Consider the following 57671-nt stretch of genomic DNA (forward strand, 5'->3'; position numbering starts at 1 on the left):
AGTGTGTGGACGAGTTCATCAAATAGCTTTGTACGCTTGGCATCATCATAAGGTAGACAACGAATAATGCGCGCTACATCGTTTAGAGTTAGAGGTCTATCATTGAGGTAGAGGGTGTTATCATCTAATCGTACGCGGCTGAAAAAGGTGTATTTTCCCTTTGCGCGCAACGTCATATTTTTCATTTCTGCAGTGAAAGTGCTATCTTCAAATGTAAAATTAACGAGTTTTTCAAAAAGCAGCGCTTCTACAAACTGTTTTACCACTCTTTTTTCGTCATCACAGATAGCTATGTCACTGGTGGCTAAGCCACAGATAGCTGGCTCAGACGCCAGCCTTGCATCACAAAACCCTTGTATGCGCTTTTCATTAAGATTGTTAAAAGGCATTTTCAGTTACCTTTCTTGATTTGCTTTGCGCTTTTTCAGCATGTGAGGGCAGACTGTGTGTGGTCTTTGACAAAGGTAGCAGCGGGTTGTTTACCCAAACATATACCGCTAGTTCGTCTTCAGCCTCCAACTCATCCACGTCTTCAACTCGCGTAAGCAAATTGGCCTTAAAGGGCAGCTTTTCGCGCTGTAGTACCGAACGTACAAGTGCACTGCCTTGTGCGCCAAGCGTCGGCAATATCGAAGACAATCGTTTGTGAACGACTTGAAGTAATGACGATTCACTGGCGAGTTGGTCGATGCCAAGTCGATTTACTACTGCAAACAATTGGTTGAAAAACAGGTAATAAGTAAAGCGGTTAATAATCATTTCTTCGCCATAGAACAAGTCTTTACATGCCTTTAAGCGAGGTTCCATGGTTTCCAGAATTTGTTGTCGTTCCTTCGACAGGTAAAAGCCTTGATTGTCTCGGTAATAATATGCCGACGGGTATCCCTCTGTTAAGTCGAGTAACGAGTTTTGCTGGTGGGCTTCCAATGCGATGCCGCATTGATCAAACAATCGAATCGCTGGTTCTATTGCACAGTCTAAATACCGAATAAACCATTTTTCTGCCACTGTCTGTGGTGACGTCTGTTCGCGCTGCGCCAGCAAGTGTATTACTTCGGCGAGTTTAGAGTTATCGCCATCAAACAAAGGCTCTTGTACCAGTGCCGCAATAGACTGTGTACCACCAAGGCCAACATTCTCATTTTGGGTCGTAAACGGGTTGTCCCTTAAGATGAGTTCAAACCCACTTTCACCACCGTTTCCAAGGTCAAGTGAGATGTATGCTGGGTCATCAATGAATTTAAAGCTGGGAAATATCGAAGAAAAGCCGAGTCGCTTAAGCAATTTATATAGCGTGACACCTGCTTCTAGCTCATGATGCATATTCTTTCTAAGTGAATTGGTGACTTTTACTGGGATAGACAGTTTAACCATATAATCCTGGTCTTCGTTATAGACCGTTCTTACGGACGACGTAGGCTTGAATTCTGGTCCAAATTCACCAAGGTCAATCAATGCCCCTTCGGATAGTAGCGTTTTAATATGCTCGCTGGTTAATAGCCATGCTGCCTGTAATGGATGTACTGCTATTAATTTTAGATTTTGTTGACGCAATGTCTCAATCGTTGATCTTGTGGATAAATCGCCATCGCTAAGTGCGATATTCTCAAGAATGTCAAATGCACAGGTATCGGTTGCGCTATTTGAAACGGTTAGCGCTTGCTTTGCAGCGAAATAGTGCAGTTTGAATTTGCCTTGTAACTCTGGTGTATAAGCTTCATGCTGCCAACGGTGCATTCCCTGTCGAGACTTTGGCGTAGGGTGAAGCCAGTGGCCAAACAAAATTGCCTGCTCTGTATCAATAAACTTATTACTGTTAAGCGCTTCGTCCCCTTCTCTATTCTCTAAATAGAGCGACATTATCTGGTGACTTTCAATCGTTCTCGCGTACAGCTCTAGCTGGCGTTCTGACAGCTCTAGCCTGCGTTCTGATTGATGTTCGTCGCCTTTAGTGCGCGTATTGGTTGCGCTATAAATCTCATCGATGAGCAATAAAATAGCATTCATCAATGAAACTTCTTGCCAGTGAAAGCTATTTGGCAGCTGCTTATACACGGTAGTAAACGTGTGGCGTCCCACCACAGAGCGGTATGATGCTGAAAAACACACTCTTGTGTTACTTGACGTAAGATAGAGTTCTACTGCGTGTTTGTCGCGTTGATGTAATGGGATCCCTGTTCTTACGACCCATTCTTCATTGGTGTGCCATACACCAGAATCAATTTCTTTCAAATATGCGTTTGCGAAAGCTTGAAATGACGCATTGTTAGCTTGTTTTTTTGCGGCTGAAGTCATGCAAAGACCTTTGTAAAAGGAGCAAATTACCGCGACAATCTATTGAGAATGGTTCTCATTAGCAACTGTTTTTACATTTGTTACATGTGCATAATTTTCAAGCTTTACGTTGATAGTCTATTTCAGAGTTTTACTTTTTGACCTTCATCAAAACCGTCTTCAAGACTTTGGTTGGATTTGTAGCTTTTGCGTATAAGAAACATTGCGAAACACAATGTGAGCCACTCTGCAGCGGGCAGCGCAATGAGAAATGATATTGTTGTCTCAATATCGCCAAACAACCTGACTGACCATACAAAATGAAATGTTACGGCTAACAAGCTCACAGGTAACACAACACTTCTACACAATGCGATTGCCGCCGACTCAAAGGGTTTTTCAATAGCGGTTAAAAATACACTAAGTAAAATATTGCACCCATTGACGAGGAACAGCGGCCACATAATAGCGATTATGTTTATGGCAAAATAAGCGGTTTGATGATCGGATGAATCTAAAAAGACACCAACGATGACTTCACCGTAAAACACAAGACAAGCCGAGACTACAAGGCCCAGAAGTATTGAGGTACCCAATGCCACTGATAAAAAGTCACTTACTCTGTCGTTGTTCTTTGCCCCTCGGTTGTAACTCACCAACAAATGCATAGCATCTGCAATGCCGAAACTCACCATAACGCTCAAAAAAATAAGGTAATTAACAACACTATAAGCGGCAACACCTTCACTGCCAGCACGCATCACCATTAATGTATTGATGACGAGAAAAAGCACGCCCACTGACACTTCATTAGTAAATTCTGAAAGTCCATTTTTAACGACCCGAGCAATACGCCGCCAAGGCTTATTGAACAAAGAGAGCTTTAATACACGGTCTTTGTCGCTAAAATACATAAGCAGCAATAAGCACTGTGTACCTTGTGCCAACGCTGTCGCATAAGCTGCGCCGGAAATCCCGTAGTCGAGGTAACCCACAAACGCCATATCCAACACGATGTTTTCCAGAGCACCAACGACCAAAGCGACAGTGGCAAGTTTGGTGTAGCCATCGGCCCGCACTAAGTAATAGAGAACCATGCAAGGAAATTGAAGAATAAAAACCCACCTGATTATTGAAAAATACTCGCGGGTAAGAGGCACAATATCGGTGGGAATATACAGCAACCAAAATAAAACCGGTTCTGCAATGTAGCTCATCAAAGCAAGACATGTATTTAGTGCGACTGTAACAATGAGTACTTGCGTAAACAACGCACTGGAAGACTCGGTATCTCCCTTCCCCATGAAGGTACCTATGGAAACGCTAGCGCCTATAGCTAACATTAATGAAAGCGCTACAAGCAGCGTAATGTAAGGAAGTAGTAATGATATTGCTGCCAGTCCCTGTGCACCAACATATTTACCGATAAAAATGCCATCCACCACATTAGCTGTTGTAAGTGCCATCAAGCCAATAAGCGACACAAAAGTATGTTTAAAGAACGTGGTTATTACAGGGCGCGTCAGGATTTCTTCTTTTGTTAGTAGAGACATTCCAGCTTCTCAAATACAGTAGGCTAATAATCGTAAGTGGCTTATTGCCGTCATTCAATCAAGGTTACATTTGAGACGTTTGTTAACCATTTGTTACTGCTTAACAAAGCTGAATTGTAACAGTTGTAAAATCTATTTCTTTTTAGTGATCTATGTTGATAATACGCAAATGATAATAATTCACATTTAGATGCGAGTAACAAGGTCACAATGAAACACACGAACAACACAAGGTTAGCTTCACTGTCTATTGCCATAGCAGTGGCGTTGTCAGGGACACACGCTTTTGCAGCAGAGAGTAACAAAAACGTTAAGGAAGACGAGATTGAACGCGTTGAAATTGTGGGGTCAGCCACAAATTTAGAGGTAACCGCTGAAGATATTCATAAAATTCAAGCAAATGACTTAAATGATATCTTTCGTTTAGAGCCATCAGTTACCGTTGGCGGTGGTGGTCTTGGTATTACGCAACTTGTGTTTGTTCGCGGCTTTGAAGATACCATGTTGAATGTCACTGTTGATGGCGCTCCGCAGACAGGTACCCTATTCCACCATATCGGCCGATTGTCCATTGAGCCTGAACTTTTGAAAAGTGTTCAAGTACAGGCTGGTGCTTATGAGGCAACAGCAGGTTCGGGGGCCATCGGTGGTGCCATTCGATTCAAAACCAAAACGGCAAACGACTTACTTGCAGACAACGAGCAGTTTGGCGGTATTGTCAAAGTTGGTGGCGGTACCAATGACTTCGTTAAGTACAGCGCAACAGGATATGGCAAATTAACTGACAACTGGAGCGTACTTGCATCACACGTGCGTATCGATACAGACAGTTATGAAGATGGTAACGGCAATGAGATTGCTTTTGAATATACTGACGAAAACGGAAACCTTGTTCGCGAAACCACAGACACAGAGCAAGAGTTAAGCTTCGTAAAACTGAATGGCGAATTTGGCGACAATCAATTTGTATCGCTTAGTCATGAAATTCGCGAAGAGTCAGGTAACTTCCCGTCTAGACCTAACTTTCCTATTTCAGCAAGAAACCCTATCTATCCCATTGAAACTGAGCGTAATACATCGGTATTTAATTACCAATGGCTAGCTAGCCCTATGCTCAATCTGGAATTTACCTTATACAACACTGAGCAAGAGCTAATTGTTCGTGGTGATCGCCCTTGGCACCCGTATCAAGGTAATATCCAAACCATTGGTGGTGACCTACGCAACACATCATATGTTGCTGCGCATACGCTAACTTACGGCGTTGAGTATCGCGACCAAACGTCAGAAGCAGGCTCAATTGGTCAGCCCCTTAGCGGTAAAGAAACGGGTAAAGTGCTGGGCATTTATGTGCAAGATCACTGGGATATCACGCCAGACTTAATGCTAAGTTTTGGTGTGCGTTATGACGATTACGAGTTAGATACAACGCATAAGTTTTATGCTGAGTCTGAGGTGACCTTCGCTCAAGTAGCGGCACAAGTGCCTACCGTTGCAGACGCAGGCTTCTTTGTTATTGCTGATTTCTCTACCCTGACGCCATTGGGCCAAGTCGTCGGGCCAAATGGAACCTTCAATACGTTGTCGCGCACATCGGAAGATATCACCGTTGATAGTGACGGATTTAGTGGAAACATTGGTGTTGCGTATCAATTAAACGACGCGGTAAAACTTACAGCAGGTTATGCTCAAGCACTTCGTGGAAAAGAAGTGGGTGATACATTCACTATCGATTACAACGGCGTAGAGCCAGACATTCAAGCTGAAGATGCTGAAAACGCTGAAATTGGTATTGAATACAACAAAGATGGATTATTGGCTCGCGTAGCGGCCTATCAATCGCGTCTTGATAATGCCATGAACCTTGAAATTGGTGGTACTAACGTTCGCAATATCGGTGATATTGAGTCTGATGGTGTTGAAATTAAACTCGGGTATATTGCCGAAAACTATAGTGTTATTGCAAGTTACGTGCACAACACAACAGAGCTATATAATTATCAACCCAACACATCAACTATCGCGCTAGACGCTAATGGTGCGCCAATTGTAAATCTGTCATCATATAGCGCTGATTTTAATGCGTTCGATGTTGCTAAAATAGATGCGCCTGCGCTGGTTGACGGCGAACCGCTCATTTACAACGGGATAAAAGTGGAAGGCTACGAACAGCGTGCGCTGGGTAACTCTCGTGGTGACACTTACACCATTAACGCTTCCTACTATGTTACCGACGCGCTAGAACTTGGCTGGTTCTTTACGTATGTCGATAGTTTAGGTGGCATTACGACGCTGCAAAATGCTGCGGCGACGGGTGACACTTCAGATATCTTCACGTTGACAAAACCGTCATATGCAACGCACGACTTTTTTGCAGTTTATCAAGTCAGTGAAAACTTAACTGCAAGACTTATGGTGAAGAACGCGTTCGACGAAGCCTACCGAGACCACTCGAGTTTTGCTGATTACAGTGAGGTTTTTGAGGGCTTTGCGAGCCATTTAGAACCAGGTAGAGATATTAGATTGAACGTGGAATACCAGTTCTAATTTAAGCCATCATTTTAGCCATCTATAACAAAATTGGTGCACTACTTTGTTAATTCATTACTACAATACTGCACCGCTATTCTCAGCATCCATTACACAATATGGATGCTGAGCAAACGCTACACTACCTTCTGTTTTTTAGACGACGCGCAGCGTTTAGAGCAGTACTTTACGTTTTCCCAATCTCGTTCCCATTTTTTACGCCAAGTAAAGGGCTTACTACAAACGGGGCAGACTTTGGTGGGTAAGTTAGACTTCTTCATTATTACTTAGCTTAGTTAAAAATATCGTGGCGTCTTCTTTCATCGCCTCAATGTTTTCTTCTTTCATACGTGAATACGTTTTATAAATCATTGCCATGCGATGATTATTGCTCAGTTTTTCTTTTTGCTTATCAATAAAGTGCCAATAGAGGTAATTAAAAGGACACGCTTTTGGCCCGGTTTTTTTAGATACTTGATAGCCACAGTTCTTACAGTAATTGGACATTTTATTGATGTAGCTACCGCTTGCTACATAAGGCTTGCTGGCCAAATTGCCGCCATCACTGTAAAGAATCATGCCCGCGACATTAGGCAACTCAACCCATTCATAGGCGTCGGCATAGACTAACAGATACCAAGCCTGTACTTCTTCCGGGCTAAGTTCAGTCAGCAGACTAAAGTTCCCAATTACCATAAGACGTTGAATATGGTGCGCATATGCATTTTGCTCAGTTTCTTTTATGCACTGGCGCATGCAGTTCATATTGGTTTGGGCATCCCAAAAGAAAGATGGCAATGAGCGCGTGTTTCCAAAATAGTTGTCTGTCTTGAGGCCAGGCATAAAGTGCCAATAGAACCCTCTGACATACTCTCTCCAGCCCAGAATTTGACGAATAAACCCTTCGGCAGAATTGAGTGGAACCTGACCTACATGATACGCCCGTTCAGCGGCGTCAATAGCTTCTTTGGGGGTAAGCAAGCCGCAGTTTAAATAAAAGGCTATATGTGAGTGATACATCCATGGTTTGCCTTCCACCATGGCATCTTGGTATTGACCAAAGTTATGCAGTCGCTCTTCAATAAATAGTTCAAGCACTTTAAGCGCATCTTTGCGCGTGACAGCAAAAAAGAAATTGTCCAGCTCACCAAAATGATGCTCAAACTCACTCTCTACAAGCTTAATAACATCTTGCGTAATATCGTCAATATCAAACGTGGTGTGCTTGGGGACCTTGTGTGTCTCAGGCATGGACTCGCGATTTTGTGAATCGTAGTTCCATTTTCCACCGATGGGGTTTTTACCATCCATCAGCACGTGGTGTTTCCGCCTCATTTCTCGGTAAAAAAACTCCATCCGAAGCTGTTTTTTACCGTCAGCCCATTCACTAAACTCTTGAGGGGTCGACAGAAAGCGGTTGTCTTCGCAGATTTCAACCGGAACACCTAACTCGTTCTCCCACTGCTGCATACTTTTAAGCAGCCTGTGTTCGCCAGGCGTTGTGCATATCACGCGATCAAAGTCGCCATTGTCTAGTGCATACCTAACTTGACCAAGCAAACTACCTTGATTGTTGTCATCAAGATAGGACACATAGTCCACACGATAATTATCATCTTTCAGAGCCTTCGCAAAATGACGCATGGCGCTGAACAAAAACGCGATCTTTTTCTTGTGGTGCTTAACATAAGTGGCTTCTTCGCGAACTTCAGCCATCAGTATTGTGTCTTTGGTTTTACGCGCATTCGCAATAGCCGGAAGCGTTTCGGTTAGCTGATCGCCAAGTACTAATATGAGTGAAGACATACTCTACTCTTTTGTCTCTTGAAACGCGTCGAGTGCACGTTGGCGTGACGCCTTTAAATCTACCACAGGCTTGGGGTAGTCCTTACCAAGCTCTATGCCTGCATCTTTCGCAATAATGCCAGGCGCTTCCCAAGGTTTATGGATGTACTTATCTGGCAAGTTTTTAAGCTCAGGACAATATCGACGGACATAGTTGCCTTTCTTATCAAATTTTTCGCCCTGTAAAATAGGGTTAAATATTCTAAAGTACGGCGCCGCGTCCGCACCCGAACCCGCAACCCACTGCCAACTCGCGCTGTTGCTCGCAAGGTCTGCGTCAAGCAAGGTATCCCAAAACCAACGCTCTCCTTCATGCCAGCTCAGCAGTAAGTTTTTCACTAAAAATGACCCCACAATCATCCGAACCCGATTATGCATGTAGCTAGGTTTGCCATAGTTCGCGCATACTCTAAGCATCAACAATAGGAATGCTTAGGTGTTACCTGTTTGCCAAGCTTTAAGAGCCTTCGCGTCGGTTCTCCACGGGAATTTGTCAAATTTCTCATTGAAGTTCTTGTTGGGTAACGTTGGGAAGTGATAGAGCAAATAATAACTAAACTCTCTCCACCCTAGTTCGCTCATATAGGTGTCGATGTTTTTATCTTCAGTATCACCAAATTTGTCTTTTATCGCATACCAAACTTGATTGGGAGACACTTCGCCAAAATGAAGATGTGGCGACAGCTTTGATGTGCCGTTTACCGACGGGATATCTCTGTCTTCTTTGTAGCGCGTGGCGGCATTTTGTATGAATGATGAGAGGTTTTCAGATGCGCCTTCCTCGCCAGGCTTCCACATTTCGTTAATTGTGGTATCCCACTTATTGTTTGGTAATAGAGATAATGCGTCTATTCCGTCCCCCATATTTTTAACGTCTTGATAAGTTATCCTCGCAGGCGGTGCTTTCGGATAACGCGGTGCTTCTACCTGCAAACACCCTTTCCGGTAATACGGTGTAAATACGCGATAAGGGGTTCCATCTTTCTTAAGCACCTTCATAGGCTCCCACAGCAAGCTGCCATTGAAGCTTTGAGCTTCAAACCCGTCATCAATCAGCTGTTTTTTTATCTGCTTGTCGCGGTTTATTTGCCAAGGCTCATAACATCTGTTCCAGAAAACGGCTTTTGCCGAGAACGCTTCCATCAACTTTGGAATGAGTTCTTTTGGGTCGCCTTTGAAAACTTGAAGATGGCCGTTTAACCTGTCATTGAGTGACACCAGCGAATGGTGAAGCCACCATTTACTCGCCCCCCCAGGGACACGGCCATCGGGCGTGGTGTCGTCAAAGATATAAATAGGCACGATTTTACCCATATCGCACGCGGCGTTTAACGCGGGATTGTCTTTAACTCGTAGGTCTTGTCGAAACCACATAATGCTTACAGGAACTGTCACTTTGTTGCCTTTTTATTTGCACTAAATTTTATGAATCTACGTAATTTACTGTTTACGGAAATATGCGCGTTGTGGATCCGTAAGACATTCAAAAAAAGCATTGTGATTAAGTATGAAAAATCAACAAATTAAACCAAATGATCAACTATCAAATAGTCGCGGGCTGTTTTGGTTTCGCCACGATTTAAGGCTCCATGATAACGTTGCGCTCAACACGCTATGCGACGAAGTCGACGAGGTCACATTTGTGTACGTCATAGATAGTCGGCTTTATTCAAAATCAGCGTTTGGCTTTTCTCGAGCTAAGTGCACATAAACAGCGGTTTTTAGCCCAAAACTTAGTGGATTTATCAAAACGCTTAGCAGAGTTCGGGCACGGTTTAGTTGTGCTCAGCGGTGATCCAAGTCAGTGTCTTCACAGCGTGATAAATTCGGGAAATTACTCACATGTAGGTTATAGCGAACACAATGGTTTTTACGAGCGTCAGGACGCAGAAGCGTTAGAGCGTGATTTCCCTTCACTTACGTTTGTTAAAGAAAATACGTTTAGCTTGTTTGATGAGCAGTCGCTACCGTTTTCTATCGAAAACATGCCCGATGTGTTCAGCCCTTTCAGAAGAAAGGTTGAAAAATATTGTTCGCCACTCGAAGTCTGTGACGCTCCTGTGTCTCTCCCCTCAGTATTTATGCCTGAAGGTTATGCAAGTGCCACGGTTGCCGATCTAGGGTTAGATACCGATGTATTAAATGAGTCTGGTGACACTTTATTGTCTACCGTGGTGCTACCTAATTTGGGTGCTGAACATTTTGTGGGTGGTGAATCTGCAGCGTTAACACATTTGTCCCATTACCTTTTTGAATGGCGCGCTGCGTCGACGTATAAAGAAACACGAAATGCCCTAGATTCATGGCAAGATAGCACCAAATTTTCTCCATGGCTTGCACATGGTGCGCTGTCAGTAAGAGAAGTTGTAAGACAAGTTACTCACTATGAGCAAACAGTGGAGAAGAATGAATCAACATACTGGATTTATTTTGAGCTTTTGTGGAGGGAATTTTTCTATTGGCTACAAAAGAAATACGACGCACGATATTTTAGTTTTTCTGGGATACAGGGAAAAACACCCAACACATCGCACAATGAAGAAGTCTTTGAAAGCTGGTGTAATGGGCAAACGGGCTACCCTATCGTCGATGCATGCATGAACCAGTTGGCTCAGACGGGCTATATGTCAAACCGAGGCCGACAATTAGTCGCTAGCTGTTTTGTTCACGAACTACGCCAAGATTGGCGCTATGGCGCAGCGTGGTTTGAACATCAGTTAATCGATTTTGATGTAGGAAGCAACTGGGGTAACTGGCTGTACTTAGCAGGTGTTGGAAGCGACCCAAGAGGTCATCGCCAGTTCAATCTACAAAAGCAAACTGGGATTTACGACAGAGATGGGCGTTTTTGCAGTAAATGGCGAACGCGTTGAACAATACAGACAACATAACCGTAGTTTGGCTCAAAAGAGATTTACGCCTTCGAGACCATCAACCACTGTTTGACGCGGCTAAACGCGGTGAACTCATTATGTTGCTGTATTGTTGGGAACCGTCGGTGCTTGCAGACCCACACATGGATGAGCGTCATTGGCGATTTGTCAGCCAAAGTCTGGCTGATATCGACGCTCAACTCCCCGATGGTATTTCTGTACTTCAGCTTTACATGGAGGTTGAAGACGCGTTTACGCTCATATCTACATTTCACAAAATTGACCGTGTTAGGTGTTACCAAGAAATAGGCTTGCTGGTTACGTATAACCGTGATTTGCGTATTACTAACTATCTGAAAAAAAATAAAATAACGCTATTAGAATGCCAATACGGCGGTGTGGTAAGAGGGTTACCCAATCGGCAGTACTGGCAGCGGAATTGGGAACAGCAATTTAGTGAAAACACCAATGATTTTGAGATAGATGACGCAAAATGGTTCGACTGGAAACAGCATAGAGGCACACAGGAGAGTTATCACAAGATCTTAGATAAGGGCTTTGACAAGACCTTAAGTGACAGCTCGCATAAAAGCTTAGCGAACTACTATACGAACTACGCCACGATAAACCCAACTGCAACGGATTCGCCTTTAATGCAGCCTGGCGGTGAGAGGCGAGCTTGGCAAGTACTTAAGCACTTCTTTGAGTCGCGCGGGATTAATTACCATAAACATATCTCTCAGCCCCATGCTGCAAGAGAAGGCTGTACGCGTTTAAGCCCCTACCTTGCTTGGGGAAATGTATCAATCAGACAAGTGTATCACGCGGTATTAAACAATAAGATGCAAAAGCGAAATTCACTAAAAGGTCAGGAAAAAGCGCAATGGTCCCGTGCCCTTTCTGCATTAACGTCTCGATTACACTGGCATTGCCATTTTATTCAAAAATTCGAAAGTGAACATGAAATTGAATGGCAGGCAATGAATAGCGCTTATGAGATGTTTCCATTTATAGACGGGCCTGAGGCAGAACGAAGATTTCATTATTGGAAATTAGGCAAAACGGGTTACCCGTTGGTAGACGCTTGCATGCGTGCATTGGCAAATACGGGCTATTTGAATTTCAGGATGCGCGCTATGGTGACTAGTTTTCTTTGTCATCATCTAAACGTGCATTGGCTTAAAGCGGCGCATTATTTAGCTACTCAATTCTTAGATTTCGAGCCAGGTATTCACTATCCGCAAATTCAAATGCAGGCAAGTGTGACGGGGATTCATACGGTTCGACTGTACAATCCGCATACTCAGTCTAAAAAACTCGACCCTGAAGGTATCTTCATTAAAAAGTGGGTACCAGAACTTGCGCACTTGCCTGATGACGCCGTTCATGCACCGCATCTAATCCCGCCTCTTGAAGCGCAGATGCTCGACTTTGATATGAAGCGAGATTATGTCGAGCCTATTATAGATATCGCGTTACATAGCAAAGCTACGGCAAAGCGATTATGGGATTACAGAGAGCGTGATGATGTGCTAAAACAAGCGAGGCGCATTGTAAAAAGGCATACATTGGCTAACAGTCCAAGCCGTGCGTGGCTTAAAAATAAATCACGCAACGCCAATTAGCGGTTATTTTTACGCAGCCATTCGTTTAACAGCTTAATTTGCCCGCATTTGTATGCGGCGTACATCAATCGCATGGCATTGGACATGGCTTCGCTGTCTGTCCAATCAGTTTTTTCGCGGATTTCGTCATAACATGCTTTCGCTTCGGGGGTTACATAGCCTCTTACAAGCTTTTTGCTTAAGCATCTTTCTGGCGTTCGCGAAACCGACGCTGTTTGTCTGCATTCGCCTTGGCTTTTTCCTCTGGACTCTTCTCTTTGCGCTTTGCTGTTGTTTTTTCTGTCATAGTAATCACACATTTTTGCGTTACGGTTAGTCTAACATGCGTTTTTATTCAGAAAAATGACTGTTCAGAGTTGTTTGGCGTACAAGTGTTCGCTAAATTAGCAGCGTAATTACTTTACAACAACGAGTTAGGAATGTCAGAGAAGAAAAATAGCTTTAATAGAGAAGACTTACTTGCATGTAGTCGAGGTGAAATGTTTGGTCCTGGTAACAGTCAGCTACCTGCGCCAAACATGCTTATGATGGACCGCGTGGTATCAATTACCGAAGACGGCGGTGAACACGGTAAAGGTGAAATTATTGCCGAGCTAGATATCAACCCTGACCTGTGGTTTTTCGATTGTCACTTTCCAGGTGATCCCGTGATGCCTGGTTGTTTAGGCTTAGATGCAATGTGGCAATTGGTTGGTTTTTTCTTAGGTTGGAGCGGCGGCCCGGGTAAAGGTCGTGCGTTAGGTGTTGGCGAAGTGAAATTTACAGGCCAAATCTTACCTACAGCAAAGAAGGTTACGTATAAAATTACTATGAAGCGCGTAATCAAGCGCAAACTTTTCATGGGAATGGCTGACGGTGTTGTCGAGGTTGATGGCAGAGAAATCTACGTTGCGAAAGATTTAAAAGTGGGTCTATTTCAAGATACCTCTAACTTCTAGTTAATCTCTTTCTATATTTAAAATAGAAAAAAGCCCCTTTTCAGGGGCTCTTCCTTTTGCTTAATCAGTTCATAAAAGAGAAAGTGTTACTTAACACTCAAACCTAAGTGTCTATCTTCTACCGCTTCGCGCCACCCACCTAACCACTGTGAACGTGCATCGTTTTGCTGAAATGGACAATTTTCCTTCGAACGACCGCTGATACCAGCCTGATAGCCTTTTGCATGTGCGCGAGTCAGTTTATCTCTTTTTTGTCTTTTCATTGATTAGCCTCTTTTGTTGTTGACTGTACAACAAACTATTTTCACGAGCGCTCTACATCATCTTAGGTCGATAGTGCCGGAAAACGTTTTGCGTACATTACTGTGATAGTGCAATTGACCAATTGGTTCAAGGAAAATAAAAAATTAAAGGGCTTGACAAACTTTAAATTAATGAAGTTTAGATGAAATATTTGTTACATTTTTTGTTCATATATATTTCAATTTTTACTTCTTTTGAGTATAAAAAAAGCCGCAACACAGTGCGGCTTTTCAAGTTATGAATGATTCGTTAGCGCTTCATGCGTCTACGAACAAATACTGCTCCAAGTAACGCTAGTAGACCGAACCAAGTAGACGACGCACCCTGACGCTCGTAAGGTTGCTCATCTTCAGATAATTCACACTGTTCAACTTCGCCATTTGCCAATGGAGATAGCTTTACCGCAATAATATTATCAACAAGTTCAGTTTCACCATCGCTATTAATGATCTCAACCCCTGTCGCATATTTTGTTGTACGCTTCACCCTTGCATTGGCAATAATCTCGTTATCGTCGTTGATATCAACCGCTTCTAGTACTTCATATTCACTATCACAAGGCAACAAGTCGTTTAGATTGGTAAATTCTTGTGTGTCTATGTTGAACATAAAGCCAGCTGTCTGCCTTATTGTGTCAGCTGTGGCTTCAGAGTCAGCTTTTCCTACGATAATATTGTTGTTATTGATAGCATTTGGTGTAACGCCGCCACTAACGAACAAGCCTTCAGGGTAAAACTGTTCTTGGGTATCAAGGTTGAATGCAAACAACCTTGAACGTGCTATATCACTTCGAGAACGAAGAACAGCACCTGCTACCCAGTTATTGTCATTGATAGCAATAGCTTGGCTTAGAATGTTCTCGTCGCGTGGCAGTAACTCAATGGTTTCGCCATCACGATAAACAGTAGCAACACGCTCATTTTCAAGTTGTCCAGTGCTGTTAGGGCGCGTGATGGTTATGCGGTCGCCCGTAAGTGCCTCACCTACCGCTATACCTTGGTTATTAATACTGTACGCAAAGCTGTAGTAATGGTTGGTATCGTCTTCTTCTGGCTCAAACAAAAGCGGGAAAGTTTCTGTACTAATGACATCGCCTGTCACATCAAGTTGCCAGATAGTCGCATTGACTTCAGACGCAAGTAGATAGCTAGAAAAAGGGCGGCTATTTGTGCTGACGTTCACAAAGTATGAATCAATGCGAGGAACATTTAACTCACCTCTGTAAATATTGTAACGGCAGCGTCCTTCTGAAATATCTGTGCGTACTTCTGGGTCCGCACAATTTTCAACCGCGTCGTCGACAATATCTAAAAAGCTCACCGAACTGAAGCCTGCTACTTGTAGATTATTGTTGATGCTTCGCGCCGAACCATAACCCCCTAAGGTTTCATCTGCAGGAGCGAGACGTTTTGTTTCACTACCCACTTGAACAAACGCTTGTTGATTAGAGTTTGCATAAGTGTAGTTAATGGTGTCGCCATCTTCGTTTTCATAAGGGTCTAGCACCACAAGGCCGTCTGAATCCCCAACGATATAATCACCACCCACGCTGTCTCTACCCGTTGTTTCAACAGAGAACGTGTAATCGTCAAATTTGTCAGTGATCATATCTAGACCAGGAACCAATGAGAAATCCTGTGTATCTGATAAATATGTGCGTTGTAGCGCTAATTTCTGACCTTGTGTCGCATCGGTTGTGCCAGATAGAAAATTAACAACAATGGTATAGTCGGCATCAGTAAAAATGCCTTGTAATACGTCGTCTTCATTCTCGAGTGACTCGCCGAATTGCGAAAAGAACGTTGTGTCGTTTTCTAACTGATCAACATCAACAGGTGGGCTAAACTCTCTTTGAACTACTGATAACATCTGGCCCGAGTTATCTATTGAACGGGCAAAATTGTTCAAAGAGATATCCTTTAAAGGAAGAGGCGTCACTGAATAAGTCGCGGCCATTGCCGAAACACTTCCTGTTGCCAACAGAACGGCGGCGGCAAGCTGAGTTCGTTTCATTTAAAATCCTATTTACTGCTGATTATCTTCCAGCATACTTTCTAGTTCATCCCAGCGCGCATATTTCTGGGAAAGTAATTCTTCTTTTTCGGCCAACGCTGATAAGGCTTTGGCAGTAATGTCATTGTCTTGTTTGAAGAAGTCAGGGTCGTTAACCTGCTCTTGCATTGCCTCAAGTTCTTCTTCTAGTGTTTCGAGTTCCTTTGGCAGTGATTCAAGCTCTCGCTGATCTTTATATGATAGCTTTTTCGTCTTACGGGGAGAAGACTTAGCACTAGGACTGTTTGAAGCAGAATTAGTTTCATTCTTTACCTTGGCTTTTTCTTCTTTCTCGACCTGCTGTCGTCTGTCCTGCTGCTCTTTATACCAGTTTTCAACGTCAGTGAAACCCCCGATAAACTCTCTTAGCTGACCGTTACCCTCAAAAACAAGGCTGCTATTGGCAACATTATCCACAAACTCTCTATCGTGGCTAACCAATAACACTGTGCCCGTGTACTCATTTAACAGAGTCTCAAGCATTTCAAGGGTTTCAACATCAAGATCGTTAGTAGGTTCATCGAGTACCAGTACATTGCTAGGTTTAAGCATCAGCTTAGCAAGCATCAGTCTGTTTTTTTCACCGCCAGACAGTGATTTAACTGGTGCATTGACGCGCTCGGGTGTGAACAAATAGTCTTGAAGGTAACTTATAACGTGTCGTGGGTGACCATTTACCATAAGGTCGCGCTTACCATCGCCCACCGCATCTATTACCGACTTTTCTAAATCTAGGCCATGGCGATGTTGGTCAAAATAAGCCACTTCTAAGTTAGTGCCTTGTTTACAGTTCCCGGCATCGGGTTGAAGCTCGCCAAGGAGTAGCTTAATCAGCGTACTTTTACCGCTTCCATTTGGGCCGATAAGCGCAAGTTTATCCCCGCGCAGTACGTTTAAATTAAGCGACGAAACAATCATTTTGTCTTCAATGCTGTAACTCAGATTTTTTACTTCAAAGACCATCTTTCCTGAGCGTGCAGCTTGGTGTTGATTTACCACCGCACTACCCTGTACAGCACGTCTTGCCTTGCGCTCTTCACGTAGCTTTTTAAGCGCCCTTACTCGGCCTTCGTTACGTGTTCGCCTTGCCTTAATGCCTTGACGTATCCACACTTCTTCCTGAGCGAGCTTTTTATCAAACTCTGCGTTTTGAGCTGCTTCTACATCTAAATCGTGTTGTTTTTTCTCTAAGTAAGCTTCGTAATTACCCGGGTAACTTGTGATACCACCGCGGTCTAAATCAACAATTCGCGTAGCCATCGCTCGAATAAAAGCGCGATCATGGCTAACAAATACAATTGCGCCATTATAATTGCTAAGGCTTGATTCCAGCCAACGTATCATCTCAATATCAAGGTGGTTAGTTGGCTCGTCTAGGAGTAATAAATCGGGCGAACGCACCAAGGCTCTGGCCAAAGCAGCCTTGCGTCTCCAGCCTCCTGACAACGTGGATAGTGAAATATCAGGATCAAGTTTTAGCATGGTAAGCGTTTGTTCTATTTGTTGCTCAAATTGCCATGCATCTCGCGCTTCTAATGTTTCTTGCAAGCGTTGTAACTTGTTGAGGTTTGCTTCGCTGGGGTCTTCACCTACTAATTTCGTTTGGTGAAAATACGCCTTCAGTGTTTCGCCCACATCTGAAAGGCCTTCGGCCACATAGTCAAATAGCGTTACGTCGGTAGTTTGTGGAGGGTCCTGTTCTAAGCGCGCAACAACCGTATTATTTTCAATAATGCGTTGTCCGTCATCGGCAATAACATCACCTGCTATGACCTTCATCAACGTAGACTTGCCGCTGCCATTTCGTCCAACTAAGCAAACGCGCTCTTTGGGCTGAACGACTAATTCCACCCCATCCAGTAAGGGGGGATTACCGTAGATAACAGTGATGTTTTTTAACTGCAAAATACTCACTGAAGAAACTCCTCTAAATCAGCTGTAGTAAACGGCCAGCCAATTTCTTTTTTGTTATCATCGCGTTTTAGCACAGGAATACGCGCACCATATAGGTGATAGAGCTCAGTGCTTTGACGAATATTTACCATCTCCACGTTTAGCTGTGGGTATTGAGCAGTGTTTTTCAATTCTATATCAGCAAGGTCACACAAGCTGCATTGTGGCCCAGTATAAAAAAACAATTTCATGAAGTTAGCACCCAACACTGATGAATGTTTCCTTTACGCGCAAAATCCTCTGGAATGGTTTGTTTCGTGATATTGTCTGGCGCTAATCCAAGTTCTCTTACACCTGCATCATCAAGCTTGAAGCCACGCTTGTTGTTTGAAAATATTATTGTCCCACGTTCTTTAAGACATTGCTTAGCATCACTCAACATCTTTACATGGTCGCGCTGAACATCCCACGTACCTTCCATGCGTTTTGAGTTTGAGAACGAAGGCGGGTCAATAAAGATCAAATCATACTTACCCTTATGCGACGCGAGCCATGTGGTACAGTCAGCCTGAATAAAGGCGTGTGGGCTAGGTAAGTTTGTTTAGTGCGACATTTTTCTTCGCCCACTCAAGGTAGGTATTAGACATATCGACAGTCGTAACTGACTTCGCGCCACCTTTAGCCGCAAAAACAGATACGCTTCCCGTGTATGAAAACAGATTCAACACATCTTTATCTTTCGATAATTGCATTACTTTCTGACGGGTGTTGCGGTGGTCCAAAAATAGACCCGTATCGAGATAATCTGTAAGGTTCACTAAAAATCTAGCGCCATTTTCAAATACCTCCATCATCTCGCCACTCTGATTGATTTTTTCGTACTGCTTTGCCCCTTTTTGCTGGCTACGTACTTTTAACGCAATCTGTTTAGGAGAGACGCCCGTTACCGCAGGCAAGTGTAACAGTACTTCTTGTAGGCGTTTTCGCGCTTTCTCTTCCGACACTGTTTTTGGCGGCGCATACTCTTGAACGACTAGCCAATCTCCGTAGCGGTCTACCGCTACATTGTAATCAGGTAAATCGGCATCATAGATTCGATAACAATTTGTGTTGGCATTTTTGATCCACCCCTTCATTTTCTTGAGGTTTTTCTTTATCCGGTTAGCAAATTCGTGATTGTTTGCATCTTCACCGAACTGAATGGTGTTTTCATCATTCAATTCGTAATTGGCAAGCCGACATTCTAGTTTGCCGTTGTTCATGGCGTAGTCTTTTGTCGCACGAAGCTTCAAAACTCGCAGAAGGTCACGATTACTGCTAAGTAAAGAGACATGCCATCCTTTCCACGCTTCTTTAAATCGCTTGCCCCAGTCGCTAAACAATGGAATAAGCGATGTGAGCTCGCCCAAACGTTCACCATAGGGAGGATTTGAAACGACATAGCCTGGTGTAGATACTGGCGGAGACGATTTAGTTGCGTCTTGTTGACTAAAACTTATATCGTTAAATACGCCCGCAAAATCAGCGTTCGCCTTAGCGATAGCTACCATTTTTCGGCTAAAATCACCCGCATAAATACCACCGCAAGACGGTTTTTGCACCGCAATAGCGTCGTCAAGTAACTGTTCCCACGTACCTGCTTCATGACCCAACCATTTTGAAAAGCCCCAATAGTTGCGCTTGATACCAGGTGCGATATTACGAGCGATATACGCAGCTTCAATAGCAATGGTGCCAGAACCACACATTAGGTCCACTAAAGGCATTTGCTGGTTTTCAGTCCAACCACTGCGCATTAGCATTGCGCTTGCAATATGCTCTTTTAGGGGCGCATCATAGGTTTGTTGTCGATAGGCACGCTGGTGCAGGCTTGCGCCAGCTAGATCAATACCGATAATAACGTTGTCTCTATGTAATCTTGCATACACAGAAATATCTGGTGTTTTTCGCTCGACAGACGGTCTTGCTAACCCTTGTTCTACAAACGAATCAACTATTGCATCTTTTACCCTAACGGCGCCAAATTGAGTATTTTTTATGGCGAAGTTTGTACCTATGAACTGGACCGAAAGAGTATGACGCGAGTCCATCTGCATCTGCCAATCAATTCCCATTGCGGTATTGTAAAGGGCATCAGCATCGCCTGCCTTGCCATTGGCCAGCACCCAAATGACGCGATTTGCTAAACGGGACCACAAACAAAGTTTGTAGGCGTCTTCTTTACTACCTTCAAACTGAATTGTTCCGGGCCCTTGTTTCAGCTGTGCATTAGGACACAGTGTTAGAACTTCTTGTTTAAGTAATTCGTCAAGGCCGCGACTGGTCGTCACCAGGATTGTATTCATTCATGTACCTGTTTTGGATGGGCCCACAAGAGTGAACCCATAATAATATGGTTTGGAGTTATTATAACGCGTTTGCAATACGTTTAACGAGAGAAGGACCCTGGTAAATAAAAGCAGAGTATACTTGTACCAGAGATGCACCAGCATCGAGACGTGCTTTGGCAGCCTCAGGTGAGTCAATACCGCCAACGCCAATAATGGGGATTGCACGGTCTAGCGCCATTGAAAGCTTGCGAGTAACATCTAAGCTCATTTGCGTCATCACTGAACCACTGAGCCCACCCATTTCATCACAATGCGGCAACCCTTGTACCGCTTCACGCGACAAGGTTGTGTTTGTTGCTATAACACCATCCATTTTCGAATTGATCAGTGACTGAGCAATACTTTCAATTTCTATATCACTTAGATCAGGCGCGATTTTAATGAAAAGAGGAACATATTTACCGTGGGTTTGTGTCAACGTCTCTTGCGCGGCCTTCAAGCCCGTCAGCAGTTTGTCGAGCGCCTCACCGTACTGGAGGTTTCGAAGACCCGGTGTATTTGGCGAAGAAATGTTTATTGTGACATAGCTGGCATAAGGATAAACCTTATTTAAACATATGAGGTAATCTTCAAGTGCCCTACTTTCTTCGGTGTCTTTGTTTTTACCGATATTTATGCCAATAGGGCCCTTAAACTGGGCTTGCTTAACTTGTTCAACAAGGTGGTCTACCCCCTTATTGTTGAAACCCATACGATTAATAATGGCTTGTTTTTCAGGCAATCTAAACAAGCGTGGCTTCGGGTTTCCAGGCTGTGGTCTTGGCGTAACGGTACCAATTTCAACAAAACCGAATCCCATGCTTGCAAATGCATCTATGCAATCCCCATTCTTATCAAGACCCGCAGCAAGTCCAATTGGATTGTCAAACGTCATCCCAGCAATAGTTACCGGCTTTTTGATTGTGGGTGTGCTGTACATCCATTTCAGCGGTGTATGTTGGGTCTTATTTAACCAATTAATGGTGAAATCGTGACTTTTTTCAGGCTCGCACTGAAGTAAGAACTTTTGCACTAAGGATTGCATAACGGTAATAAACGCTCGTAAATATAAAAAAGCCCTGATGAACAGGGCTTAAATCATTAAGGTACGTCTATTCTAATGGCTAGACTTCACGCTTAAAAGCATCAATTCACGTAAAGCGACAGAAAATTTCGCAAATTCGTGTGTACTGCTTGTTTTGAACTCTGACATCATGTGATACCAGCGCTTCAACAATACCTGATTACTTTCAATCCATTCGTCAAGAATAGTATTTGCATCCTGTGTGTCTTCTCGTGACGAAAGCAAATTAGCAGTAATTGAACGTTGCTGCCAATCAAGCTCCTCGCGATAAGATGCGCGAGCCAATGCTTGCCAATGGTTAGCCACTGTCTGGTTATTAATTTGATCTAAGAACCAGTGTAATTCTAGCTTAGAACCCAACTGATAATACAACTTAGCGACTACGTCGGTATCGTGCTTATCTGCTTCAACAATTTGGGCAAGGTCGAAGCTAGAGAACATATTTGAGAAACTAGCTACTTGATAAGCGATGTCTTGAGGAACACCCTGATCAATGTATTTCTGTGTCGCTTTCTCTAACTGGCTGTATTCACTTTCAACAAGATAGTGCTGTAAGTTCTTAGACAAGATGTCGAACGTACCGCGGTAGCTTGCAATCGCCTCATCAATAGACTGGGCTTTGTTACCGTGACGTATGTACCAGCGTGAGGCACGGCGCATGATACGACGAGCTTCTTCCAGCATTTTAAGCTGTAGCTCGGCAGAAATTACGTTGTCCAGTTCTTCAATGCGTTCCCACAACGTATTCATGTTGAAAATGCCATGAACGATTGCATAAGCATCAGCAATCTCGCTCACACTTGCGCCAGTCTCTTCTTGCATTCTAAACACGAAATTTAAGCCCATATCGTTAACCATGTTATTGGTCAACTTAGTTGCAATGATTTCGCTGCGCAGTGGGTGCTGCTGCATGTGAGTTGCAAACTTCTTACGCAAAACTTCAGGGAAGGCTTCAACCAGGAGTTTTCCATGATAAGGATTATCGGTAATCTCAGGGATGTTTAACGCATCTTTAAGCACCATCTTGCCGTAAGCAATCAATACGCTTAATTCAGGTCTTGTGAAACCTTGATCCGTTGCGACGCGATCAGAAATTTCATCGTCATTTGGAATAAACTCAAGTTCGCGGTTAAGCTGCCCTTCACGCTCTAAACCGTGAATAAAGCGCAGTTGCTCTTTTAACTGCTTCACGCCAGAAAGTTCAGTGATGGAGATTGACTGTGTTTGACGATAACAATCTTTCAGTACAATACGCGATACGTCGTCTGTCATATCGTAAAGCAATTTATTGCGCTGTTTCAGCGTTAATTCACCATCGTTAACCAAGCTGTTAAGCAATATTTTGATGTTTACTTCGTTATCCGAGCAATCTACGCCACCTACGTTGTCAATAAAGTCCGTATTGACCCTGCCACCATTTGCGGCATATTCAATACGACCTAATTGCGTCAGGCCTAAGTTACCGCCCTCGCCTACAATTTTGGCTTGAACGTCTCGGCCATTAACGCGTAAGTCGTCGTTGGCGCGATCACCAACCTCTGAATGAGATTCTTTTTTACTCTTAATATACGTGCCGATACCACCGTTCCACAGAAGGTCTACAGGCATTTTTAGAATGTTGTGAATGAGTTCGTTCGGCGTCATAGTAAGCTGACGTGTGCCCAGCCACTTCTTCATTTCTGGCGTCAGTTTTATTGATTTAGCAGAACGATTGAATACGCCACCACCTTTAGAAATCAGTTTGCTGTCGTAGTCTTCCCAACTTAGGCTTGGGTTTTCAAACAAGCGCTTGCGCTCTTCGTAACTTGTCGCTGCATCCGGATTCGGGTCGAAGAATATATGCAAGTGGTTAAACGCCGCTATCAGGCGTGTATGCTTCGATAGCAACATACCGTTACCGAATACATCTCCAGCCATATCACCAACACCAGCACAGGTAAAATCAGTGGTTTGGCAATCAATACCGATTTCACGGAAGTGACGCTTAACTGACTCCCATCCGCCGCGTGCAGTAATACCCATTTTCTTATGGTCGTAACCAATGCTGCCGCCTGATGCAAACGCATCGCCCAACCAGAAGCCAAACTCTTCTGCAATGCCATTGGCGATGTCAGAGAATGTGGCAGTACCTTTGTCAGCCGCAACAACCAAATACGGGTCGTCATCGTCTAGACGAACAACGTCTTTTGGCGGAACAATTTCACCATTTACAATGTTGTCGGTAATATCTAGTAAGCTTGTAATAAAGGTTCGGTAGCAAGCCTGACCTTCAGCTTGAATGGCTTCGCGCCCTTGTCCTACTGGCAAGTTTTTACATACAAAACCGCCTTTTGCGCCAACCTAAGCACAATGACCGTGTTCTTTACTTGCTGAGCTTTTACAAGACCTAACACTTCTGTACGGAAATCTTCTTGTCTGTCAGACCAGCGAAGGCCACCACGGGCAACTTTGCCGCCGCGTAAATGAACACCTTCTACGCGAGGGCTGTAGACAAATATTTCAAATTTTGGCAACGGTAACGGCATTTCTGGAATGAGTTCGGGCATCATTTTGAATGACACGTACGACTTTTCATTACTGGCGTCATCTGCCTGATAGAAGTTAGTACGTAACGTCGCTGACATCATGTCCAGATAACGGCGAATAATACGGTCATCATCAAGGTTGCTAACGTTGTCCAACTGCGCCTTAATGGTTTCTAATAGCGCCTCTTCTTTCTTCTCGTTACGCTTTTTCTTAGGGTTAAAGCGTTGATCAAAGAAATCTACCAACAAGCGAGCAATGTCAGGATAGTTTGCTAGTGTATTTGCGATGTAGTCTCGGCTAAATGAGCTGCCTGTTTGGCGCATGTACTTAGCATAGGCGCGAAGTACAGTTACCTTACGACCCGTCATATTGGCACCGAGTATAAGTCGGTTAAACGCATCGTCTTCTAACGTTTTGTACCAAACTTTCGCGAATGCATCTTGGAAAAGAATTTGAGCATTTTCCATGTCAAAGTGCTGACCGCTCTTATGCAGCATGGAGAAGTCCATTACCCAATTACGCTCACCTTCCGAGCAAGTAATTTTATAAGGGCTTTCATCAATTACGCGCAAACCAAAGTTTTCAAGCATTGGCAAAACGTCAGATAAGTGGATCGGTTCTGCACGATGGAACAACTTAAGCTTAACAACCTGACTATCTGCGTCTTCTTCCTGTGGACGATAGAAAAGCATATCCAGCGTATGATTATCATCAAGCATCTCAAGCTTGCCGATATCAACTAATGCTGCAGAAGGCAGATTGTGTTCCATATAGCTACGTGAAAAAGCGTTGTTATACTTGCGCTCTAACGCTTTACCTGAGGCCTCGCCGTGCGCCGCAGAGATAGAGGACGCTAGGCGGTCGTTCCACGTTTTGGTCAACTCAATAATATTTTGTTCTATTTCCTTCACGTCAAATTCCGCGTTGTTGTCGTTGACTCGAGCAATGTAATGCGTGCGTGCATACACAGATTCAGAGAAGAACGTAGTAAATTCTACTTCTTCAGTAGCACCTAAAGAGGCTTTAAGAAGCGCTTGTGTTTCTTTACGCAATTGCGTGTTGTAGCGCTCTCTTGGAACAAATACCATGCAAGAAAAGAAACGGCCAAAGATATCTTTGCGAATGAATAAACGCGAAATACCGCGCTCCTGCATTTGGAAAATACCCATCACAATTTGAGCAAGCTCTTCAGCTGGTGTTTGCAATAGCTCATCACGAGGATACGTTTCAATAATATTGGTAAACGCTTTGAACGCGTGCGTGCCAGGCTCAAAACCTGACAATTCACATATGCGATTTATCTTTTCACGTAAAATAGGCAACTGCGTTACACTGTTATTGTAAAACGACGCTGAGTACAAACCTAAGAAGCGGTGTTCACCGACAACTTGTCCGTCTTTGTTAAACACCTTTACGCCAACATAATCCATATATGCTGGTCGATGAACGCGAGCGCGAGAATTAGTCTTAGTCAAAATCAAAGGGTTTTGACTTAGTGCTTCTGCACGTGCTGAAGCAGGAAGCTTTGAAAGAAGACGCTCGCGGTCGTTAATAGAGTTTTTCAATAAACCAAGGCTTGTTTCGTTTTGCGGGATCCAGCGGTGGTCACCCTCAATGGCTTTTACTTCATAATAGCGATAACCCATCATGGTGAAGTTGTGGTCGCCAAGCCATTCTAGGTAAGCTTTGGTTTGTTTTTTAATATCAGCTGACACGGGCCAATTAAATTTAGTGCTGCCCTTAATGACGTCTTGTAGCGTATTGGTCATGTCCTGCCAATCTTGTACGGCTAGTAATACTTCATCTACGACCGAATGAAGCTCTTGCGTTAGTGCTTCAATGTCTTTTTTAGATGTCTGTCTATCTACTTCGATGAAGATAACCGTTTCTTTTTTTGCGCCGTTCAAGGACTGCCCTGGCTCAGCGAAAGCTTCTACCTTGTTGGCGTTATCGCGTTTTATGCCAATTGGGCTATGTAAGAAGAGATGCGAAGTGATATTAAGGCGGTTTAACAGCATTCTTACTGAATCAACCAAAAACGGCATATCCGAAACAATGATCTCTACGATAGTGTGGCTAGAATGCCAACCATGTTTGGCAATCTCCGGATTAAAAACGCGTATGTAGGGTGACGTGTTATCGAACTTTGCTAAACCGTTCCATAAACTAAGTGTTGCACCATAAAGGTCGCTGTCGTTGCGATTTTCTAAATCATCGCTAGAAATATTTTTATACAACAGACGTCCGAATTGCTGCACAAGAGACTTCTGCTTTGTATCTACCTTTTTATCAATCAATGCAAATACGTTATCTAGCAGTACTGAGTGTCGCTGTGAGGTGACTGTCATTTGTTAACCTTTTTTTAAAGTGGTAATACCAGTCTCGTTGGTATAAGTGCCGAGTACCTAACTATTTTCTCTAATAAATGAGGCTATTGAAAGCCTAATTTTAACCTTAATTTAACAGGATAGATAAGTATGCAAAAAACACCAAAAAAAGGGCCTAAAGGCCCTTTTTTATGCGTAGCTATGCAAAAATAATTTATGCACCAGGGTCACACTTATTCCACCACAAGAATCTTGCTAGCGCTGGCAGTACAATAATTGCGCCAAGCATGTTCACAACGAACATAAACGTTAGCAAAATACCCATATCCATCTGGAATTTAAGCGATGAGAATACCCAAGTACTTACCCCAATGGCCAACGTAATCCCCGTAAAGAGAACGGCACTTCCACGCTCTTTAAGCGCGGCAAAGTACGCTTCCTGAACGGTGGCGCCCTGTTTCAGCATCAAACTCTTTGTAGAAAGAATATAAATACCATAGTCGACACCAATACCTACACCCAATGCAATAACAGGTAGTGTTGAAACGGTAAGGCCTATTTGCAAGTAGGTCATTAATGCTTGCGCCAATACAGATACTACATAAAGTGGAATAACCACTACTAATGTTGCTCTAATCGAGCGGAAACTGATAAGACATAGTGCAATAACAGCGCCAAAAACATAAAGCATCATTGGATCTTGTGCTGCACTCACCGCTTCATTGGTCGCCGCCATTACGCCAACAGGCCCTGAAGCCAAACTGAATTTCATATCGTCAGTTTCATATTCTGTTCTGTATTGCTTCACCGCATCGACAACGCGAGAAATAGTTTCTGCCTTGTGATCTTCCATAAATAGGATAATAGGCATTACAGAACAGTTGCCGTTAAGCAAACCTGACGACGTAGGAACGCGAGAGATTGCTTGTACCAGCGTTTGCTGATTTCGAGGCAAGACCTGCCACTTCACATTACCTTCGTTATAATAAGCGTTAACTATTTTAGCGACAGATGCAAGTGAAACGGCCGACTGCACTCCCTTAACGTTTTCCATTTTCCACTGGAAATCGTCCATAGCTTTCATCACGCTATGCGATGTACATGCTTCAGGAGTGGTTTCAACCAAGATTGAAATGTAATCAACCGTGACTTCGTATTTGTCTGTGATCAAAAACGTGTCCTGGTTGTAACGCGACGTTTCGTGTAACGCTGGAGCACCAGCATGCAAATCACCAATCTTCATGTTCTTAGCTTGGAAATGCCCCAATACGAACAACACAGCAGTAATTGCCAAGATAACAGCGGCAGGTTTCTTACGAGAGCACGCTGCGATCACTTCCCAGAATTTGCTATTTGCATTTTCTTTGCCCGCAAACTTATCCATGTATTTCTGGTCAAGTTTTAAGAAGCTCATAAGTACTGGCAACAGCAATAAGTTGGTAAGAATAATGACAGCTACACCCATGCTCGCGGTGATAGCCAGTTCACGAATGATACCAATATCAATAACCAACAAGGTCATAAAGCCAACGGTGTCTGATAGTAATGCTATACCACCTGGCACGAGTAGATTTCTGAACGCCGCCATCGAAGCACGTTTTGCGCCTATACCCGTGACTGCTTGTTTTTCTACCGCATTAATCATTTGAACGCCGTGGCTAACACCAATCGCGAATACAAGGAAAGGCACCAATATTGACATTGGATCCATACCAAAACCGATAGACGTAAGAAGGCCAAGCTGCCAAATAACCGCAATAATAGAACATACAAGCGGTAAAACAGTTAGCATGATGCTGCGCGAGAAGAAGTACACCATGATGGCTGTGATAGCTATCGCGATAGCAAAAAACACAAGCACGTCTTTAGCGCCATCTGCAACGTCACCAATCATCTTCGCAAAACCAATGATATGAATAGACGTTTTGTCATTTTCATATTGACCGCGAAGTTGCTCTTCAAGCTCTGCAGCTAAAGCAAGTGTGTCTAAAGGCTCACCCGTTTGAGGGTCAATATCAAGCAATTGCGCTGTCACCATTGCACAGCTGTAGTCACTTGAAACCTGACGGCCAACGATATTGGCTTTTTCAACGTTGGCAGCAACAAGGTCTAGCCCTTCTTGGCTGGCAGAGTTAAAGTCAGCAGGAATAACTGGACCGCCAGCGAAACCGCCTTCGACAATTTCTGTAAAACGAGTTGACGGCGAAAACAAAGAAATTACCAAAGAACGATTCACGCCATTAATAAAGAATAATTGGTCGTGTACATTCTTGAGGGTATCAAAAAAGTTTTGATTGTAGATATTTCCGTCTTTGTCACATACCGAAACCAGAATATTGTTTGCACCACCAAAGTCTTGGCGATGTTCAATATAGGTTTTCATGTACTCGTGATTAAGAGGAATGTTTTTCTCAAACCCTGCGTCTAAACGCATCTGAGAGGCTTGGTAACCCAAAACCACCGTTGCGATAGCAAATAATGCCACGACGATTTTTCGATTACCAAAGACAAGTTTTTCTAAAAATTGGGTCATTGTTCTTATACTGCCCTATTTAAGCGATAGCGTTTTGATACCATTTGCTGTAACAGCAAGGTTACTACCGTTGAATGTGGTGGCATTGAGAAGTGCCGCTTTATCTTTTATCTGCGATACTTCTATTCCTTCATCGGTCTGACAATCTGCTGGGTTAGCATAAGGGTCGCGCATGCTTGTTGGCAGAGGACGCTGTGCCGATACCATCATGCCGTTGTTACCTAATGCATATACCTTGTCACTCGAACCAAATAAAATGGAATTGAGCGTGCTTGTTGAACAAGTTTGAACATACTCCCACTCACCTTGATTGCGATTTACGAAAATGTTGCCTCGCAAACCTACAGCCAACACGGTGTTTTCATCGAGAGGTTTAATGTCAAAAAATGAGCCAGTGTAGTCAACGTAGTAACGCTCCCACGATTCACCCATATTATCACTTTTTGCCAGCAATCCTGCTTCACCTGCAAGGTAAAGCGTATCACCATCTAAGGTAACTCTGTTTAAGTGCGGTAAAATAGATTCGAGTTCTTGTTGGTAGAACGCCTCGTCCTCTTTGCGAATATCTTCAAGATATTCTCTATCCATTGGGTCGAGTAGACTAGCATGCCGCTCAGCAGACCAGTTTTGGCCGCCATCAGTAGTACGATAGAAAAGTCCGTAAGCACCTAAGCCGCTATTCCGTGCTTACTGTCGAAAAACAAAACATCTAAGAATGGACGCTCTAAGTCAGGTTGGTAATTTTGTATTTCCCAACTTTCACCCTTATCAGGAGAGTGAAGAATGACTGCGTCATGACCAACTGCCCAAATTTCGTCACCAACAATGGTGGTGGCAGTTAGCGTTGAATGTGTCGGTACCGCCTTTTGAGAAAAAGATTTACCGTCTTCTGAAACTAATACGTGACCGCGTTCACCGACAATAACGACAAATTTATCAGCGTCTATGTCTAACAGAACCGATTGCTCAACCAAAGGTGCGATGAAAGCATCTTCGGCGAGCACAGTCGTTGCTTGACTGACCGCGAAACTTGCGGCTATGCACGCTGCAATGGTTTTTTTCATAAGTAACCATTCCCCCTATTTATAATTGTCTGTATACAAAAACGGTTGGCATATGCCAACCGTTTGTTGTTCAAGGCGATTAGCGCATACCTTCTCGTCGCAACGCTTGAGGCGTAAACTCTACGTCTCGAGGGCGAACTGTGAAGTCATACATCTCTTCTTCGTTATCTAAGCCAATTGCCAAATAACGACGAGAGTTCAAGTCATAGTACGCATCAAGCGTAGACCACTGTGTTGGAACTTCGTAGTAATTTACGCCATAAGCTACACTAACGCGATAAAGTTCGCCACGGTTATCATACATATCAGCGACTTGAATCTGCCAGCTGTCCTCGTCAATGAAGAACACGCGCTTCTGATAAATATGACGGAAGCCTTCTTTTAATGTGGCTTCAACTACCCAAACACGGTGCTTTTCCCAACGAGTTAAGTCAGGGTTCACATGGTTAGGTTTGATGATGTCTGCGTACTTTGCATTATCAGAATGTAAAGCATAGTTATTATATGCAACGTACATTTCTTTTTTGCCAACCAGTTTCCAATCATAACGATTAGGTGAACCGTTGAACATGTCAAAGTCATCCGTGGTACGTAGACCATCAGCCGCAGTCCCTGGCGTATCGTAAGCAATGTTAGGCGCTAAGCGTACGCGACGTTGGCCAGTGTTATAAGTCCACGCTTTACGAGGCTCTTTAACTTGGTCAACCGTCTCATGAACGAGCAAGGCCGTACCCGCCAAACGCGCTGGCTGTGTTACTTTTTGCTTGAACATGAAAAGAATGTTCTCTTCAGTTAGCTTCTCAGGTGTCGCACCCTCTTCGGCGTACTTAATAAGCAACTGCTCATCGAAACCGATAACGTTGTAATCACCGCCAGTGGTTACAGCCGCTTGACCGCCATTACGTTGAACAGCTTCTCCACGATAACGAAGAATGTGATTCCAAATCGCTTCTAGCCCGTTCTGCGGGATCGGGAAAGGAATACCTAACACTGCACCTTTAATACCGTTACCGTCGTCAAGAAGTTCAGCACGAGTTGCATTTACTTTTGTTGCATCGTAAATAGCCTGAGGGTTAGACGCTGAACGACGTGTTGGGTAAACCTAGCATTTTGAAAGTATCAGGATATGCTTCAAAAAGCTTCTGCTGACCTTCAGATAAGAAATCTGCATATTCTTTATAGTTTTGCGCCGTAATTTCAAACAGCACTTTATCTTCTGGGAACGGATCAGGATGATGGTCGCCCACTGTGTATCCTGCTGGAGCAGATGTGATACCACCAGTCCATGCTGGGATACTGCCATCAGCATTTGCCGCCTTTTCAGCGCCAAGAGGAGTAAGCTCACTGCCTAACTTATTGGCTTCTGCATCAGAGACTTTTGCCATTGCGTTTGTACCTGTCAATGCAAGTGACAGCGCAGCGGCGATAATTCCTACTTTTCTAATCATAAAACCTACTCTTTAAATTGCGTATCGGATGTTGAACGAGATGAAGTCGCGATCAGCAAGTGCATTGGTAGTACCAATACCACCCCAGAATGCACTGTAAGATGCTGTAGCTTCAAATTTGCTCAAGTAGTCAAACGTGAAAGAAAGCGCTGCAGACTTAACATCTTCTGTGAAAAGGAACAGTGGATCAGGCGTTGTCCCTTCAACATCATGTGAAAATACAGCACGAACACGTAGGTTCATGCCAGCCAAAATAGAGTTGTAGTCAGCTACTGCTAGTAGACGATAACCCCATGCGTCGTCGGTCGCGAACGGATTCGTTTCTGGACCGTCAGACAGCGCTTGGTGTAGACCTTGACGTTGATTACCCGTTGGCGTTGGCTCTAGTGATGGCGTACGCGCAGTACCAGGCGCATTCAAACGCAAGATATTTGGATCAGGCATATCCATAATGTTGACATAACCCGCCTCACCAAGAAGAACGAAATTATCAGCACCGAACTTAGGACCAAAAACATGCGAAGCAGTAAACTGGATTTGATACGTATCAGAGAAGATAAAGCCTTCTGCTGTTTCACCTGGGCCAACACCACGACCAATGTTGTTAAGCTGAGAAATACCAGCAAGGTCTGGACGCAAACCTGCGTTCGCTAACTGCTCTGGCATACCCATGTAAAGCAATTCTACATCGTCGATTTGAAGTGGCTCGTCAACACGATAAGCAAACTCACCTGCAAGGGCTGTGGTGCCAATGTTGGTGTTAAAGCTCATACCGTATAATTTGATGTCTTCAGGATAGAAGAACTCTGCCTGAGTAAATGCACCAAGCTGTGTAATATTGTCGCGAGTTACTGTGTTTTGTGCCAAGAATGCTAAATCTTGACCAATACCTTCAGCAGTAAAGTCAGACGTTTTACCCGAAATAAGTGGGCGTTGGCTGTGATAATTAATGTGGTAGAAACTAAACTCAGTCTCATTCAAGGCTTCAGCGAACCAAGTTAAACGTAAACCGTACTGCCCTTGGTCGTCAGCATCGTTATGTGCAGCGTCGCTAAAACCACGTATAGCCACTTTGGTTGGGTAAGCAAGGTATGCTTCTGAAATCTGAGAGGCATCTGCGCCAGAACGCAACAAATCTCCATAGCCATTAAGCGCGGTCAATAGATGGTCCAAATCAATATCTGGGTTTCCACTAAAACCTAACTGAACGTTGTTGCGCTGACCGCCATCGCCAGCAAAATCGTTGGTAGCAAAATAACTGCCTGCAACAGGTAGCCAGCTTTCTTGCCACTCATATTGATAGTAACCAGATACGCTTACGGTATCAGTCAAACCGAGTGACGCGTAAATCATACCTGCTTAAGCAAAAATACTTCTCTTAGTTCAGCGCCTGGTGCACGCGCACGCGTTACGTCAACTGCGTTGGTCGTGTTGATACCGTGCTGAATAAACGTGCTCTCACCCCAACTGATAACCTGACGACCGATACGCACGGTAAGTGGTTTGTCGCCGATCCACCAGTCGCCATAGAAGAACGCGTCATACAGACGAATGTCTGTGCACAATAAGTCTTCTGCTTCTGGGTCCTGACAAAGGTCGTATTGATTGCCAGTTATAGCGTTAGAGTATGGACGGTCACCATCCATTTGCTCAAAGTCATAAAACCAAAAACCACGGGCAAAGAAACCATAGTCACCGAAATTAACATCTAGTTCATGAGTACCAGAAATTTGCGTTGCAAACGCGTCGCCAGGGTCGTGTGCAAGGTTACCCAAATCACCATTAGTTGAGTATCCACCGTCTGCTAACGCCCATACATCGCCACTAGGGTACAAAGGATTAAAAGCTGCGTGATAACCATTCCAATCAAATTGTGGATGGTTACTGTTACCAATCAGGTCATAATCCCTTGCTTCTGTACGGATACTAGTTGCAAGTGTGAATGTCGAGTCTAACGTGATACTCACATCCCCTACTTGCCAATTCGCAGCGTGTGCAGGTAGTGCTGCAGCACCTAGCAGAGAGAGAACTCCCACTGCCACATAGGTGACATTTTAAAAGCGCTAGGCCTGTTTTTCATAATTTTTATACTCCCAAGTCGACGCGAATGATTGCGTGACGTCATGACCAACCATTACGATTAACAAAATCATTACATCATTTTGCCAGAACCGCAAGAACTAATCCTACCAGTTAACAACTTTTACAACATTAACCGTATCAAATAGTTAATGGTTTATCATCAGTATAAAACGCATTTATATTGGTGCTGAAAAATCCACCCATTTGTGTCCAAAATTCAGACACCTTCCACTACTCGGCTGTTTCACTATCTAAGTCGTTCAAAAGACCGAATCTTGTTTTGCTTGTCAACGACCATGCGGAACCGCCCTTTTACCCCCGACGATGTGACAAATTGTCGTAGTCGCCCTGTCGGGATTTGTACATTGAGCCCTGACTCGCTTTGCATAACGACATTGGGGATGGAGGGCGAGTACAGTGCCTCACATTGATTGTAAGGCACGTTTATAGAAAAGAAATAAACAGTGTCGCTAAGACTAATGTTTGTCATATGCGAGGCTTTTGCTCACCTTCTCGAAAACATCTTTGCTTAATCCTTTATGATTTAACAATCGTCCAAGTTGCTGTTTCATCAATACTTGATGTTCCTGTGCAAAGCCCTGCCACTGTGTTAACGGAGTAACTATGCGTGACGCAACTTGCGGATTAATGGCATCTAACTTCAATAGGTAGTCTGTAACGTACTTGTAGCCGCTACCGTCTACTGCATGAAACTTTTCACTGTTGTAAAACGCGAAACTACCTATCACAGCTCTTACGCGGTTTGGATTGCCCATAGTGAACTGGGGGTGCTCACAAAGCATAGTAATAGTCGCAAAAATGTCTTCGCTAGGCTGCGTAGCATGAAGTGCAAACCATTTGTCTAATACAAGTGGATCATGGTTCCACTTTGACTCAAACGTAGTCATAAGCTTATCAAACGTGGCTTTGCTAGAATACTGAGCACTCTTCAATGCCCCCAATGTATCCGTCATGTTATCGGCATTTTCAAAATGCTCAACAACAAGGTTTTCATGCTCGGGTAGACGCGCTAAATGTGCCAGAACGACATTCTTACAACGCCTTTGGTTAACTGCCGTTTGCTCATAGTTATATGGAACACGTGCTATCCCGTTGAAGACATCAAGCAATTCACTCTTTAGTGCTTTTGAAAATTGACGACAAAATGCGTCTCGCGCCCTTGCAAGTTCGCCGACTTTTACTCCCGTACGAGTCTGGCACAGTGTTTCAAATGAAGGGATTACTAGACATTCGCCAAGTAATTCTACATTGTGCTTTTCATGCTTTATTGCCTGTTTAATTCCGTCCCAAATGGCGTCACTGATAGCACTTCCTGGTGCACTTTCTAATTGCTTGATACAGCGGTCATATAAAGTCTGCAAAGCGTCCCATCGATTAAATGGGTCTCTTGCGTGGGTAAATATTGTGAGCAATGACAATGTATCAAGCGCATTTTCAACTTTAACTGGTGCTGAGAAATTACCAAGTATGACAGGAATTAATGTTTTTTCAGGCGCATTGACCGTAAAGGTAATACTGGGCTCATTTAAGATTAGCATGCCATCTCTAATGACTCCCTCATTATCGGTATAATGATTACCGTTACTATCTATGAGTTCGATGTTTATTGGAATGTACAGGTCTAATTTTTCAGCCTGATCTGCCGTTGGAGCGGTATATTGCGACAACGTAAAGGTATGTACATCTTGCTCAACGTTTTGTTTAACGGTAACTGTGGGAGTACCCGATTGACTGTACCAGCGTGAAAACTGCGTTAAATCCAACTTTGACGCTGATTGCATTGCAGATACAAAGTCATCGCATGTCACCGCTTGGCCATCATGTCGCTTGAAATATTCGTCCATTCCTTTTCTAAAGCCATCAGCGCCAAGCAGCGTATGAAACATACGAATAACCTCTGCGCCTTTGTCATATACCGTCACCGTGTAGAAGTTGTTCATTTCTATCACTTCTTCTGGACGGATGGGATGGCTCATTGCACTAGAGTCTTCTGCAAACTGATGTTCACGCATCACTCGAACATGTTTTATTCGATTACTTAATGCTGATGTCATATCTGCACTAAACTGCTGATCTCTAAATACCGTTAACCCTTCTTTGAGGCTCAATTGAAACCAGTCACGACAGGTCACTCGATTTCCTGTCCAGTTGTGAAAATATTCATGTGCTATGACGGACTCTACGTTAAAGAAATCGTCGTCTGTTGCGGAGTTTTGGTCGGCTAAAACAAATTTACTATTAAAAACATTTAAGCCTTTGTTTTCCATAGCGCCCATATTGAAGAAGTCTACGGCGACGATCATATAAATATCTAAATCGTATTCAAGACCAAAAACGTCTTCATCCCACTTCATTGCGCGCTTAAGTGAGGCTAATGCAAAGTCTCCCTGTGCTTTTTTCCCTTTATCGACATAAAGCTCTAAGGCGACGTCTTTTCCACTTTTCGTGGTAAAGGTATCGCATAGTAAGTCAAAATCGCCAGCGACAAGTGCAAATAAATAACATGGTTTAGGGTGTGGATCGTGCCATTTTACAAAATGCTGGTTGTCCGGTAATTCACCCTTTTCGACAGGATTACCGTTAGACAACAGCATTGGAATAGACTTGTCACCAACCACGGTTACTGTATAGACAGATAGTACATCTGGGCGGTCCATAAAAAAGGTAATACGCCTGAACCCTTCTGCCTCACACTGGGTACAATAAGCACCGCCCGAAAGATAAAGCCCTTCAAGTGCCTTGTTGTTTTCTGGTGAAATAGTGGTTTCAATTGTAAGTTCGAACGCGTCAAGCTCGCAGTAAAGCGTAAGTGAAGACTCGGTTAGCTCATAGAACTGCGCTTCATTACTGTCATCGCTTATCGCAGAACCATTTATTTTTAAGGAATTAACTGGCAGATTATCGCCGTCAAGAACAAGGGGGTCAGTGTGACTCCCCTGTCTCTTTATTGAGAGTGTGCTAATCACGCGAGTATTCGTGGGATGTAGCGTAATGTGTAGGTCAACTGTCGCTATTGAGAAAGCGGGCGGTAGATAATCCGCCCGACGTTTAGCTTGAACTGACATAGATCCTCCTAAAAGAAAGCCTACGTTTGATTACTAATTCCCTTGGCTGCTTACTTCGACGGTAGGTGGCGTAATGCGTAGTATTTTGATACCTAAATACGCATAGATAACAGCAAGGATCGGATTGATAACATTGAAAAACGCATAAAAGACAAAATCGAAAGGATTCACAAGCAGAACGCTGTGCATATAAGCGCCGCATGTATTCCATGGAATAAGTGGAGATGTTAGTGTACCGCCATCTTCTAAACTTCGTGAAAGATTTAGCTGATCTAAGCCGCGCTTTTTAAACTCTTCTTTATACATACGACCAGGCATGACGATGGAGATGTACTGATCAGCTGTCACCAAGTTTGTACCAAAACACGTCAAAATAGTACGACTTACCATGTCACCTGCTGACTTAGCCCCTAACAAAATAGCTGACACAGCACGTTTTAGAAGACCAACACGCTCTAAAACAGCCCCAAATGACATCGCACAAATAATTAGCCATATTGTATTGAGCATTGAAGACATACCACCGCGTGAAAGCAAGCTATTTAAGTTTTCGTCCGGAGTAGAGAAGCTTACGCCATCAAACAACGCTGTCCATATCACCTTCAACGCACCTACATTTACAGAATCATCTGAATTAGCCATTGAGGTAACTACGTCCCATTGGAATACTACTGCCCAAATACCACCCAGCAACGCACCAATGAATACCGCTGGAAAAGCAGGCATTTTCTTTATAGCAAGCGTTAGAAGTACTACCAAGGGAATCAACAAATGCCAGCCAAGATCGAACGACGCATTTAATAGAGTTTGCATTTGTTCAATACGTTCGGCCTTCGCTTCACCCACTTCGCTAAATCCAAGGACTGTAAACAAGATCAACGCAATGACAAAGCTTGGAATTGTCGTCCAAAGCATATAACGAATATGTTCGAATAAATCTGTTCCAGCAACTGCAGGAGCAAGGTTAGTGGTTTCTGACAACGGTGAGATTTTATCGCCGAAATAGGCGCCTGAAACAACAGCACCTGCCGTGATGGCTGCAGACATCTCCATACCCGCTGATACACCCATAAGGGCTACACCCACCGTAGCAGCCGTTGTCCACGAGCTACCGATACTCATAGCAACAACGGCACAAATGAGACACGCTGCTGCATAAAAGAATGATGGATTCAATAACTCTAATCCAAAATATATTAGTGTAGGCACGGTACCAGCAAGCATCCATGTACCTATTAAAGAACCAACAGCGAGCAGGATTAAACACGCGCCAAGAGACATTGAGATCCCATCAACGATGCCCTTTTCAATGGTCTTCCAACTAAACCCGTTTTTCATCCCGATAATTGCAGCAAGACCCATGGCTAATAACAGGGCAATCTGGTTCGGACCATATGAGGAATTATCCTCAAATAGATAAACAGCGCTTCCCATCATTATTACCAGCGCAATAATTGGGATAAGGGCATCAAGAAGAGACGGCGTTCTTAATTCTTTATTTGTCATTATTTTTATTTAAAACCTTATTTTTATACTTTTGGGTTTATTGAAAAACCGAACGGTAAAACATAAGTGCGATGATAACTGGGCAAACAAAACGCACATACCATGGCCAAATCTTCCAGAATACGCTGTGTTCAGCGTATTCATTGCCTTGTTTTAATTCAGCCAAGATGTTGTCACGCTTCCAAACCCAGCCTGCAAAAATACACAACGCAAAACCCAGGAGTGGTTGACTGTACTCTGTCGTAAGGGCAATAACGAAACCAAACAGCGCTTCAAAATTGAGAATGATGATACAGCTAAGTGAAAATATGACCGCCGCCATGACTAAAACAGCTCGCGTGCGTTTAAGTCCCTTACTTTCAACCATGTAGGCAACAGGCACTTCAAGCATTGAAATAGACGAGGTAACCGCAGCAATTACCATAAGCGCAAAGAACGTGAACGCGACGAAAACACCAACAGAACCAATGGTATCGAATAGTGCTGGAAGCACCTTAAATATAAGCGTATCACCTTGAATCAATGCACCATCTGGAGTAAAAATCTCGACACCATTATTTAACGCAACATACATAGCCGGAATAATTAGCATACCTGCGATAACCGCAACACCGATATCTACCAGTGCCACTGACGCACCGATTGTGGGCAAGTTCTCATTTTTGCTCAGGTAAGAGCCGTAAACGAGCATGGTACCGACACCAAGAGACATAGAGAAAAACGCTTGCCCCATAGCATTAATAAGCAGCTCAGGGTCTAACACTCGACTAAAATCGGGCACTATGTAAGCGCTCCAACCTTCTACTGCACCTGGTTGCAAACTTACATAAACAATCAGTGCAAGGATAAGTATAACGAGTGTAGGCATTAAGCGTACCGACCACTTCTCTATACCCGCTTTAACACCACCCACTACAATGAAGGCGGTCAAGCTCATGAAAAATAAACAAAAAATTACGTTACGCGTAACCGAAGAGGTTAGCAACCAATCACTTGCAGAGGTTAAACCGACCATATTGACCGCGGCATCGGCGAAATATACGAGCATCCAACCGCCTACAATGGCATAGAAAGCCAATATTAAAGACACGGTTATACAGCCCCATATCCCTGTAGCTCTGCCTATCGCATTGCCGGAAATTTTGCCTAAGGCGTCAACCATATTTGAGCGCGTACTACGCCCTATGATGAGCTCTGCCATAAGTACGGGATACGCCAAGACGAAAGCCAGTAAAAGGTATACGAGCACAAACGCAGCTCCACCATTACTGGCTACTTTAGTGGGAAACCCCCAAATATTGCCAAGCCCCACTGCCGAACCGGCTGCCGCTAGCACGAACCCTATACGAGAGGAAAACTCGCCTCTGATAGCCATGTTTTTTCCCTTTATTATTGTTTTAATAATTTATAGACACAAAAAAAGGGCTGGCCATAGACCAGCCCTTTTCTCGTTATCACTTAATTTCTTGTGATTGCGTAGCGGCCTGTTTCGATCATGTCGAATGTAATATTGGCAGCCTCATCTAAGAATGGGTCTAATTCTTCCATATCTTCAGGTAAGTCGTCCAATGATGCGATAGTTTCTAATCCCATCCGCTGTAAACGTTCGTTAGCACGTGCTAGCGATTTAGCTTCGGCTTCTTTCTTTTCAGATTCTCGAACAGACTTCTCAAGCGATACAAAGTTTTTGTCTTTGTTTTCCTTATATTCATTTATATCTTGATAAATATAAGAAAACTCAGGGTTTTGCATAATTCGCTTATTGTGTTTTGCTGTAAGCACGTCTAACGCAGCCGTTCCGTCTGCGAACGTTGTGTAATTGGCACGGTTAATACTGTCCCAAGGAAGCGCATTTTCCGCTTGGCTTTCGCCCCACTCGGCTGGCTCTATGGCTGAAGGATATAGAATGTCTGGAATAACACCTTTGTGCTGTGTACTGCCACCGTCAATTCTATAAAATTTAGCAATAGTAAACTGAACACTACCTAACGGGTTGTCATATAAGTCGTATATTTTACCCAAGCCACGATGTTGTTGAACTGTTCCTTTACCGAACGTTTGTTCACCTACAATTAAGGCACGATTGTAATCTTGCATAGCAGCGGCGAATATTTCAGAAGCCGAAGCACTGTATCGGTCAACTAAGACTGTTAATGGTCCGTCATAAGCTACTTGTCCGTCTGTATCGCGGTTAACGCTAACCTTTGACTGACCATAACGAATTTGAACAACAGGCCCTTTTTCGATAAACAGTCCAGAAAGCAGAGTGGCTTCAGTCAATGAACCGCCGCCATTGCCTCGAAGGTCGACGATAACGCCCTTTACGTCCTGAGATTTCAGACTCTCGATCTCTTTTGCGACATCAACACTTAAGTTGTTGTAAAAACTTGGTATCGTGATAACGCCAAGCGGCTCATCCGCATGTGGATCGGTTTTTGGTACGTAAACTTCAGATTTCGCTGCACGATCTTCAAGTTTAATTTTGTCCCTGGTAAGACTTACTACTGATGTAGTTTTAGATTCAGTAGCACCCTTTTCTACCTGTAGACGAACAGTACTGCCCTTTGGACCTTTAATCAGTTCCACTACTTCGTCAAGTCTCCAGCCGATGACATCAACAAACTCTTCGTCTTCTTGCGCTACGCCAACAATCTTGTCTTCTGGCTTTATCGCACCGGATTCATCTGCTGGGCCACCAGGCACTACGCTTTTGATAACCGTGTAATCGTCTTCGCTTTGCAACACAGCACCAATGCCTTCGAAAGACAAATTCATTTCCATTTGGAAACGGTCTGCATTTCGTGGTGAAAGGTAGCTAGTGTGCGCTTCAATAGTTCGCGCGAATGCATTCATGGCCGTTTGAAAAACGTCTTCACTCTTTGCTTGTTTCGTGCGTTTAATTGCGCGTGTGTAACGTTTCGTAAGAAGCTCTTTCGCTTCGTCCCACGTTTTATCTGCAAGAATCAGGTTAAGTGCGTCGTATTTAACGCGCTGGCGCCAAATTTCGTCAAGTTCACTCTTTGACGTAGGCCAGTCAGCATCTTCTCTATCGTAAAAAAATTTATCGCCTTTTTTTTCAAAGTCAAAAGGACCTTGTTCAAGAAGAGACAAAGCATACTCATAACGCTCGACTCTGCGCTGCGCGCTGACATTGTACATATCATAAGCAATAGACAAATTGCCCTTGCTCAACGCATCATCAAATAAACTTCTGTATTTTTCAAAGCCCACAACATCTGATAACAAAAGCACCTGTTTGTTGTGGTCAAGTGATTCAATAAATCGTTGATATACCCTAGCAGAGAGTGCGTCATCCAACGAAATTTCCTTGTAATGTGCGCGCGTGAAGAGCGCACTTACGCGCTTAGCCGCAACACTGTGCTGAGATTCCTGTTGCAAAATTGGAAGCTCGTCTACATCAGGCGTTGATGTGACGGCACAAGCGCCAACACCAACGGTTAGAAATGCACTAGCAATGGAAATTCGAAGGATGTCTCTCATATTTACGACCTCTTGGAGCGTGCCAAACGTAAAGCGTCTGCGTTTACTTTTACCACCATACCTGAATCTAGTTGGACGTGGATACCGTCCTTAGCAACCTCAGTTATTACAGTCAGGCATAGGTGCTTTACCTAGCTTTACAGTAACGAGTGTACCTTGCTGTAAATCACCTTCGGTTAATTTCGCAGGTGGTGTATTGTTTGGTCTGTTATTTTTCGGTTTAGTTCCGCGCTTGTTATCAGCATGGTCCGATTTTTCAGATTTTTCACCTTTTGGGCGATTAAATTGACGCTTTTCTTTGCGCTTTGGCTGAAGTGCTTGTTTGGCTTTGCGCTTTTCAGCAGCTTTCGCCTTGCTTTCTTCAAGCTGTTGCTGTGCGTGATCAGCGTGCTCTTTTTCTATCGCATCACCCTCGACACCGTCAAGGTCGACACGATGTGCGCCTTCTTTTACGCTGTAGAGATAGCGCCAGCTGTTGGTGTAATGGCGAAGTGTCGAGCGCAATAGCGTTTTACTTACGCGTTCGTCATCCTCTAAACGAGTGGCTAAATCTTGAAATATGCCAATCTTAAGTGGGCGGGCCTCGCCTTCAATGCTAAAACATTTTGGAAAGGTCTCTGCAAGGAAAGCTATAACTTCCTTACTTGTTGTAAACTTCTCTGGTGATTCCATTAACTTTCTAAATTATTCAGGAGATTTCATCGTTACTTGCATCATCCCAAGTTGCCAGCGTGTGGTCAACCCAATCGAGCAATTCGTCGTCATCTATTTCTAATAAATGCTTATCTTGTTGCCAAGATTCCCAAGCGTAGTGCAAAATTTGCTCTAAACGCTGTGTTTCTATGTCTTCTTCGGCGTTGTCGTAAATCGCGTGAAGAATAAAGTTTAAACGTTCTGATGCCTCGTCTGGGTCATCATGAAAGTCTTCCATATCTTCAAACGTTGAGAGAACGACGTGAATATCAACACTAGATTTCATAATTATTTTTGAGAATCCACAAGTATATTCGCAATTTCGACCAAGCCGTTCTCGTCTTCTTCGTTAAATCTCTCAAAAATTGGACTATCAATATCTAATACGCCAATTAATGTATCTTCTATCACAAGCGGAATTACGATTTCTGAATTAGAGGCGGCGTCACAAGCAATATGACCTTCAAACTGATGCACGTCCGCGATTCTCTGAACAGTACGAGTTGAAGCGCTAGTACCACAAACACCTTTTCCTAATGGGATGCGAATGCATGTAGGTTGTCCTTGAAAAGGACCAAGCACTAGCTGGTCCTCTTTAAACAAATAAAAGCCCGCCCAATTTACATCTTCTAGATGATTAAATAGAAGTGCACTTATATTTGCCATATTAGCAATCAAGTCTCGCTCACCTGATACCAAGCTCTTTGCTTGGTTGATAATCTGGTTATACTGCTGTTCTTTCAAACGGATATCCTGTTGTTATTGAACGATTTTAAACGATACACTCACCCGGGCTTCAACGCGCTGCTGACCAGGGAGAGACATCGACATATCTTTTGCAAATGCTTCTGCACGCATAACTGGAATCGGCATATTGCCACCACTTTCGGAGATTGCAACAACTTCGCCTACTTCAACACCCAATTCCTTTGCCACTAACTGTGCACGTCGCTTTGCATCTTGAATAGCCGCAACAAGGGCAACCTCGTAGACATTTTGTTCATTCAGTGCAATGAAATTAAACTGCTGAATACGATCAACCCCTCGTTTTAATACTCCGTCTAACACGCGATCATACGTTGATAAGTTAGTCGAGGTCATCACAACGTCTCTCGATAATGTAAAACCATCCTGCACTCTTCCTTGAGGGGAGTTAATGTAGCGAGGGTTTAATCGCACTTGCATACTTTGAATGTTTTTCTGTGCGACTCCTTGGCTTAAAAGGAATTCTACAACTTTGCGTAAATCAGATGCTAACTGGGTATTTAATTTACTGACAGTTTCTCCCTCTTGCTCAATAACAAACGTGACGGTGTACGCGTTAGGAGTGACTTCAATAGCCCCACTTCCCTGCACGTTTATCATACCGCTTTCTGCTTGCGCGATGCCGCAAACACCCACTGAAACAATTAACATTATTCCTTTAACAGCAAAGGCCGCATTCTTAAGCAAAGTTCGATGTAAATTCATAACATTCCTTTTTTAATACTAAATCGAGATTAACGCTAACATCTTATACTAGTTAACTGAATGCTCTGTGAATGTTTACGTTTTAGCCATATCAGCTTATTTGAAAGGCGTCATTAACTGGTTATATTACTTGTTATCTATGACCATGTAGATAGTATCCAAGATGAAACGTTAGGTTTTTGCGCCCACTAAAAAGCCAACCCCGAGGTTGGCTATAATTTGATAACACCTTACGATATCGCTTGCTTGAGTTTACCCAAGCGATTTATTGCTTTTTATTTCATCAGGCATTTAAAACTCGTGAGCCTTTGATAAGGCACTACCGATGTACTTTTTTACTTAAGTACTGCTTTTAGGGCAGCTAGACAGTGGTCGATATTACGTGGTTTACAGGCATATCCCATTAGACCGATTCGCCACACTTTTCCTGCATGTTCGCCAAGTCCAGCTCCAATCTCCAAATTAAATTCCTCAAGCAATTGCTTTCTCACAGCCGCATCATCAATACCGTCTGGAATTTTAACTACATTCAGCTGGGGCAGACGATACGCAGCGTCAACGGTTAACTCTAACCCTAGTTCATTTAGGCCGCTAGCTAGCTTTTGGTGACCTAATGCATGACGTTCCCACGCGTTTTCAAGCCCTTCTTCTTTTAATATAAGAAGCGCCTCGTACATAGCATACATACTGTTAATAGGTGCCGTGTGGTGATAAGCGCGCTTGGCTCCTTGACCCCAATAACCCACGATAAGATTCATATCTAAAAACCAGCTCTGAACCTTTGTCTTACGGTTTTGAATGACATTGACGGCTCTATCACTAAATGAAACGGGTGATATACCGGGAACACAGCTTAAACACTTCTGTGAACCAGAATAAATCGCATCAATATTCCAACAATCAACATCTAGTTCAACGCCACCTAACGACGTCACAGCGTCGACAATGGTTAAACAGTCATACTTTTTGCCGAGCTCGCACAATAATTTCGCTTCATTGCGCACACCTGTCGAGGTTTCAGCATGAACGAATGCTAACACCTTAATATCAGGGTTTGCCTTTAATGCATCTTCGACAGCGTTTAAATCAGTTTGTGTCCCCCACGCATTGCTGACTGTGATAGCCTCAGCACCACAGCGCTCAACGTTTTCGACCATTCGCATGCCGAAGACACCATTGATACACACTAAGGCTTTATCACCGGGCTCAAGTAAGTTGACAAAACATGCTTCCATTCCTGCGGACCCCGGTGCAGAAATCGGCATAGTCAGTGCGTTTTCCGTTTTAAATGCGTACTGTAGTAATGACTTTGTTGCATCCATAAGCTCAACAAATAATCGATCTAAGTGCCCTAGTGTCGGCCTTGCCATAGCGTTTAAAATACGTGGGTTCACATCGGATGGCCCCGGCCCCATTAGTGTTCTTTCAGGGGGAAGAAAAGTAGAAAGCGATTGCATATTCCATCCTTATTGTTTGTGTAGAGTAATGTTCGGCTCATACTACTAGGAAAGAAGGCACGTACAACCTTCTGTATTCAACATAAATAAGATGAATACAAATTGGGCTATGCATACAAAAAGAGAAAGTGGATAAAATGTGGACAGAGAGTGAACAACTACTGTATAAAATATATGCGATTATTTATAAAGATCCGACCAGTTTTTAGGCTATTGAAAAAGTTAGGTTATTTTTAAAAAATAAGCGTAACGGAAAGGTGTAAGATAAAATTCACACACAAACTGTTTATAAAATAATCAAATGTATTCTATAATCATTGTCCGTTTGAAGGATTTTACATACACTCTCCCTGTAAAAGTTAGCGCACGGCTCAGCAATGAGCCATTCCCCTAGGCCCGGAACGTTTGTTCTGGGCATTTTTTATTTAGGGGTTAGTGAACGCTTTTACAGAGGGTTGAGGTTGGCATTATAATGTTTTGCATTCTCGCAATAATGGTGTGCCGACGCTTCAAGTTTTGACGCAACGTCTGAAGGTAGCGTTTTTATCACCTTACCTGGCGATCCCACAACAAGGCTATAATCTGGAATTACCATATTCTCTGTAATCAGAGCATTAGCCCCAATAATACAATATTTGCCAATCTTCGCCCCGTTCAACACAACAGCATTAATACCGATAAGAGAATAATCTTCAATTTCACAGCCATGAAGCATAACTTTATGGCCAACAGTTACACCTTTACCCAAGGTAAGCGGAATCCCTTCATCTGTATGTAGTACACTACCGTCTTGCACATTTGACTGTTCACCTATGGTGATTTTGTCCATATCGCCTCTGATAACCGCGTTAAACCAAACACTACTTTGAGCCTTTAGTTCAACATTACCAATAACGTGAGCACCCGGTGCAACAAAGGCGTCTGATGACGCTTTTGGCTTTAACTGACCTAGTTCATAAATCACAACATGACTTCCTTTTTAACGGTTAATCTACTTTCCGCATCAATCCTTCTTGCGTTGTTGATGCAACAAGCTCACCTTTCTGATTATAAATTTGACCACGTACTAAACCCCTTGAGCCACCACTGAATGGACTTTCCATCGCATAAAGTAACCATTCATCCATATTTATGGGACGATGAAACCACATAGCGTGATCAATAGTGGCTATGCGCAACGATTTATCAGTTACGGCTACACCATGTGGTTGAAGTGATGTACTTAAGAAATGGTAATCTGATGCATATGCTAGCGCAGCTTGATGCATAGAAAGTGAACCACTAAGCGTGTTTCTCGCTTTCATCCAAATATAGCGTGTAGGGTCGCGTTTTACTGGTTGATACGAATTAGCTGCGTCTACAGTGCGAATATCTACTGGCTCATGGTAGCTCAATGCTTCTCGCATGGGACGTGCAATCTTGTCGTAGTGCGCTTGATAAAACTCAAGGTCTGACTGCACGTCCTCTGGCGGAGGAACTTCTGGCATGACAGGCTGTTGATGCTGCATTCCATCTTCAGGCACTTGAAAAGACGCCGTCATGTAGAAAATATTTCTGCCGTCTTGGATTGCTTTAACGCGTCGAGCAGAAAAACTTCTCCCGTCTCTAACAACCTCTACATCATAAACAACAGGCTTTTTGGCATCACCAGGTAACAAAAAATAAGTATGAAATGAATGTGCTACCCGGTCATCTGGCACTGTCTCATAAGCAGCGGCAAGTGCTTGGCCGAGTACTTGGCCCCCAAAAAGCGCACGAAAGCCCAAGTCCCAGCTTTGTCCCCGATAAATGCCCGCTTCAACGGTTTCAAGTTCAAAAAGTGAAGATAGTTTTATCTCAGACATGTTGTGTGTTCTCTTCTAATACTGCTTTTGGATTTCTGGGATAGTACTTTTCTGGCAATTTTGCTTTGTGCTCAAAAAAGCGTGTGTCTTTATAGGGTAACTTCATAAACCCTGAAATGCCTAACCCTTTTATTTTTGGAATTTGCTCAACCAATGTAGATAACAAAGCTTTGAAATTAACCTCTTGAGCATGGTCGAGCAACGTATAGTAGTTATGAATTTTCAAGTGAGTCGGTAACGCTTCAAATATAATACAACCTGTATGATGAATAGCATTTAGCTGTTTAATCGTATCGATAATTGCCTCAGGAAGCTTAAGCAATTCATCGGGGTCATCACCATCTTCAAAGTAGGAGTGTGTTCTTGAGTCATCTTTTGTCGCGGAGATGCGCGATAATTCATAAGGAATGGTCAACCTAGGATCAGGTATAAACTTTTCGTCTTCATTGTCTCTGTCAATGTGCAGCGTATTTTTGGCATTGAACATACAACATTTAAATACAGCTGGCTTGTGAATTGCTCTTGCAAGGTTGATGACATTGTTAACCGCTAGCTCAAACGCCGTTTTAAGCGTCTTATCATATAGATTTAGACTTGAGTCCACATAAATTCCCTCGGGTTCCCAACGTACCGCCATTCCGCCCACAACAGGGTATTTGCCCAGTCGACTAATTGCAGAAACAAACGCCTTTTCAGTGTCGCCCATACCCTGCAAATAGTTTTTGTAGTAGCGATCAAACTGCGCATCATCAATGTAACGCAGGTCTTGAACGTCTTGACTCCCTAGCACCGCTTGTTGACGAAGGTAGGATTTCCTTGAACTGTATACCACTGTTTCTATGCTGGTTGTTTGAGAAGACAGCCAAGTTGGAATTAACGGTGTATAGATAAAATCCTTATCTTGCGTGAAGACCATATTTTTAAGAACGTGGAGGTGGTTAATTAAGTAGTCTCCCCCCTGCCTTCTCTTCGCTGCATCATCACTCAACATATATTCCAAAATATTAGCCAGCATTTTGGGTAACCCCAGTGATGATGGTGTAATGACTTTACTACCGTAACGGCATGATTGACCTGACGCCAACGCATAAAGCGTGCTCGCTAAGCCCTGTTCGTCGAAACGCGGGCTAGATAGCGCACCATTTAATTGTTCTTCGCCGATAAAATAAACATCACCTAAACGCGCATTGGTTTGATGGAGTTCACCTGACATGAGATCCATCACATTGTTACCAACATACTGGCCATTCGTATCCGTCTGGGCGAACACTGAAGAGCCCCAATCAATAAGGCTTACTGTTTCAGTTTCGTGATCCCAAACTAAATTAGACGGTTTTATATCACCATGAACAATGGGTTTTATTTCACCGTTTTCACTGTATTGGCGAAAGCCCGCCAATAACTCGCCAACCTGTACGGCAATTTTGACTACTATTCGCGGTGCTAACGGCCCACGTTGTAAACTGACTTTTTCTAAATCATTCCCAGGTGCGCGAGCCATGACCAATATAGACTGTTTTCGAATCTGCTGGTATTCGATAAAACGAGGCACGTACTGATGATTTACGTGAGAAAGCATGAAGGCTTCTTCTTCTAACCGATCCTGCACATGTTGAGGCAAAGTTATACGTGAGAACTTAAATACACGTTCTTCGCCGTCTGGTGCAATACCCGCAAACGCAAAGCCAAACGCTCCTTTTCCTAGTAATTCAATCTGTCGATAACCGAGGTTGTGCAGTTGGCTAATACATAAATTTACCCAATCTTTGAGTTTTTTTGCATCGGCATGCGACAATAGGTATATCGACTGTTCATCAGGTATGTAGAAGTGTTTTAACCCTTTGAGTTGCGTCATTATCTCGTCTACTTAGGTAACTACAACCGCTTACGCATCACGCCTAAGCCACACTAGCGAACTTGAAGCGTGAGCCCCCATATGTGAGACCGCTTCTTGTAAAGCTGAATCGAGCTGCACGTCCAATTGCCATGGAGGGTTCAACACCATTACACCTGACCCATACATGCCTGCGTCTTCCGTATTGGGAGTAACACACACTTGTGCTTTGAAACATGGGACATCTAATGCGGCAAGCGCGTCACACATCGCTTCGCTCGCTCCATGTTTTGCTCCCGCTCTAGCTGATAAAAGTGGATACCAAATGACTATTTGCGCCTGTTGCCAACGTTTAAGAACCTGTGTTACGCCATTAACGACATCTTTGTATTCGCTCGCGCGTTCATAAGGCGGGTCGATAAGAATAGCGCCGCGATTGGGTTTAGGAGGCGTTAGCGCGCGTAAGCCTTCGAAACCATCTCGTTTGTGCACATGACAAGCATCTACCCTTAACGAATTGAGGTTATGGTTTAACTTATCGAATTCAGCAGGGTGTAGCTCCATAACGTGAAGCGAATCGTTATTTCGCTTAGTCATTGCACTAATCACGGGTGAACCGGGATAGCGTTCTTGTGCTAAAAACGTCGAGCACAAGTTTAAGTAGTCACTGAGTAATGATGATGAAGCATCGGTGTTATTTACCCGAGTAATACCAGATTCATACTCTTTATTTTTTGAAGACATCGCATCATTAAGGTCATAACAATAAGCCCCCGCATGCGAATCAAACAAGGTGAAAGGTTTATCTTTTTTCTTTAGCGCATTTATAACGCCTATCCAACAAACGTGTTTTATAACGTCAGCGTGGTTGCCCGCATGAAATGCATGTTGATAGCTAAGCACAATACCTCAGAATTTTTCTAAAAAATACTATTGGCAATATAATAGCGCGATAACCCCTTACGTTACCATAATGCCATTTGTTAGTAGCTAATAAAAAAGGCTAGTGCCCTAGGGAACTAGCCTTTTAAACAACTCTCTAGCGAGGTTATATTCAAGAGTTAACTCAAGAAGCTGTATCAAGTGGTAGACACAAGCGACAGATTCACAAGTCTATCTAAGATGCATCAGCATTTTTTCTGGCTGCATCAAGTAACTCATCCACAGATTGTTAAATCGCACCATAGTAGCGCCGTCTATAATTCTGTGATCTCCTGACCAATTGACCGCCATTATATGCTGTGAAGTGACGTTTCCATCGTCGTCAAATCGAGGCAGCTTTTGTGTTTTGCCAAGCGCAACGATAGCCGCTTCAGGTTTATTGATAATAGGTGTAGCCGTAATACCGCCGATGGCGCCAATATTAGAGATGCTAATGGTGCCACCTTTTAGATGTTCACCAGCAACTCGCCCTTCTCGTGCTTGGTTGATAATTTCTTGCATTTGTTTTGCTATTTCAAATAGAGAAAGGTGCTGCACTCCTTTAATATTTGGCACCAACAACCCTATTTTAGAGTCCACAGCGAATCCTATGTTGTGGTTGTCAAAATAGGTAATTTCAGACGCGTCTTCGTTTAATTGGCTATTGATTACTGGAAATTCATTAAGCGCAAGCGACATAGCTTTTACAAAAAACGGCATGAAACTTAGCTTTACGTTTTCAGCTTCAAACGCAGGCTTAAGCGCACTGCGAAGCGTCATCAAGTTGTCCATCACAACCTCATCACTTACCGTAAAATGAGGAATGGTATACACGGATGCCGACATTTGCTTAGCCATAGCAGCTTGAATGCCTCGTACCTTTTCTGTCCGAGAACTTCCCGAGGATGTCGTTTTTACAACAGACGTCGTCTCAGATCTCTGCGTTTCAGGCTTAACAGGTGCAGAAGGTACATTTAATACATCTGTTTTTAGAATACGCCCTTTTTTACCAGAGCCTTCAAGCGTAGTAAGGTCAATACTTTGCTCACGGGCAATTCGACGCACCGCTGGGCTTGCCAATACTCTTCCTGGAATGGCAATGGGCGGCTCGTAATCACCATCCTTAAATTTCGCATTCTCTGACGATGACGGGCGAACAACCTCACTCGGTGAATTAGTTTTGGTAGCGCTGTTGTCATTTGACGATGCGTGTACCTTCACCTCATCTTTTTGCTTAACAGGAACACTACCTTCTAGCGCCAGTGCAAACAGTGGGCTATGCACTTTTGCGGTGTCACCTTGACCGTAATACAATTTGTGAACAATACCTGGGTTTTTAGCCGGTATTTCAACCACAGCTTTGTCGGTCATTACCTCAACAACAGCCTGATCTTCTTCAATTTCGTCGCCTTCAGCTACGTTCCATTTAATGATTTCACACTCGACGATGCCTTCTCCGATATCTGGCAATATGAAATCTTCTATGACACTTCCTGCATCACTATCAGATGATGTTGTATTGGAGGCTTGTTGCGAAGAAGACTGTTCAACTGATTCGCTATCTTCATTTGTCGATTCTGTCTGTGTTAATTCGCCATCTGGTTTCATTGAAAACAGTGGTGCATGTACTTTAGCAATATCACCAACAGCGTAGTGTAGCTTTTCAACCACACCAGCATGCATAGCAGGTATTTGCACTGTCGCTTTGTCGGTCATAACTTCTGCAACAGGCTGGTCTTCTTCAATGCGTTCACCTTCCGAGACAAGCCATTCGAGAAGTTCGCACTCAACGATCCCTTCACCAATGTCAGGAAGAATAAATTCGATTGTCATTATTACTACTCCCTAAACCTAATAGTGCAACGTGCGTTTTATCGCTTCGTAAGTTTTAGTCTCATCAGGCATATATTCTTTTTCATGCGCTAATGGATACGGTGTGTCTAAACCACAAACGCGCGCAATAGGTGCCTCTAGATATAAAAAGCATCGTTCTTGTATGGTCGCCGCAATTTCGCTTGCGAAACCGCCAGTAAGCGGAGCTTCATGGTTAATCAGTAGGCGGCCTGTCTTCATCACAGACTGCATAACGGTTTCGACATCCCATGGCAAAATGCTGCGCAAATCGACAATTTCACAAGACACGCCGTCTTCTAACGCCATTGAAGCTGCTTTTTGAAGGATTTCAATCTGTGCACCCCACCCAAGTAGCGTGATATCACTTCCCTCTTGAACGATATCTGCCTTACCTATGGGGAGTTCATAGTCTTCTTCTGGTACATCAGCAACAGAAGCGCGGTACAAACGTTTTGGCTCCATAAATAAAACGGGGTTTTTATCGCGAATAGAGGCTAGCAAAAGCCCTTTTGCCTGATACGGGTCTCGTGGTATTACAATTTTTAAACCAGGACAATGTGCAAAAAATGCTTCAGGTGATTGACTGTGATAGTGACCACCTGCAATACCACCGCCATAAGGTGTACGGATAGTTAATGTACCCACATCAAACTGCCCACCTGAACGATAACGCCATTTTGCGGTTTCGTTTACGATTTGATCAAACGCCGGAAAAATGTAATCACCAAATTGTATCTCGGCGACGGGAACCGAGCCCTGAGATGCAAGACCATTAGCAAATCCGATAATACCTTGCTCTGTTAGTGGTGTATTAAAGCAGCGTGCCTTTCCAAATTTTTCCTGTAGATGGCTGGTAGCACGAAAAACACCACCAAAGTGACCTACATCCTCACCAAACACCATGACCTTTTCATCTTCTGTCATGGCTGTGATTAGGGCGTTATTGATTGCTTGCAGTAGGTTCATCTTTGCCATTACTTCACTCTCCCTGCGGTTTTAGGGTACATTTGCGGGTACTTTTTAATATGCGCTTTTAAGCTATTTAATTGCTCTTTGAGGTGCCATGGCGGCGTGTCGTAAACGTCTTCGACAATCTCGTCTACTTCGCAGATGTCAGTTTTTTCACAACTTTTGAGTGCAGCTAATACATCTTGTCGAGCCTTTTCGACTTTAGCCTTGTTATCTTTTTCGTCAAACCACCCTTTGCTCGCTAGATAGTTAGCCATGCGTGCGATTGGATCTTTAGCACGCCACTTATCTTCTTCTTCACGAGAACGGTATCCCGTAGGGTCATCTGACGTCGAATGTGCTGCCAGTCGATATGTCATTGCTTCAATTAACACTGGACACTTTTCTTCAATGGCGATCCTACGCGCTTCTTTAGTTGCAGCATAGATCGCAAGTGCGTCATTGCCATCAACGCGTATTGTTTTTATGCCATAACCTAATCCCCGCGATGCTATACCGTCCCCCGCAAATTGTTCTTCAGCTTAAGCGTAGATATGGCATAACCATTGTTACGGCAAAAGAAAATCACTGGGCAATTAAGTACAGCCGCCATATTTAGGCCAGCATGAAAGTCCCCTTCAGACGCTGCTCCTTCACCGAAATAACATATAGTGACTACGTCTTTACCTGACATTTTCTGACCATATGCATATCCAGATGCCTGAGGAATCTGCGTTCCTAACGGAGAAGAAATGGTCATAAAATTAAGTGCCTTATCCCCATAGTGGATAGGCATCTGGCGACCTTTATTCGGATCAGCTTTGTTGCTGAACATTTGGTTCATAAACTGGTCGGTGGTGTACCCTCTGTAAGCAAGAGCGCCTTGCTCTCTGTATTGAGACATGATCATGTCATCAGAAGACAGAGCTGCCGCACTTGCAACAGATGCAGCTTCCTCACCGGTACTTGCTAAGTAGAAGCTTATTCGTCCTTGGCGCTGGGCGCCTACCATTCGCTCGTCAAGAACGCGAATGTATTCCATTGTATTATAAATTTTTAATGCGTCGTCTTTTGAAAGCTGTGGCGCTTCTGCGCCATCAATCACATCGCCTTCTGAAGAAAGCACTTGAAGCATAGGGATATCTACAACCCCTTTTTCGATAATATTGACCTTGTTTGTTGTTTTTACTTCGGCCAGATGGTTTCTGTCTTTCACTATTTATCCCCTTATTCTATGAGGGCAAAAACGATTTAAATTCGTGACACTATGCTAGTTGAGGTTTTGAAGGAGTGTCTTTTTCATTCGAGATGAAAATGAAGAAGTGGTGAAACAGAATGACTTTCAATTGTTAATTATGGAGGATATTCGTCCTAAAAAAGTAAAACATATGTAAAAGATATGATAACTCAGTAGGATAATTATCATATCTGGCGCTCGAATCTGATCCGAGAATTGACGAAAAGCGGACAAAGAGTAATTAATAACTATGTTGCTGTTTTTACTTCCACTTTCCTGTGGCGTGCAATTAATACACAAAAATAAGCGTAGATTTCTTTGTCTTTTCAAATTAAACCTTTATGTCATTTGTAACAAAATATGTAAATTGTTTCATTCGGAAATACACATTACAAATCGTCATAAAGTGTGCTAGTAATAGACTGTCACAGCGATGACCTGCATAGATAAAGAGGCGAATGACCTTTATTGCGCGTCAGATTTAGAAAAGCTGGACTCCAGGGAACTATTCACACGAGAATATTTATGAAAAAAACATTAATAAGTACGGTAGTAGCTACCGCGCTGGCAGGCTCTGCATTTGGTGCGTTGGCTGTTTCAGACTCTTCACCATTTCAAGGCTTCAGTGTAGAACAAAAAAACGCAATCGAAGCATCTTTCGACAAGAAAAATATCCTTGCTAACGCAATACAAGCTAGCGAAAACAGCGTTCGCGTTATCATTCAGTTGAATGATGCACCAATGGCGCAGTTTAGCGGCGTTAATCCTAATGTAAGCAGTGCTGCTGCTCACAAAGGTCAAAAGGTTAACTTTAAGTCTAACGCGGCCAAAGAATACAAAGCATTTTTGAAAGCTAAACAAGACTCAGTTATTAGCTCTATTAAATCGTTCGATGCGTCATTCAAGGCAGATTTGACTTATACCGCAGCATTTAACGGCTTCGCGGGCGTTATCTCAAAGAATGCGTTAGACCAACTAGCGAGTCTTCCAACTGTTAAAGCAGTGTATCCTGACACTATTCACCACGCTCAAATGGACGCAAGTCTTGACTTGATTGGTGCGATTGAGACGTGGGAACAGTTTGGTGGTAAGGAAACTGCGGGCGCTGGCGTTAAGGTAGCGATCATCGACAGTGGTATTCGACCAGAAAACCCACTTTTCAGTGGCGAAGGTTTCACAGCTCCAGACGCTGCAACACTACCTACTGATGATTACTGTTCAGAAGACCCAGATTTTTGTAACAACAAACTTATCGTTGCACGTGCTGCTGAAATTGTAGACGGCTTCGACGTTGTTGAAGAGGAATACGAAAGCCCACTTGGTTTTAACGGCCACGGTACGCACGTAGCTGGTACTGCTGTAGGTAACTATGGCGTTATGGCTGAGCGTGATGGTTCAGAGGCAGAGATCTCTGGTGTCGCTCCAGCTGCATACCTAATGGTATATAAAGGTTTGTATGCAACACCTGCTAACCCAGCAAGCTCTAGCGGTGCAGGTTCAATGCTTCTTTCAATGCTTGAAGCGTCATTAGAAGACGGTGCAGATATCGTAAACAACTCTTGGGGTGGCGGCCCTGGCGGTACGCCAAGCAGCTTCTATGCAGGCGTTTTTGAAGCAATGAATGACGCTGGCGTTGTAACTGTATTTGCAGCAGGTAACGATGGCCCAGGCGACACGACAATCGGCTGCCCGGGTTGTGATGACAATGTGCTGACAGTAGCGAACACCACAACGGGTCGTTTGTTTGCAAATGAAATGACCATTGAAGGTGACGCCACCATTGGTACGATCCCAGCTGTATATTCAGTGGGTAACCCTAACATTGTTGTTGATAGTGCAATAACGGCGCCTGTTGTTTATGCATCAGAAGTTGACCCTGCTAACGTTGAAGCGTGTGTTCCTTTTGCCGATGAAACAGCGTTTGAAGGCGCAATAGCGCTAGTAAGTCGTGGTTCTTGTGGCTTTGTAGACAAAATTGCTAACGCTGAAGCTGCTGGCGCAGTTGCAGTAGTAGTTCATAACGTAGACGGTCGTGGCGAAGCGCCTTTCCAAATGGGTGGATTAAGCCCAGACCAGACGGTTCCTTCATGGATGATTCCAGCCACTACAGGTCAAGCACTTGCGTCACTTGTGGTTGAGTCTGATGATGCGGTTAATGTAACAATTGGCAATGAAATTGTACGTGTAGTTTCTGACAGCCTTGCTGACATCATGAACGAAAGCAGTTCACGTGGTCCAGGCGGTGATCCTACCTTCCTTAAGCCAAACATTGCAGCGCCTGGTACGCGTATCTTCTCTGGTGAATCTCCTGATGCACCTGGGCATGTTGGTGAGAACTTCTCGTTTAAGAACGGTACATCAATGGCTGCACCACACGTTGCGGGCGCAGCAGCGCTTCTACGTCAGATGCACCCTGATTGGACTTCACAGCAAATCAAGAGCGCACTTGTTACGTCTTCTATCCGTGACGTATTGAAAGAAGATGCATCTACACCTGCTGATAATTTCGACATGGGTGCTGGTCGTCTTGATCTTCCGCGCGCGACTAGTGTTGAATTAACATATAGCGACTTGAGCCTGGTTGACGCAGATTGTTACCTATCATGTGAAATGTCTATCACAGTAACTAACACTAGCGACTCTGATGTGACAGTTGATGCAACTGCAATGTTTAATGACCCACAGATCTCTGCAACGGTAACGCCAGACATGGCAACACTACCTGCAGGCGCGTCTGCTGAGATCATGGTTACAGTAGATGTTTCTACTGCATCAACAGGTTCTTGGTCTTTTGGTGGTATCAACTGGTCTGACACTGATGCTGCTACAACTGACTACTTTATTCCTGTAGCGCTATACCCAATTAGCAGTGACGAGCCTAGCTTGTTTAACAGCGATGTTAGTGCAAGTGTAGCGAGTGAAGGTGAAGTTGTTGTTACTGAAGCGTACGCCAACAATACTGACGTTACTGGCATGATTAGTATTACGGGTACTGTTGACCACAAATACAACATTAACCCTTCTACTATTTCAGCGGTTAAGAATGGCAACCAAGAGCCTGTAACCTACAACGCTGATACACGTGAAATCTATTGGGAAGGTGCTCTGAACACAGCATCATTCAACATGGCACTTAAGCAACAACAATTGGTGACCTGCTTGAAGGCTTTGGTCTGCCTCGCTATGTTCCAATGTCTTCAATTGGTGTAACGCCACTTACGTGTTCAAGCACATGTGACGACGCATCTGTACCAATCAACTTGCCGCGACCTATTACTTACCTTGGTACTGAGTACACTACCATGCAAGTATCGTCTAACGGTTTTGTTTCACTTGGAACAAGTTCGGGTAACACGACAACGCCGTTTGCCGAAATTCTACCTAGCTTAAGCGAGCCAAATAACGTTGTTGCTCCATACTGGACCGATTTCGACCTTGCTGGCGGCGCTATGCTGGTAGCCTTTATGCGGTAAGCCTAACTACAGGTCACTTTGTTGTTGAGTGGGAAAATGCGCAGATTTGGGATGAACCAGGTACGTCATTTAACTTCCAGCTTTGGTTCGATTATGAAACTGGCGATGTAAGCTACGTATACGGCCCTATGGATGCGCCTGTTTACGCTACAGTAGTTGGTGCTGAGAACCAATCTGGTAGCGTGGGTACAACATTCGCAGCGCTAACAGCGGCAGGTCTACAAGGGACGCTTCCGGTAGAAGGCGACGAATATGTGCTTACTACTAGCGCAGGTGACGAAGTAGAAATCAGCTATGCTGGTGAAGTTGTTGCTTCTGGCGCGTTAATGGATGACATGTTGCAAGTAAACGAAGATGCTTCGATTACAGCAAACATCCTAGCTAATGAGATGGAAAGCACGATTATCAATGATTTCACAATGTCTTCATTGTCTGGTGAATTCCGCACGTTCTCGCCTATCACAATTGATAAAGAAGCGCTTGACCCGTCAACTGTTGAAGTAGTAGCTCCTGCATCAAACGGTTCTGT

At 43.7% G+C, this 57671-nt stretch carries 36 protein-coding genes and 8 pseudogenes (2 of these 44 cut by a window edge); 8 read left to right on the forward strand and 36 right to left on the reverse strand.

The window, feature by feature from the left end:
• The 3 genes from V6N89_RS10735 to V6N89_RS10745 form a co-directional block, all read right to left on the reverse strand.
• Window positions 1–389, reverse strand: the 5' portion of a protein-coding gene (locus V6N89_RS10735) for an IucA/IucC family protein (RefSeq protein WP_346993754.1). It extends 1471 nt beyond the left edge of the window; 389 of the gene's 1860 nt are visible here — the first part of the coding sequence; it begins with the start codon at window positions 387–389; its stop codon lies off the left edge, out of view.
• The gene (locus V6N89_RS10740) at window positions 379–2295 is read right to left on the reverse strand and encodes an IucA/IucC family protein (protein WP_338517548.1); all 1917 of its coding nucleotides are present in this window, start codon (window positions 2293–2295) and stop codon (window positions 379–381) included. The genes V6N89_RS10735 and V6N89_RS10740 overlap by 11 nt, the downstream gene beginning before the upstream one ends.
• 122 nt (window positions 2296–2417) lie before the next feature.
• On the reverse strand, window positions 2418–3827 hold the full coding sequence (locus V6N89_RS10745) for an MATE family efflux transporter (RefSeq protein ID WP_338517549.1): 1410 nt from the start codon (window positions 3825–3827) through the stop codon (window positions 2418–2420).
• Between the two features lie 210 nt (window positions 3828–4037).
• Between V6N89_RS10745 and V6N89_RS10750 the strand changes: the two genes are divergently transcribed.
• Entirely contained in the window at window positions 4038–6374 is a 2337-nt protein-coding gene (locus V6N89_RS10750; protein ID WP_346993755.1) for a TonB-dependent receptor domain-containing protein, read from the forward strand.
• Between the two features lie 119 nt (window positions 6375–6493).
• Here V6N89_RS10750 and V6N89_RS10755 read toward each other — a convergent pair whose 3' ends face one another.
• From V6N89_RS10755 to V6N89_RS10765, 3 genes and pseudogenes are all read right to left on the reverse strand, one after another.
• The gene (locus V6N89_RS10755) at window positions 6494–6637 is read right to left on the reverse strand and encodes a DUF2256 domain-containing protein (RefSeq protein WP_338517552.1); all 144 of its coding nucleotides are present in this window, start codon (window positions 6635–6637) and stop codon (window positions 6494–6496) included.
• Complete coding sequence (locus V6N89_RS10760; protein ID WP_346993756.1) at window positions 6624–8162, reverse strand: cryptochrome/photolyase family protein; 1539 nt, start codon at window positions 8160–8162, stop codon at window positions 6624–6626. Before V6N89_RS10760 ends, V6N89_RS10755 begins: the two co-directional genes overlap by 14 nt.
• Before the next feature lie 3 nt (window positions 8163–8165).
• Window positions 8166–9575 (reverse strand): annotated as a pseudogene (locus V6N89_RS10765) (cryptochrome/photolyase family protein).
• Window positions 9576–9708: 133 nt separating this feature from the next.
• On the opposite strand from V6N89_RS10765, the gene V6N89_RS10770 reads away from it, so the two are divergent.
• The 3 genes from V6N89_RS10770 to V6N89_RS10780 are packed head-to-tail and all read left to right on the forward strand — an operon-like array spanning window position 9709 to window position 12699.
• Window positions 9709–9912: a deoxyribodipyrimidine photo-lyase gene (locus tag V6N89_RS10770; protein WP_338517554.1), complete on the forward strand. Its 204-nt coding sequence runs from the start codon at window positions 9709–9711 to the stop codon at window positions 9910–9912.
• The gene (locus tag V6N89_RS10775; RefSeq protein ID WP_338517555.1) at window positions 9884–11074 is read left to right on the forward strand and encodes a DASH family cryptochrome; all 1191 of its coding nucleotides are present in this window, start codon (window positions 9884–9886) and stop codon (window positions 11072–11074) included. Before V6N89_RS10770 ends, V6N89_RS10775 begins: the two co-directional genes overlap by 29 nt.
• Window positions 11059–12699, forward strand: a complete 1641-nt coding sequence (locus V6N89_RS10780; protein ID WP_338517556.1) for a cryptochrome/deoxyribodipyrimidine photo-lyase family protein — start codon at window positions 11059–11061, stop codon at window positions 12697–12699. The genes V6N89_RS10775 and V6N89_RS10780 overlap by 16 nt, the downstream gene beginning before the upstream one ends.
• Here V6N89_RS10780 and V6N89_RS10785 read toward each other — a convergent pair.
• A pseudogene (locus tag V6N89_RS10785) lies at window positions 12696–12985 on the reverse strand (hypothetical protein). The gene V6N89_RS10780 and the pseudogene V6N89_RS10785 overlap by 4 nt on opposite strands.
• Window positions 12986–13118: 133 nt before the next feature.
• Between V6N89_RS10785 and fabA the strand changes: the two are divergent.
• Window positions 13119–13637, forward strand: coding sequence for a 3-hydroxyacyl-[acyl-carrier-protein] dehydratase FabA (gene fabA / locus V6N89_RS10790; RefSeq protein WP_338517557.1), 519 nt, complete (start codon window positions 13119–13121; stop codon window positions 13635–13637).
• Between the two features lie 86 nt (window positions 13638–13723).
• Here the strand turns inward: fabA and rmf are convergent, their stop codons facing one another.
• The 29 genes and pseudogenes from rmf to V6N89_RS10935 all read right to left on the reverse strand — a co-directional run bounded on the left by rmf (window position 13724) and on the right by V6N89_RS10935 (window position 53648).
• A complete protein-coding gene (rmf, locus tag V6N89_RS10795; protein ID WP_159624501.1) occupies window positions 13724–13900 on the reverse strand; it encodes a ribosome modulation factor in 177 nt (58 codons plus the stop codon).
• A gap of 289 nt (window positions 13901–14189) precedes the next feature.
• The gene (locus tag V6N89_RS10800) at window positions 14190–15953 is read right to left on the reverse strand and encodes a DUF3466 family protein (protein ID WP_338517558.1); all 1764 of its coding nucleotides are present in this window, start codon (window positions 15951–15953) and stop codon (window positions 14190–14192) included.
• 12 nt (window positions 15954–15965) lie between these two features.
• Complete coding sequence (uup, locus tag V6N89_RS10805; RefSeq protein WP_338517559.1) at window positions 15966–17906, reverse strand: ATP-binding cassette ATPase Uup; 1941 nt, start codon at window positions 17904–17906, stop codon at window positions 15966–15968.
• On the reverse strand, window positions 17903–18136 hold the full coding sequence (locus V6N89_RS10810; protein WP_338517560.1) for a glutaredoxin family protein: 234 nt from the start codon (window positions 18134–18136) through the stop codon (window positions 17903–17905). The genes uup and V6N89_RS10810 overlap by 4 nt, the downstream gene beginning before the upstream one ends.
• Window positions 18133–20230 (reverse strand): annotated as a pseudogene (rlmKL, locus tag V6N89_RS10815) (bifunctional 23S rRNA (guanine(2069)-N(7))-methyltransferase RlmK/23S rRNA (guanine(2445)-N(2))-methyltransferase RlmL). The gene V6N89_RS10810 and the pseudogene rlmKL overlap by 4 nt, the downstream one beginning before the upstream one ends.
• Before the next feature lie 61 nt (window positions 20231–20291).
• Complete coding sequence (gene pyrD, locus V6N89_RS10820; protein WP_346993757.1) at window positions 20292–21299, reverse strand: quinone-dependent dihydroorotate dehydrogenase; 1008 nt, start codon at window positions 21297–21299, stop codon at window positions 20292–20294.
• Between the two features lie 72 nt (window positions 21300–21371).
• A pseudogene (locus tag V6N89_RS10825) lies at window positions 21372–26212 on the reverse strand (NAD-glutamate dehydrogenase).
• A 193-nt stretch (window positions 26213–26405) separates the two neighbouring features.
• Window positions 26406–28724 (reverse strand): efflux RND transporter permease subunit, encoded by a 2319-nt coding sequence (locus V6N89_RS10830; protein ID WP_346993758.1) that lies wholly within the window; start codon window positions 28722–28724, stop codon window positions 26406–26408.
• A gap of 15 nt (window positions 28725–28739) precedes the next feature.
• Window positions 28740–29312, reverse strand: coding sequence for a WD40/YVTN/BNR-like repeat-containing protein (locus V6N89_RS10835; protein ID WP_338517562.1), 573 nt, complete (start codon window positions 29310–29312; stop codon window positions 28740–28742).
• An 80-nt stretch (window positions 29313–29392) separates the two neighbouring features.
• On the reverse strand, window positions 29393–29788 hold the full coding sequence (locus V6N89_RS10840) for a WD40/YVTN/BNR-like repeat-containing protein (protein ID WP_346993759.1): 396 nt from the start codon (window positions 29786–29788) through the stop codon (window positions 29393–29395).
• Window positions 29789–29867: 79 nt separating this feature from the next.
• Window positions 29868–31236: pseudogene (locus V6N89_RS10845) on the reverse strand (DUF1329 domain-containing protein).
• 12 nt (window positions 31237–31248) lie between these two features.
• Window positions 31249–33316, reverse strand: a pseudogene (locus V6N89_RS10850) (DUF1302 domain-containing protein).
• Between the two features lie 249 nt (window positions 33317–33565).
• Window positions 33566–33808 (reverse strand): DUF2835 family protein, encoded by a 243-nt coding sequence (locus tag V6N89_RS10855; protein WP_338517564.1) that lies wholly within the window; start codon window positions 33806–33808, stop codon window positions 33566–33568.
• Window positions 33795–36404 (reverse strand): aminopeptidase N, encoded by a 2610-nt coding sequence (pepN, locus tag V6N89_RS10860; RefSeq protein ID WP_338517565.1) that lies wholly within the window; start codon window positions 36402–36404, stop codon window positions 33795–33797. The genes V6N89_RS10855 and pepN overlap by 14 nt, the downstream gene beginning before the upstream one ends.
• Before the next feature lie 33 nt (window positions 36405–36437).
• Window positions 36438–37910, reverse strand: coding sequence for a Na+/H+ antiporter NhaC (gene nhaC, locus V6N89_RS10865; RefSeq protein WP_338517566.1), 1473 nt, complete (start codon window positions 37908–37910; stop codon window positions 36438–36440).
• A gap of 37 nt (window positions 37911–37947) precedes the next feature.
• The gene (locus V6N89_RS10870) at window positions 37948–39285 is read right to left on the reverse strand and encodes a sodium-dependent transporter (RefSeq protein ID WP_346993760.1); all 1338 of its coding nucleotides are present in this window, start codon (window positions 39283–39285) and stop codon (window positions 37948–37950) included.
• An 83-nt stretch (window positions 39286–39368) separates the two neighbouring features.
• On the reverse strand, window positions 39369–41411 hold the full coding sequence (prc, locus tag V6N89_RS10875; protein WP_346993761.1) for a carboxy terminal-processing peptidase: 2043 nt from the start codon (window positions 41409–41411) through the stop codon (window positions 39369–39371).
• 2 nt (window positions 41412–41413) lie between these two features.
• Window positions 41414–42083, reverse strand: a pseudogene (gene proQ, locus V6N89_RS10880) (RNA chaperone ProQ).
• A gap of 16 nt (window positions 42084–42099) precedes the next feature.
• Window positions 42100–42390, reverse strand: a complete 291-nt coding sequence (locus V6N89_RS10885) for a hypothetical protein (protein WP_025255289.1) — start codon at window positions 42388–42390, stop codon at window positions 42100–42102.
• A 2-nt stretch (window positions 42391–42392) separates the two neighbouring features.
• Window positions 42393–42848 (reverse strand): GAF domain-containing protein, encoded by a 456-nt coding sequence (locus tag V6N89_RS10890; protein WP_346993762.1) that lies wholly within the window; start codon window positions 42846–42848, stop codon window positions 42393–42395.
• A 15-nt stretch (window positions 42849–42863) separates the two neighbouring features.
• Complete coding sequence (locus V6N89_RS10895; RefSeq protein ID WP_338517567.1) at window positions 42864–43574, reverse strand: SIMPL domain-containing protein; 711 nt, start codon at window positions 43572–43574, stop codon at window positions 42864–42866.
• Window positions 43575–43909: 335 nt separating this feature from the next.
• Window positions 43910–45031 carry a pyridoxal-phosphate-dependent aminotransferase family protein gene (locus tag V6N89_RS10900; RefSeq protein WP_346993763.1) on the reverse strand — a complete coding sequence of 374 codons (1122 nt, stop codon included), beginning with the start codon at window positions 45029–45031 and terminating at the stop codon, window positions 43910–43912.
• Window positions 45032–45476: 445 nt separating this feature from the next.
• Window positions 45477–45995, reverse strand: coding sequence for a gamma carbonic anhydrase family protein (locus V6N89_RS10905; protein ID WP_338517568.1), 519 nt, complete (start codon window positions 45993–45995; stop codon window positions 45477–45479).
• Between the two features lie 22 nt (window positions 45996–46017).
• Window positions 46018–46875 carry an acyl-CoA thioesterase II gene (tesB, locus tag V6N89_RS10910; RefSeq protein ID WP_338517569.1) on the reverse strand — a complete coding sequence of 286 codons (858 nt, stop codon included), beginning with the start codon at window positions 46873–46875 and terminating at the stop codon, window positions 46018–46020.
• A complete protein-coding gene (locus V6N89_RS10915) occupies window positions 46868–48730 on the reverse strand; it encodes a protein kinase domain-containing protein (protein ID WP_338517570.1) in 1863 nt (620 codons plus the stop codon). The genes tesB and V6N89_RS10915 overlap by 8 nt, the downstream gene beginning before the upstream one ends.
• A 30-nt stretch (window positions 48731–48760) precedes the next feature.
• Window positions 48761–49612, reverse strand: a complete 852-nt coding sequence (locus V6N89_RS10920; protein WP_346993764.1) for a 23S rRNA (adenine(2030)-N(6))-methyltransferase RlmJ — start codon at window positions 49610–49612, stop codon at window positions 48761–48763.
• Between the two features lie 210 nt (window positions 49613–49822).
• Window positions 49823–51463 carry a dihydrolipoyllysine-residue acetyltransferase gene (locus tag V6N89_RS10925; RefSeq protein WP_346993765.1) on the reverse strand — a complete coding sequence of 547 codons (1641 nt, stop codon included), beginning with the start codon at window positions 51461–51463 and terminating at the stop codon, window positions 49823–49825.
• 18 nt (window positions 51464–51481) lie between these two features.
• Entirely contained in the window at window positions 51482–52459 is a 978-nt protein-coding gene (locus V6N89_RS10930) for an alpha-ketoacid dehydrogenase subunit beta (protein WP_338517572.1), read from the reverse strand.
• Window positions 52459–53648 (reverse strand): annotated as a pseudogene (locus V6N89_RS10935) (thiamine pyrophosphate-dependent dehydrogenase E1 component subunit alpha). Before V6N89_RS10935 ends, V6N89_RS10930 begins: the two are co-directional and overlap by 1 nt.
• Before the next feature lie 546 nt (window positions 53649–54194).
• Between V6N89_RS10935 and V6N89_RS10940 the strand changes: the two are divergent.
• The 3 genes from V6N89_RS10940 to V6N89_RS10950 all read left to right on the forward strand — a co-directional run.
• Window positions 54195–56879, forward strand: a complete 2685-nt coding sequence (locus V6N89_RS10940; protein WP_346993766.1) for a S8 family serine peptidase — start codon at window positions 54195–54197, stop codon at window positions 56877–56879.
• A complete protein-coding gene (locus V6N89_RS10945) occupies window positions 56861–57142 on the forward strand; it encodes a hypothetical protein (protein WP_346992689.1) in 282 nt (93 codons plus the stop codon). The genes V6N89_RS10940 and V6N89_RS10945 overlap by 19 nt, the downstream gene beginning before the upstream one ends.
• A gap of 128 nt (window positions 57143–57270) precedes the next feature.
• Window positions 57271–57671 carry the 5' end (the start) of an Ig-like domain-containing protein gene (locus V6N89_RS10950; RefSeq protein WP_338517575.1) on the forward strand. It continues 496 nt past the right edge of the window, so the window shows 401 of its 897 coding nt (coding positions 1–401); the start codon lies at window positions 57271–57273; its stop codon lies off the right edge, out of view.

The sequence above is a fragment of the Alteromonas gracilis genome (assembly GCF_036870955.2).
Classification (GTDB): domain Bacteria; phylum Pseudomonadota; class Gammaproteobacteria; order Enterobacterales; family Alteromonadaceae; genus Alteromonas; species Alteromonas gracilis_A.

Bases quoted from the DNA above. Each gene is read 5' to 3' on its own strand.
- V6N89_RS10740 (WP_338517548.1), bottom strand. From the start codon at position 2,295: ATGACTTCAGCCGCAAAAAAACAAGCTAACAATGCGTCATTTCAAGCT.
- V6N89_RS10745 (WP_338517549.1), bottom strand. From the start codon at position 3,827: ATGTCTCTACTAACAAAAGAAGAAATCCTGACGCGCCCTGTAATAACC.
- V6N89_RS10750 (WP_346993755.1), top strand. From the start codon at position 4,038: ATGAAACACACGAACAACACAAGGTTAGCTTCACTGTCTATTGCCATA.
- V6N89_RS10755 (WP_338517552.1), bottom strand. From the start codon at position 6,637: ATGAAGAAGTCTAACTTACCCACCAAAGTCTGCCCCGTTTGTAGTAAG.
- V6N89_RS10760 (WP_346993756.1), bottom strand. From the start codon at position 8,162: ATGTCTTCACTCATATTAGTACTTGGCGATCAGCTAACCGAAACGCTT.
- V6N89_RS10770 (WP_338517554.1), top strand. From the start codon at position 9,709: ATGAAAAATCAACAAATTAAACCAAATGATCAACTATCAAATAGTCGC.
- V6N89_RS10780 (WP_338517556.1), top strand. From the start codon at position 11,059: ATGGCGAACGCGTTGAACAATACAGACAACATAACCGTAGTTTGGCTC.
- fabA (WP_338517557.1), top strand. From the start codon at position 13,119: ATGTCAGAGAAGAAAAATAGCTTTAATAGAGAAGACTTACTTGCATGT.
- rmf (WP_159624501.1), bottom strand. From the start codon at position 13,900: ATGAAAAGACAAAAAAGAGATAAACTGACTCGCGCACATGCAAAAGGC.
- V6N89_RS10800 (WP_338517558.1), bottom strand. From the start codon at position 15,953: ATGAAACGAACTCAGCTTGCCGCCGCCGTTCTGTTGGCAACAGGAAGT.
- V6N89_RS10810 (WP_338517560.1), bottom strand. From the start codon at position 18,136: ATGAAATTGTTTTTTTATACTGGGCCACAATGCAGCTTGTGTGACCTT.
- pyrD (WP_346993757.1), bottom strand. From the start codon at position 21,299: ATGCAATCCTTAGTGCAAAAGTTCTTACTTCAGTGCGAGCCTGAAAAA.
- V6N89_RS10830 (WP_346993758.1), bottom strand. From the start codon at position 28,724: ATGACCCAATTTTTAGAAAAACTTGTCTTTGGTAATCGAAAAATCGTC.
- V6N89_RS10835 (WP_338517562.1), bottom strand. From the start codon at position 29,312: ATGGATAGAGAATATCTTGAAGATATTCGCAAAGAGGACGAGGCGTTC.
- V6N89_RS10840 (WP_346993759.1), bottom strand. From the start codon at position 29,788: ATGAAAAAAACCATTGCAGCGTGCATAGCCGCAAGTTTCGCGGTCAGT.
- V6N89_RS10855 (WP_338517564.1), bottom strand. From the start codon at position 33,808: ATGACAAACATTAGTCTTAGCGACACTGTTTATTTCTTTTCTATAAAC.
- pepN (WP_338517565.1), bottom strand. From the start codon at position 36,404: ATGTCAGTTCAAGCTAAACGTCGGGCGGATTATCTACCGCCCGCTTTC.
- nhaC (WP_338517566.1), bottom strand. From the start codon at position 37,910: ATGACAAATAAAGAATTAAGAACGCCGTCTCTTCTTGATGCCCTTATC.
- V6N89_RS10870 (WP_346993760.1), bottom strand. From the start codon at position 39,285: ATGGCTATCAGAGGCGAGTTTTCCTCTCGTATAGGGTTCGTGCTAGCG.
- prc (WP_346993761.1), bottom strand. From the start codon at position 41,411: ATGAGAGACATCCTTCGAATTTCCATTGCTAGTGCATTTCTAACCGTT.
- V6N89_RS10885 (WP_025255289.1), bottom strand. From the start codon at position 42,390: ATGAAATCTAGTGTTGATATTCACGTCGTTCTCTCAACGTTTGAAGAT.
- V6N89_RS10895 (WP_338517567.1), bottom strand. From the start codon at position 43,574: ATGAATTTACATCGAACTTTGCTTAAGAATGCGGCCTTTGCTGTTAAA.
- V6N89_RS10900 (WP_346993763.1), bottom strand. From the start codon at position 45,031: ATGCAATCGCTTTCTACTTTTCTTCCCCCTGAAAGAACACTAATGGGG.
- tesB (WP_338517569.1), bottom strand. From the start codon at position 46,875: ATGTCTGAGATAAAACTATCTTCACTTTTTGAACTTGAAACCGTTGAA.
- V6N89_RS10915 (WP_338517570.1), bottom strand. From the start codon at position 48,730: ATGACGCAACTCAAAGGGTTAAAACACTTCTACATACCTGATGAACAG.
- V6N89_RS10925 (WP_346993765.1), bottom strand. From the start codon at position 51,463: ATGACAATCGAATTTATTCTTCCTGACATTGGTGAAGGGATCGTTGAG.
- V6N89_RS10930 (WP_338517572.1), bottom strand. From the start codon at position 52,459: ATGGCAAAGATGAACCTACTGCAAGCAATCAATAACGCCCTAATCACA.
- V6N89_RS10940 (WP_346993766.1), top strand. From the start codon at position 54,195: ATGAAAAAAACATTAATAAGTACGGTAGTAGCTACCGCGCTGGCAGGC.
- V6N89_RS10945 (WP_346992689.1), top strand. From the start codon at position 56,861: ATGTCTTCAATTGGTGTAACGCCACTTACGTGTTCAAGCACATGTGAC.